Source organism: Bacillus sp. AY2-1, assembly GCF_008368965.1.
GTDB lineage: Bacteria > Bacillota > Bacilli > Bacillales > Bacillaceae_G > Bacillus_A > Bacillus_A thuringiensis_S.
This window is the reverse complement of sequence record NZ_QPEL01000041.1, coordinates 1-41693: the sequence shown is the minus strand read 5'-3', so window position 1 is coordinate 41693 and position 41693 is coordinate 1. Positions and strand designations below refer to the sequence as shown.

Sequence of the window (41693 nt, the reverse complement as noted above, 5' to 3'; positions counted from 1 at the left end):
CTATTAAAATGTTATTTCCGTCCATATAATGAATTATCCTTCTAGCATATTTATAAGATTTATATCATATATTAGTAGAAAGAATGCAAGTTAGAAAGGAGTTTTATAGAATGAGTTATTTGGAGGGAAATGACTTTAGTAAACAAAATATGGTAAGTGTGCCTAATCCCTATGTATATCAGACATTACAATCAGTAATTGGTAAACATGTGGTTATTGAAACTGTAAGAGGCAATATAAGAGGTAAATTAAAGGATGTGAAACTAGATCATTTGCTCATTGAAGATACGGTGCCATATATTGTACGCATTCAACAAATTGTATGGATTATGCCAAAACAATAATCACATGTAATTTGATTTATAATAGATTAGCATTATAAATCAAATAAAAACACAGGGTTTTATCTCTGTGTTTCTTCAAATTTTCGTTTTTGGATATATGCTTGAGCATGGATAATTTCTTTCTGAAGTTCTTTTAATTCTTCCGTAGATCCAGATTCAATCCTCATGTACGTAGTAACTAGACTAATCATCATATCCATCTTCTCTACTATATTTTGAATGACCTGTTCAGATTGCTCTTTTTTAGGGTGTTGTATTGCTATTAGAGCATTTTCTATATAATTGTTCTTTCTTTGCTGGATATCATAAATAAACTGTTTTGTGTTTGAGTTCATTTGTTATTCCTCCGTTTTGGATATACTTCTATTCTATCATATTTGAATGGTGAATATTAGATTCCCCTAAATATACACCTGTCACATACATCTCCTCAAATATAGAAACTAATTCCTTAACGTACAGGGAGCTAATCAAAATATGTTAATTTTGTGTCTAAACGTACAATTTTCTTTTTTGATATGGTGAGCCCTAATTGTAGTGCCCAATCCGATGTAAATTCCTCAATAACAACAGATTTTTCCATATCTCTAATACCCTTATGTATTTTGTGCTTGAATATAATATCAGATTTAGATAAGCAAAACTATTTCAAGTGAATAGAATCCACTCTTTAAGAATACATAAAAAATATATATACAAGCGTATTCTAATCACTGCATCATTGGTGAAAGTAGAATTCTATAAATTTTGGAGGAAGAGATATGCAAAAAAAGGTTCTCCTGTTTACAGATTTAGGGATTGATGATGCGTTTGCTATACTGTACACCTTTTTTCGTAAAGACATTCAACTTGTAGGAATTGTGGCCGATTATGGAAATGTATCAAGAGAAGATGTAATAAGAAATATTAACTATTTAAAGTACATTGCGGGAAGAGAAGAAATACCTGTATTCCTTGGTGCTTCTGTACCGTTGACAGGTATAGTGATTCAGTATTTCCCTGAGGTACATGGAAAAGTTGGATTAGGACCTATTATTCCACCTGAAATTTCATATCCAGTTTATCCTTTAAATGATATTTATCAAATTATAGAATCAAATTTAGAAGATCTTACAATTATCAATTTAGGAAGACTTTCTTCGCTAGCTACGACTTTTGTATTAAATTTAGAAACAATGCGAAATGTAAGAGAATGCATTTGCATGGGGGGAGCTTTTTTCTATCCAGGTAACGTAACTGCTGTGGCTGAAGCTAATTTTTACGCAGACCCTTATGCAGCAAACTTAATTCTGCAGCATGCAAAGAACTTGACGATTATTCCTTTAAATGTGACTCAACACGCGATTGTTACACCCGAAATGGTCCAGCAAATTGATGCATTTCATCGGAGTACACAGGATCTTGCAGGACTCATCATCAAACCTATGTTAGATTATTATTATAATTTCTACTCCAAGTCTAATCCTGGTATAAGTGGAAGTCCTATGCATGATTTTGTAACAGTTTGGTATTTGCTAAATCAAGACGCTGTTAGTCTTTCAAGAGTACCTATTAAAGTAATCCCTGATCAAGGAGAAGGATTTGGTCAAAGCATTGCAGATTTTCGTTTTGTTACTAATCCAGGCTATAAAACGCATAATGTAGCTTTTCAGTTTGATTATGAAAAATTTAAGAAAGATATTATGGAAACGTTCCTAAAGAAGAGAGTGTAATAGACTTTATTAACTTCAGATAATACGGATTATGAGAATCAAATGTCACTTTACTTCACTTAACTGTAAATATCAAATTAACAAAACAAGTTCCCCTAAAATAAAAAAGACGTTGACTTCTCTATGTAATTAACTGTCGTTTCATGTCCAGCGATGATGAATAGCCAAATTGTCGAAAGAAGCTCGTTCTTATTCAACTTGTTTTCTTGCTCTCTTGTTTGAATGAGATCGTTTATCAAATCAGAATCAGGATTTAGACGCTTTTCGTTAAGTAATGTCTCAATGTAATGAATAAACTTTTAAGTGTTGTTTTAACTTCAGTTCCCTGAATAGGTTCCACAGAGGTGTCCATGAGTTTTTTGTCTATTTGCGGAACTGGTTTCGATCAGTGGCGGGAACCCCAAGCACCTCTGAAATGAAAATAATGGGTAGTGGTTAAGCAAAATCTGCAATAATTTCCATCTTTCCTTGTTCTTGTACAGCAACTAACAATTCGTCGGCAAGTTGCTGAATACGGGAACAAAGGTCCTCAATCATACGTGGTATAAAGGGTTTAGAGACCATCCGACGCAGGCGAGTATGATTAGGAGGATCTACCGTAAGCATATTCGGACTCTAGATTCTACAACATTTCAACTTACAGACAAGTTTTCTTGACATATACATTATTTTAGACAAGCCTTTTATAATGCATATAGGGTAAATTGTTAAATTTTGATTTTTTATATGTAAAATGATAATAAAGTTATTTAATTTCAAAAGTCCAAATAAGTATAACCCGATCTAAATTTAGATCGGGGTTAAAAATATAGTTGTTTAATCTTGATGTAAGAAACGTCACTAGATTGAAAAATATAACAAAAAAGTTATTGAAAAATGAATCTTTTCACTTGATATATATTTCTTCTGGAGCATTTATACATTTTCATAGTAACCAACCAGCTAATCAATATGATTCCTGCAAAAAGTAATAGTAAATTACTATACAAATGAGTGAAAGAATTAGCATTCATAGGTAGTAATTTTCGGTTTAGCAAATGTATCGATAATAATCCACCTACAATCGCAATCCCCATTCCTTTCGTTAGAAAGCCTGGGAAATTAAGCAAACTCATTCTAGTACCAGCAGCCTTTTGTTCCAAACTACTGAAACACTGATAGAGATAACTGTTTTGGTCATGAACTCACTGTTGTAATATGTCTAGTGTGTCTTCATGGTATGTTTCAAGAAAAGGCCGAATGGCATATTCAGCGTTATTCCTTTTCGTTATTTCATACATGGTGTTGAATGAGGTTTCAAAATCGTTCAGACCATATTTTTCAACGTATTTTGCGATAGGCATGTACATATATCCGTTTGTGAATGTGCCTACTTCTGTTGTATTTTCTGGTCCTAATGTTTTCAGTAATATATGTATTGCTACATTAAAATCTTTTTGTAAAGCATTGTGTAATTCATCTGCTATTACTTCAATACGTTGTTTTAACTCTAAATTTTCAACTTTATATGTTACAGAATCTACAAAGATTCTTTTAGAAAAATTAGGATCGTGTTTACAAATAGAATCAGCTATTTTCTCTGCTAATTCTTCATTAAATAAAAATTTTAACGGAACATATTTACCCATTTTTTCACCTCGGTGGTCAAATGAAAACAATTTTTATTTTTTAATCGACAATCCATAAACTAAAGTCTCACTCGGAGTCGTAATACTAAAACCTGTCGTCTTATAATCAAGTTTCACTGTATCACCAGTGTATTCTTTCGTGAATGAATCCATTTGTACGATAAGCTCTACATCTTCATATACAACATCATCTGCGTTATATGTATCCCAAATTAAATCGACATCAACGAAAATACTACAAGAGTTCGTCATTGTTCCTCTAATGCGAACGATCTTTTTATCTTCACGTTCTAATCTACGTATAGCTGCTTTTGCTTCATCAGTAATACGAATGTTCATTGTATCCCAACCTTTATTTATATTTCCTTTATTATTGCAAAAACAGGAGCAATAATAAAGGAAAGAGGTTTGCAACAAAAAACGAGCAAACAAATTTGTTTGCTCGTTTCACTTTATTTTAGTTCACATTTATCAAGTGGAATTACTTTTGTTTTTTTCGTAAATTTATAACCTAACCATAGTACTAAGAAGAGTGGTAAACCGATGTAAGAAACGAGTACACCGTTCCAATCAATTGCTTCACCCATAAATGCGCCGTAGTTTTGTCCTAAAATTACGATGATACAAAGTGTAAATGCGAAGATTGGACCGAATGGGAACCATTTTGCTCTATATGGTAAGTCTTTTAAATCTTTTCCTTGTGCGATATATGCTTTACGGAAACGGTAATGACTAATTGCAATTCCGACCCATGCGATAAAACCAGACATTCCAGATGCGTTTAATAACCAAATGTATACAACACCGTCACCGAATAAAGAAGCAATGAAAGCAATACTACCAACAATTGACGTTACGATTAATGCGTTAACAGGTACACCGCGGCTATCTAATTTACCAAGAAACTTTGGTGCTTTTCCTTGGCGAGCTAAATCCCAAAGCATACGAGTTGATGCATACATACCAGAGTTACCAGCAGATAGTACAGCAGTTAAAATAACAGCGTTCATAACAGAAGCAGCAAAGGCAACGCCCGCTTTTTCAAAAATAAGTGTAAACGGACTTACTGTTACATCACTTGCAGCAAGGCTTTCAGTTGTATAAGGAATTAATAAACCGATAACGAGAATCGCAAGGATATAGAATAAAAGAATACGCCAAAAGATTGAACGAATTGCTTTTGGGATATTACGTTCTGGATCAGATGTTTCACCAGCAGCTACTCCTAATAATTCAGTTCCTTGGAAGGAGAAACCAGCTGCCATAAATACACCGATAATTGCCATGATACCGCCGTTAAATGGTGCATCTGCAACTGTGAAGTTTTTAAATCCAACAATTTCGCCGCCCATAATTCCGAAAATCATCATGAAACCAACAATTAAAAAGATAATAATAGTAACTACTTTAATAAGTGCGAACCAATATTCAGATTCACCAAACCCTTTAACAGATAAATAGTTTAAAAGGAAAATAATAGCTAAACATAATCCACTCCAAATAAGAGAAGGCGTATCTGGGAACCAAAATTTCATAATTAATGTTACAGCTGCAAGTTCAGCAGCAATCGTAATTGCCCAGTTATACCAATAGTTCCATCCAAGTGCAAAGCCAAGTGATGGATCAACAAATTTTGTTGCATACGTACTAAAAGATCCAGTAACAGGCATGTAAGCTGCAAGTTCAGCTAAGCTTGTCATTAAAAAATAAACCATAATTCCAATTGCGGCGTATGCAATTAATGCGCCACCAGGTCCAGCTGTATGGATGACACCACCGCTGGCAAGAAATAGTCCGGTACCAATTGTACCACCGAGAGAAATCATCGTAAGGTGACGAGATTTTAATCCGCGTTTTAATTCACCTTGTCCTTGTGTAGTTTGCGTTTTAGAGGTAGATTGATTTGTTGCGCTATTCATGTTCAACACTCCTTTTCTTGTAGGTTAGGAAGGAGCGGGGGAGAAAAATACAAAAAACCGCCAAAGGAATTTGGCGGAACGTTTCACAAATAACCACCCCATCATACCCTTCCGTTAAGATAGCACCCCACGTTTACACGGTAATTTGTAAACGTGACAGTTCTGTTCCTTTCGGAGACAGCCCCAGCTCATATTTCCAGAGAAGAAATATAAACTTCGGCAACCTTTCCTTTCAAACGGAGTTGGTGACATTCTCTGTGTCTCGTCCGTTTTACTCATAAAAGTCGCAACCTCTACCTCATCGGATTGATGAGGATTTGATATATTGCTAAGATTTTTAATATATGGCAATTGTAATGACTTTCTGAATATATTGCAAGATATTTTGTTAGGAAAAGTCAAAAAATATCGGTTATTGTATAGGAAACGCTTGCAAAACTCCACCCGAACCTACTATTATGTAGCAATAAGCAAAGAAAAAATTGTTATACAAATGTTTCGCAAAAAATATTGAAAAACCCTCTAAATTAAAAGAAAATTCAGAAAAATATAATTCGACATAACTATCAAAAGAGGATTATTCCTTAAATTCGTTTCAAAGAATAAGTATAAATTTAACGGATAGAATGAATATTCTTTTTATTTTTAGTAAAATTGAGGTATTGTTTAATTGAAAAGGGGAAATCAATATGAAATTAGAAACAGAAAGGCTCTATATAGTGCCGTGTACAGAAGAGAGGATTTAAATTGCTAACGAGCAAGGATACAATAGCGGTCCGCATATTGTAGGGCATGTAAAGAATGTAAAACAAGATGCAGCTATATTACCATGGGGTGCGTGGTATGTTCTTCGGAAAGAAGATGATAGCTTTTTAGGTGATATTGGGTTTAAAGGGAAACCAAACGAGAAGCAAACAGTAGAAATTGGCTATGGATTTATTGAGAAATATTGGAATCAGGGCTATGCAACAGAATCTGTAAGAGAACTAATCGATTGGGCTTTCAAAATAGGAGAGGTAGAAACAATAATTGCAGAGACACTCCTAGATAACTATAGTTCGATTCGTGTTTTAGAAAAGTTACATATGAAGAGAGTAAATGCTACAGAAACGATGATTAATTGGAAAATAGAAAAATAAAAAATACCGCTCGAAGTATATCGGGCGGTATTTTTATCGTTATGGTAGCATTTGTTTTTGATCATTCGGATATCCGGCTGTCGATGCGTTAGAACGCTTGGAATGATTGCGAACAGCAATGAAAATAGAAATAATAACGACAAGACCAACTGCCACGTAAGAAAGTGAAATAATAGTTGGATCCACTTTAAATGTAGTCAGCAGTGTACGTATATTCGTAAAGATAATAAGACCACCAACTAATACCCCAAGTAAATGTGCTGGAACGATACGAACTAACCATGCAGCAATTGGAGCTGCGACAATACCGCCAAGCATTAAGGCAAATACCCAAACCCAGCTTACTTGTTCCCAGCCAAGTGAGATGAAGAAACCAATTGTTGCAGCGAGTGAAACAGGAAATTCACTCGTATCTACAGATCCAATAACTTTTCTAGCTTCATTTCCTCTTGCTAGAAGAACGGGTGTCGTAATCGGCCCCCAGCCACCGCCACCAGTTGAATCAACGAATCCAGCGAATAAACCAAGCGGCACAAGTTGTTTTGCAGACATACGCTTATTTGAAGCAACAATTTGTTTTTGAAGGACGAATCGTAATAAAATATAAACCCCTAAAGTAAATAAAAAAACGGAAATGTACGGTTTAATTACATCGCCAGGTAAATTACTTAAAAAACATGCCCCAACAAATGCACCAATTGCTCCAGGTAATGTAAGTCTGGAAACTGTATATTTATCAACGTTTCCAAATTTGATATGAGATGCACCGGAAGCGGCGGTTGTAACGACTTCAGCTAAATGAACAGAAGCGGAAGCTACAGCCGGTGCGATACCAAACATTAATAATAGTGAGGTAGATGTTACCCCATACGCCATTCCAAGTGCCCCATCAATCAATTGAGCGAAAAATCCGATAATAGCAAAGACAATTAATTTCTGCATAAATAATCCCCCTGTAATAATAAATGAAAAAGGCACTTTTCCCGTATGAGAAAAGTGCCTTTGGTTTTTCCAATCAGCAATAATTAAATTTGTTTCATTATAATACATATTAATCGTATAAATCAACTGGGTTTTAAAGTTTTTTGAATTGAATGAAAGAAAAATAAAATATACAATAAAAGGATGGAGAGAAAGGGGAGAAGGACATGTTGCGATTTGATCATTTAGTACACGCCGTACATTGTACACCGGAAGAAGCGGCAAAACAAATGCAGGCGCACGGATTTTATACTGCAATAGGTGGAGAGCATATTACTTGGGGTACTTGGAATAGTTTATGTTATTTTGATTTATCATATATCGAATTTTTAGCAGTGCAGCATGAAGAAAAAGCGAAAGAAGCAGACAATCCATTAGTACAAGAAACAGTAGTGAAATTACAAGACGGAGAAGGAATGCTGCAAATCGCAATTCGAACAGATGCAATTGAAGACCTAGCAGTAAAGTTTAGTAAGCACGGTTTACATACGATAGGACCATTTGAAGGGAAACGTATGAGAAAAGATGGCCGCCTTTTAGAATGGAAAATGTTATTTGTAAAGCAAGAAGAGAACGGACCGAAATTACCTTTCTTTATACAATGGAATGAAACGGACGAAGAAAGAAGAAATGATTTACGTAACATTGGAACAATCACGGAACATAAAAATAAAGTACAACAAATTGAAACGATCCATTATGCAGTGAAAAACGTTCGAGAAACGGTGCGGAAATGGAAAGAAGTAATGGGGCTATCTACAAGCTCAGTTGTGAAAAGTGAAAAATGGAATGCCGAGTGTCAAAGTGTAGTATTTGGAGATATTCATGTGCAGTTTTGTGAGCCGATTGGAGAAGGGCTAGTGCTAGAACATCTGAATAAGAATGGCGAAAATCCTTTTGCAGTGGAGTTTAAAGGTGAAAATAAACGAGAGCATGAAGTGCTAGGTAGTTTGTACATATATTGATAGAGGTGAACTTTGTGAAGGAAACGCTTAGAGAGATAGAGAGAAAACTAGAATGGCCTCATATTGTAAAGTGTACAGCTATATCAAAAGGTTTTTCACATGAAGAGAAATATAAAATAGAGTTAGAAAACAGAGTAACATATTTTGTAAAAGTATGTGATGCTGTTCATTTTGAACGTAAACAAGAAGAATATATGTATATGAAACAATTAGAGTCATTACATATTCCAACGCCTAAGTTAATTCATTTTATAAAACTTGAACAAATAAATAAATGTGTTCAAGTATTTGAATGGATCCAAGGTATAAATGGTGAAGAAGGTTTAGGGAAGCTATCCGTGGAAGAACAGTACCATGCAGGAAGAAAAGCAGGAGAAGTACTAAAGAGGATTCACTCAATTGGAAGAGAAAGTGCAAGTAATAAATGGGAAACGGTTCGATGGAATAAATACGAAAGATACGTAGAAGCGTTAGCAAATTATGAAATAGACTTCCTTGATTTGAAGCCAGTATTAAGATTTGTAGGGGAGCATAAACAATTATTGAAAAATCGCCCTATTACCTTTTTACACGATGACTTCCATCCAGCAAATAGTATGATTCATAATAAGGAGTTTATCGTTATCGATTTTGGTGGATATGATTTTGGTGATCCAATACATGATTTTTATAACGTAGCGATTTTTACTACAAGAATAAGTAAACCATTTGCGGTTGGACAAGTTCACGGATATTGCGGAGGCGAACCGTCGCTTCATTTTTGGAAACTGTACTCATTATATGCAGCAATGACATTCCCAGCTGATATCGTATGGACAAACCGAAGCACGCCACATTTAGTAAATGATATGAAGGAAAGATTGAACGGAATTTTAGAAGATCATAATCATTTTTCATCCTATATTCCAAAATGGTATCAATCACAACATGAGGATATAATAAACTATAAGTAATGGAGGGATTCATTTGGATAAAATAGCGGTAATTTCAGATATACATGGTAATATTCCAGCATTAGAATCTGTACTGCAAGATATTAAATTAAGAGGAATCGAGCGCGTCGTGTGTCTTGGAGATTTAGTCGGAAAAGGTCCTCATTCTAGCGAAGTGATTGAAATCATTCGTAAAGAATGTGAAGGAGTTGTAATGGGGAACTGGGATGATTTCATTACAAAACCGACTGAATTTGAAACGTTAAAATGGCATCAAAAACAATTATCGGAAGAACAAAATGACTATTTAAGAAGCTTACCATTTTCAATCGAATTTTTTATGAGCGGCAAACTGATACGTATGTTCCACGCTTCACCGAGAAGTTTATATGAAAGAATTCAACCACATGCCTCAAGAGAAGAGCGTATTAGTATGTTCGAAAATAGTGAGCTCACAGAGAATATAGAAGGGGAAAGAAAACCAGATGTCGTTTGTTACGGTGACGTTCACCAAGCGTTCGTTCAAAATTTCAGAGGGAAAACGTTATGTAATGCCGGTAGCGTAGGAAACCCACTTGAAATAACACAAGCTTCCTATTTAATATTTGAAGGAACTTACAATGAAAAAGAAGCAGCGAGCTTTTCTATTCAACTCGTACGAGTACCGTATGATATTGAACTAGCCATCAGACTAGCAGAAGAACTCGATATGCCAGAAATTGAAGAATACAAACAAGAGTTACGGACTGCTTTATATCGAGGGTTTAAGGGGAAGTAAGCCAATCATAATATATCAACGATTTTTCAAATATATCTATCATAACTTAAAATATATCAACGATTTTTTCAATATATCAACGATTCGACAAAGGATATCGACTTACCGACAAATAGTGACATAAAAGTTAATTATAATTTTGTTATGTAAACTAAATGAAGGGAGAAATATCATGAACCGAAAACAATGTATAAAAGAAATTGCTAATCATATTTTAATGTTAAATTTAACGCACCCAACAAGAGTTGGAGTAAGCGGTATTACAGCATCAGGAAAAACAACATTTGCAAACGAACTAGCGGAAGGAATAAAAAAACGAGGATTACCAGTAACACGCGCCAGCATTGATGATTTTCATAATCCGAGAGCAATTCGATACGCGCAAGGAAAAGAATCTGCAAGAGGGTATTATGAAGATGCACACGATTATACAGCTTTCAAAGAAAGATTATTAAAGCCTTTAGGGCCTAACGGGAATTTACAATATGATACGATTTCTCATAACTTAATAACGGATATACCTGTCCATAATGGGCAGCTATTGGCTCAACCTAATATGGTACTAATAGTAGATGGGACGTTTCTATTGAAAAAAGACGTAGAGCATTTATTTGACTATAAAATTTTCGTAGATACAGATTTTGAGATTGCGAGAAAACGTGGTGCAAAGCGCGAGACTGAGGCTTTTGGAAGTTATGAAGAAGCTGAGAAAATGTTTTTAAACAGATATCATGCGGCCTGTAAGATGTATATAGATGAGCATAATCCGAAAGAGTGTGCGGATGTTGTATTTCAGAATAGTGATTTAGGAAATCCAGAAGTTATATTTCATGAATGAGCGTATTACATAATCAGAAATATATGTATAGCCTTTTGTTTATTGTTATAATTAAATTAATTTTATGAAGCAAATAAAAGGGGATAAGACAATAAAAAACGCAAAAAGGGGACAAGAAATATAATGAATGAAGTACTAGAACTAAAAGAAGAACTACTACAAATTAAAAATAATAATTATGCTGTACCAGAAGACGTAGATGCTTATCCATATGCACAGTGGATGTTAGATTATATCGGGTCAACTGATGCTGAATTACGCGATGATTTAATTTATAGTACGCTTTACAAATGGATTACAAATGATGTGTTTAGACAAAAAGAATTACGAGGATTAATGCTGCAAGCAATTAGCCCTGATTATTTATTTTATAAAATTGGTGAAAAGGGAACAGATTCTGTCTTTAAACGTGCGTTCTCTGTATTAATTCCGCCGCTTATTTTATCTGTTCATGAAAGAGAACCACTGTTATCTGAAGAACAGCTGTATAGTGTGGCAGAACAAGTACTAGAATATGTATATTTAGAAGAAGATGTAAGAGGATACGTAGAAGGAAAAGGCTGGGCACACTCTACGGCGCATGCGGCTGATGCACTCGATGCTTTAGCACGTACAATCCAAAATCGTGAGTTTTCATATGCGATTCTTGCAGCTGTTCGTCAGAAGGTTCGATTAAGTGATTACGTGTATGTGCACTTTGAAGATGAGAGGTTAGTAAAGCCGATTATGTCTTTACGTAACCAAAATCTTTTAACTGAAGAAGAGTGGAGCAATTGGCTACATAGTATAGCAACGGTTGAAGATATCCGACATCCGCAGCATGCTATTTTAGTACAAAATATTAGAACTTTCTTAAGAAGTTTTTATTTCAGAGTTTTAGAGACAGAAGGTAGTACAGCCTTTACAGAGGATATATTGGAGACTTTGAAAGGGTTGCGTAGGTATTAAAAATACGTTTTTCTAAGAGAAAAGTACATAAAACCACTACCTCCCAACCATACTAAAAAATGTGTTGGAGGTGAATGTTATGGACAATAAAGACTTTGAAAAAGTTTATAATGATTACTTACATCAAGGAGAAGAACAAGCTCAATTTGAAGTAGACCATGAAGTTAATTCAGGAGCAGAACAAATTGTTGCTGTTCGTAAAAATGATGATGGTGATTTAATTGCGTTTAAAACAAGTAGCGGGAGAGAGTTAGATTATATGACTGCCCTTGAAGAAGCAAAATCAGGGAAGTTAGCTCATGTAGACGTATTTCATAAGTATGGCAGAGATATTATACGTAGTGAACCTGATGGAATAAAGGAAAATAACTTAGATAATTTACCTTCATTTTAAACGGGTAAACCTCAAGAAGAGAATGTTCATTTGGATATTCTCTTCTTTGTGTTGCGAAGTTTTCCTTGCGAAAAGAAGGTTCATCTTTAATGAGCGATCATACTTTTAAAGAGCGCTCTAAATTTCTCTTTATCTTCTGCTGTAAATGGTTTCGGTCCCTTTGTACGCTTACCGCTTTTTCGAACCATTGCACTTAAATACCGTGTTTGTAACAATTGTTCAATGTTGTCATTCGTATACTTATAGCCTTTATGGTGTAGTACGATACAGCCTTTTGCTAAAGCGAGTGAAGCAAGACCGTAATCTTGCGTTACGATTAAATCTTCTTTTTTTGCTAACTGCATAATCCGGTAATCCGCAGCATCTGCTCCAGAATCAACATAAATTGTTTCGACACCTTTTGGCTGCTCTGCATTAGAATAATGTGAAAAGCTAGTAACGAGGGTAACAGGAATTTCCACATTCGTAGCCTCAAAAATAATTACATCTTTTACAGGACAAGCATCTGCATCAACGTAAATCTTCATTTTATCACTCCTATAAATAGGTTCGAGTTGATAATAATGGTAGATTTAGGTTTTGTCAAACGAGAAAGCTTTATTTAAAGTTATTTTCACATACCAAAATAGCCTCGCGTAAACGAGAAATACCTTCCTCAATTTGATCAATATCCACTTTTCCATAAGATAAACGTATATAACCATCTTTCGCACCGAAAATACTACCTGGCATAAAAGCAATTTCTTGTTTTAAACTTTGCATAATGATTTGTTTTTCGTTTATAGGTTCTTTTAATTTCCCCCAAATGTATATACCACCAGTAGGGTTTGAAAAAGAGATTTTATCATGAAGTTGCTCGTTTAGGGCACGAACGATAACGTCTCTTTTTTCTGCTAGTTGTTTTCGTAACGGTACGATATGAGACTGAAATGGTACAGTTTCAAAAAATTGTTGCATAAGCCACTGCGGGAAAATACTCATTCCTAATTCCATTTGGTGCCGTGCATCTGATAATCGCTCTACGACAGACTGCGGGGCGACAAGCCAACCGACTCGTAATCCTGGCGCAATCATTTTTGATAAAGAATGTACATAAATGACAGTTCCATTTTCATCTATTGATTTCAAAGTAGGACAAGGTTGTTTCTTTTCTAGCGTCAGCAAACTAGATGGATCATCTTCAACGATTGCAATTCGTAAATCTGCGCAAAGTGATAATAGTTTTTTTCTACGGTTTGGATGAAGCATCGTCCCCGTAGGGTTTTGGAAATTTGGATTTAAAAAAATCATTTTAATGCGGTGCTTTCTGTATAGCTCTTGTACATCGTCTGGATTAATGCCGTGTTCATCGACAGGTAATGGGAAAATACGAATACCTGCTGATTGGAATAACGGCAGGGAATAACAGTGTGAAGGACTTTCGAAAGCAACAGCATCACCTGGATTTAATAAACATTGCACGATAAGGTGCAGTGCTTGTTGAGCGCCGGATGTAATCATAATGGATTGTTCAGTCGCCTCAACTTTTAAATATTCCTTCATATATTTTACGACCGCTTGTCTTAGCGGGAGATAGCCTTGCGGATGATCGTAACTTAATGAATGCGTTAACGGTTGTTCACGTAAAATCGTTTGTAGTTGATCGTGAGGATAAAGATTACAACCGAGTTCTCCATTAGCGAAATCTATAATATTTTCATTTTGTTGTACTTCTGCCCGAATATGGCGAAGTAGTGGTAAGTTTGGTAAAAAAGTACCACCTTCTACGAAATTTCTCCAGTTCGGCGTTAATGTTGGAGAAACGCCCCACATATGTGTACTCACACGTGTACCTTTACCAGTCGTACTTTCTACAATTCCCATAGCACGAAGTTCATTATAAGCAGTCGTTACTGTACTTCTGTTTACATTTAACTGCGTAGCTAATTTCCGTTCTGAAGGGAGGAAGCTTCCTGGAGGAAGTTCTCCATATGTAATACGTTTTTCAATAAAGTCAACCACTTGCTGATAAATAGGGATTTTACTGTCACTATCTAGCTTCCATTCCATACAAACGCCTCCGTATCTCTTATATACATTAAGTATAACAAATTGGCTGGGTAAAAAAACAGCCAATTGGACGGTGCTATATCCAGCCAATTTTACTATGCTAAATATGGAAGGGGAGATTCGGATGAAAAGATGGCAAATGGAATGGCTCCTAGTATCAGTAGCGTTAGTATGGGGAGCAAATTATACAATAGGAAAGTATGGCGTGGCATATATGTCATCCATTCAATTTAATAGTTTACGATTTTTAGTAGCATCACCGGTCTTATTACTTATTACATTTATGATGGAACGCTCATTACGTATTGAAAGAAAAGATTGGTTACGATTAGTAGTAGTCGGTATCGTTGGTACGGCAATGTATCAAACGATGTTTATGTTATCTGTGAAATATACTTCAGCAACGAACGCCTCATTATTAATTGCGATGTCACCTATATTTACAGGGATATTAGCAGTATTGCACAAACAAGAACGTTTTTCGATGAAAGTACAAATTGGTTCAATAGTAGCGTTTATTGGTGCAGCATTTGTTTTATTAACAGGACATACAGGAGGAGCTACTTACGAATATGCGTGGCTCGGAAATGTAATTGGATTAGTCGCAGCAATTGCGTGGGGATGGTATCCAATATTAGCGCAACCTCTTATTACAAAATACTCCGCAATGAGAGTTACATCATGGTCTACTTTAATTGGAATTGTACCACTTGTTATATACTGTTTATTCAACGTAAACTCTTTAACATGGCCAGTAGATACGCCAAGCTGGGGTTCACTAGCATATTCAATCATCTTTGCGACCATCTTCGGACTAGCAATGTGGTATGTCGGTATTAGTCAAATAGGCTCAACGAAAGTAATGGTTTATATGTATCTCGTACCATTGTTCGCAGTTATCTTTGCGGCAGTTACAATTGGAGAGCAAATTAATATGATGCAACTCGTTGGCGGACTTATTATCTTCATCGGCTTATATGTTGTAAAAAAAGGCGGAATCAAAAAGCCTGCTTTCAATTTGAAAAAAGTCAGTTAATAGTAAAAATGATCTCTTTCATATAGAAGGAGATCATTTTTGTTTTCGTAATAAAAGTGCTTGTTCAACCGCCCATTTTTGATGATCGTGAATGAGAAGCTTAACAGCAAGTAATGGAGACATCCATCGTAAAACATGATCCTCCCCACAGTTTTCAGTTTGTTTCTGCACCATGTTCGCAATATAAAAGAATCCATCATTCAAATAATATGTATCTTCCTTTTCTGCATAAAAATATCGAGCCGCATTACCGATATACTGATCAATTTTAATTGCCCATCCTAATTCCTCTAGTAGTTCACGGTGCAAGCATTCTTCTTTTGTTTCATTACCTTCCATACCGCCACCAGGTAAAAAGTAACGGTCACCTTTTTGGATAACAGCAATCATTGAAGAAGATGAATGGAAAATAACTGCATAACAACTAGGTCTTAATACATAATGAACGGTACGCTTTTTCGAGCCAAACGTGAGTTTTGAAATCATAAAACACGACCTTTCTCTATAAAATACATAAAAGGGATATTAAGGTAAAAATAGAATTGTATAAGTATAATCTTAATAGATTGGAGTGGTAACAACATGATAAATCGAAAATGCTCAAGATGTAAAGAAAGAACAGGTACGATGCACGGTGGTAAAAAAATTAAGGAAGAATTTCTATGTGAGGACTGTTTGCAAAAAGGAATTGCGAGCGGTGAAATCGAATTATCACAAGTGGAGCAAGAACAAACTTCGTATCTTTCTATAAAAATATTAAAAATAATGAGTGTTATCTATTTAATAGCATCTATTTTGATGGCTTTTTCAACTGGTCCATTTATACATAATATAGGATTTGATGAAATATCCATTTCAGGCCCAGAATTAGGTTTAATAAGTATTGTTATGCTAGGTTCTTTATTCCAGTCTGTTCTTGTATTTTGCGGGATATGGGTATTCATCCTTTTAGTAGAAACGGTCATTAAAATTTATGAAAAAATGAAGTGAGTGAGAGGGAGAAACATATGCGAGTAAGAAACATCCAAGGGGAAGATTATGTAAAGATTCATTCTGTTTTAAATGATTGGTGGGGCGGGAGAGACATGGCTGCCATGTTGCCAAAATTGTTCTTCGTTCATTTTCAAGAAACGAGTTTTATTATTGAAGAAGAGGGAGAAACGTTAGGTTTCTTATGCGGATTCTTCTCACAAACGCATAAAGAGGAAGCGTACGTTCATTTTTTCGGTGTCAATCCGAAGTATAGAAGAAGAGGAATTGCATCGACATTGTATTCGTATTTCTTTGATGTCGCACGTGCAAATAACCGTAAAGTTGTAAAAGCAATTACGTCACCAATTAACAAAAAGTCGATACAGTTTCATCAAGAAATCGGTTTTCGAATTGAGGCCGGGGATGATGAGGTAGAGGGTGTATCGGTACATACAAATTATGATGGGAACGGTGCTAGTAGAGTTTTGTTTTTGAAAAATGTGTAAAAGTAGACTAGCTTAACGGTAGCCTTTTTGTTGTGAGGAGATAAAAATATGGAGAGTAAACAAAGTAGAAATGAATACTTACGACGCATTTATAAAGTGCAAGATTATATAGAATCACACATAAATGATTCACTATCCATTGAAGAGCTAGCGGATATAGCAGGATTTTCAAAGTTTCATTTTCATCGGATTTTCAAGGGGATAGTAGACGAGCCATTATCACGGTATGTAAACCGATTGAAGTTAGAAAGGGCAACAAATCTACTTACATATCGCACAGATATGACGATTACACATATTGCGTATCACTTCGGGTTTACAGATTCAGCAGTTTTCTCCCGCACATTTAAAAGTCATTACGGAATAAGTCCATCTCAATATCGAAACGATAATAGCAAGAATTGCAAAGACGTAAGGGGAATTCCTCAATACAATGAATGTAAGAAGGTTCGAGGAAATGTTGAAATTGTAACAGCGGACGATATACACGTCGCATACATAAGGCATATCGGTACATATGAAGAGTTAACGATAGCTTTTCCAAAAATGATAGAGAAATTATTTCATTACGCAGCGAAGGAAAACTGTCATGTATTTGAGGATACGAAAGTATTAACCATTTACCACGATCATCATGAATTTACTGAAGAAAATCATTTAAGAACAAGTTTATGTATAAAAATTCCAGAGGGGTCCCCAGTAGAAACGAGCGACATTGGAATAATGGTAATACCTTCTGGAAAGTATGCGGTAGGTCATTTTGAAATATTCCAGGATGAATATAAAGGAGCATGGGATTTCTTATACGGTGAGTGGCTTCCTAATAGCGGATATAAACCGAGAGATTCGTATCCTTTTGAAATGTATAAAAATGACCCAAGACGGCACCCGGAAAATAAACATATAGTTGATATATATGTACCGATCGAACCTTTTTAATTATGGGTTAAAGGGGAATAAAAATGAAAACTGCTGAAAAGTTAGATTTGATTATAAAAGAAGAGTATAAAAATATTAATGGGATGTTAGTAGTACAAAAAGGTGATGTTATTTTTGAAAAATATTATAACGGTCACGGTCCAGATGATGCATTTCATATAGCGTCAGTCACAAAAACGATTATTTCTGCGTTAATTGGACTATGTGTAGATAAAGGCTATATAAAAAGCGTTGATCAAAGAGTAATAGAATTTTTCCCGGAATATAACGTTAATTCATCTGAAGTAACAGTAAGCCATCTTCTAACGATGACAGCTCCACATCCATTCGTAGACTGGCAGGAACCGTTAGAAGAACTATGTACACAACAAGATTGGATACAATATACGTTAAATAGGATAGGAAACGGCGGAGAAATTGGATCTTTTAAATATTCATCTGCAGGAGCTCATATACTATCAGCGATCATAACGAACGCAATAGGAAAAAATGCGCGTGAATTTGCGAATGAATACTTATTTCAGCCACTCGGCATGAGAGAAATTCCAAACTATAATATGAAAGCATTTGGATTTGATGACTTATTCGGAAAAGATGTGAAAGGATGGGTTCACGATCCAAATGGTATTTCGGCGGGCGGCTGGGGACTAACGTTAACGGTTAGGGATATGGCTAAGTTTGGACAGATGTATTTGAATGAAGGTATTCATAATGGAAAACAAATACTATCAAAATCATGGATAAAAGAATCAATAGCGATGAATTCAAATCAATATGGTTACTTATGGTGGTTACGAGAAGAAGAGGGTGTCTATTCGTATTGTGCAATGGGTGATGGTGGGAATATGATTTGTTGTATTCCAGAGAAGGAATTGGTGGTGGTGATGGCTTCTGAAGTTGTGCCAGAAACAAAGGATAGATGGAGATTAATCAAAGAGTATATACTTTTAAAAGAGTAATGGTGAACTTGTAGAAAAATTTAAACGCTCCCCGTAACTTTCCTCAATAAAAAATCGTTAAACATTAGGAAGGGTTATTAATCACGAATGGGGGAGAACCATGAAAATTCTAATTCTAGGCGGTACACGATTTTTAGGAAGAGCATTTGTAGATGAGGCTTTACAGAGAGGGCATGAAATTACGTTATTTAACCGAGGAACAAACAAAGAAATTTTTTCTAATGTGGAGCAGTTAACCGGTGACAGAAATAACGATGTATCAAGTTTAAAAAATCGAACGTGGGATGTTGTCATAGACACATGTGGATTTTCTCCGCATCATATTAGGAATGTTGGAGAAGTGCTTAAAGATAATATTGAACACTATATATTCATCTCAAGCCTTTCCGTATATAAAGATTGGATTCTGCATGACATAAAAGAAGACTATATATTACAACCTGAACCGACGGAAGAGCAAATAAAGGCTGTAGAGAATGGTGAAATATCTCCTTATGAGCATTATGGTGCGCTGAAAGTATTATGCGAAAAAGAAGCAGAGAAGTATTGGCCGGGGCGTGTTTTACACGTAAGAGCAGGACTTCTTTCAGGAATGTTCGATTATACAGATCGACTTCCATACTGGATCGGGCGTGTAGCAAAAGGAGGTAAAGTGTTAGTTCCAGGAAGAAAAGACCGTCCAGTACAGATAGTTGATATAAAAGACGTCGCAAACTGGGGACTAAACATGGCAGAAAACAAAAATGCAGGTACATTCAATGTAACAGGTCCGAATGATGATTTGACGATGGAAGAGCTATTAAATACGTGTAAAAAAGTTACGAATAGTGATGCTGAATTCGTTTGGATAGATGAATCGTTTATGAATGAACATAAAGTGCAGCCTTGGACAGAGATGCCTTTATGGCTTCCAGAAACTTTTTCATTAGAAGGTGAAACGAAGCCGTGGAAAGGTGGATTTTCAATTAGTATTGAAAGTGCTGTTAAAGAAGGACTTACTTTTAGAAGGTTAGGACATACAGTTACAGATGTGTATGAGTGGATGAAGAGTGTGGACGAATGGGAATTAAAAGCAGGTATTTCAGGGGAGAGGGAGAAGGAATTGTTAGAAAGATGGTATCAATAAATTTAGCGGTGTCCTTTGAATATACTTGATTGCACATAAGGAGGAGAAAAGGTGATGTGGAAAGACACCATTCACAGTATCTCATCAAACTTAAGCTTAAAAAATTCGGCTACGAAGGAGGAACTTACTGATATACAACAATGTATACATGTGGAGTTACCGAATGATTTATATCAATTATTACAGGAAACAAATGGTATAGAAGGTGAATACGGTGACTTTATATGGTCTGCTTCAAAAATTAAAACTGAAAATATGAGTATGAGAAATATAGTTGATTTTAAGGATTTATACATGCCTTTTGACTGTTTATTATTTTTTGCTGATGGCGGAAATGGTGATTTGTTTGGCTATTCCATTTTGAATGGAAAAGTGCAAAGAGATGATATATATGTATGGAATCATGAAAATGATAGTAGAACGTGGGTTGCTCCTTCTTTAAAGACTTTTATGGAGTGGTGGGAGAGTGGGAAGATAATAATTTAAATATAGTATCAAAAAAAGCGCCTTGTTACTAAAGAAACAAGGCGCTTTTTCACGAATAATTAATCTACTACTCAATCGGTTCTTCCCCATACATCTCCCATAGCTTAGGAAACATCTTTTTTAAACCTTCTTCATCGTCTTCATTCCAGTCAAATTCAAAATCTACATCGTCGAATTCTTCATTAGATAAGACATGGTAAAGTGTAAAGTAAGTATCATCTTCGTCACCAGTTTTTTCTGCATATACAGTGAAACCGAAATATAAAGAAAGTTCTTCAATCTCTGGGACGTCATACTCACTCAAGTTTTCTAATACAGGAATTAATCGTTCTGGATCTTCAATACAAGCTTCGTATGTCTCTTTTCCTTGATATAATAACCATCCGCGGAAGTAATCGAAAGTATCATCTGAACAGCCACCCATAATAATATAGGCTGCTGCCCATAAACGGGAGGTATAGGAGTCTTTCAAAAGACGATGCATATGCGTATCAAATGCTACAATTTCATGTACTGTACGTTTAGCAAGGTGAGAAGTAAGCCATTCTATTTGTTCTTCTTGGTCCTCACCTTTCGTTTTTGCACGATGAAGTAGTTCCCAAAATTCTTCTTCGGTTATCGTTTTTTCTTTTATGTAATCTTCCCCAGGCAACGGGTCTGTATATCCTTTTTTACGTTTGGAAGCAACTAGTTTATTAGCTTCTTTCATACATTCTTCTTCTGTTTCAAACTCTTTCGCTTTCACACTGCCAGCTGTGCCAATTTTTCCGTAAAACACAACATAGTCTTTTTCTTTCACAACGATTTTCCAAAACTTATTTGATTTCTCAGTTTGCTGGATTAATAACGTTTCCATCCGTACCCCCATAATGTTTTCTAGTGTGCAATGTGATTGTAACATATGTATATACACTTGTAATGATGAAAAATAATAGTTTAGAAAATTCAAAAACCATTGAATGAAGTGGATAAATTTAGTAACCTTATTTGTACAGTAATTACATAATTGTTTTGTAATAATTCGATATTTATATGAGGGGGCATTACGGATGGATCTTACGTTTAAAGTAGAGGAAACATGTTTTAATTATCGCGTCGGAGCAATTTGTAAACAGGATAATAAAATACTTATTCTTCAAAACAAAGGGGAAGATTATTGGTATGTACCAGGCGGAAGAGTGAAAATGCTAGAAAATAGTGAAGATACGTTAAAACGAGAACTTGCAGAAGAATTAGGTGTTCCTATGAAAGGGAAAAGATTAATATGGTCAGTAGAAAATTTCTTTACACTTTCTGAGCGAAAGTTTCATGAAATTAGTTTTTATTATGAAGTAGAGCTACATGAGTTACCTGCAAATGGAGCGGATCAATATATTTTGGAAGAAGAAGGTAGAACGTATTTCTTTAAGTGGGTGCCGGTAGAAGAGTTAGAGGCATATAATTTACAGCCTGCATTTATAAAAGAGAAAGTAAAGGATATAGCAGTTCATACAGAACATATCGTTTTACAAAATTAAATGTATTCGGAGGGGAAAAGGGTGAAGGGGACTAAAAAAGAAATACATATAGATGATAAAGTAATTCGTTACACACATATCGAAAAAGGTTCTAGTAGGATTTGCTTTATGTTCTCCGGTTCAGGATACAATTACGATAAACCGTTATTTTATTATGCGACGATGCTTATGCTCGAAAATAAAATAGATGTAGTACATATTCATTATTCTTATGACGAACAAGTAATGAATAAAACAATGGAAGAAATAACGAAAGTAATGATGGATGATATTAATCCTATAATGAAGGGCGTATTAAAAGGTAAGCAATATAACGATACTATGTTTTTAGGGAAATCACTCGGAACAATTCCGATTGCAAATGATTTAATGAAGAGAGACGAATTCGCGCAGTCAAAAATGATACTACTTACACCTTTACTGACGTTTGATACAATTTTTGATTCTATCTTACATAGTCGACACGAAGGGTTTTTAGTTATTGGGGATAAAGATTACCAATACAATGCAGATCAAATTGATCAGTTATATAAAACGAATTTACAGATTGAAGTTGTCAAAAATGCAAATCATTCTGTAAATGTTGGGGGATATGAAACGGAAAATTCAATTGAGGCTATAGCGAAAATAATAGGAGAACTTAAAGAAGTTGTTAGGACAAACTAACCTATTAATACATGCAAAAGAGGTGCGAATTGCACCTCTTTTACTTTAATAAGCCTTCAAAACATGAAGTAAATAATCCTTACGGTTCAGCGGATTATAATCAACACGTTTTCGAGTAGGGAAGGGAGCCATAAGCTTTGTGAAACCAGCTGGCTTCGTTGTAAATATGCCGTCTCCTTCTGTAAATGAATGTAGCATTCGTTTAAAATTCTCTGTTTTTGCAACAGGTAATGATCCTGTTAACTGGTAAGAGTTATTATTCAATATAGGCTCTCTAAAAGTTGCTGGAACGGCAGCGAGCTTATACATCGCGGTACTAATTGCGTGCTCCGGTACAGTTAATTCAAACTCGTTTATTGGTTCATATACATGTGTTTCAGCTTGCTTTAAAGCATCCATTAATACGATCGGTGTTAAATTTCTAAAGTCACTCGCTGTTGTAACAGGACTAGCATAACCAGTATGTGTTAACGTGACGATAATATCTGTAACTTCCCATCCATATAATCCTTGTTTTAACGTTTGAAATACCGTATCTTCAATCGCTTTATGGAATGCTAAAGGTAGTGAACCGAGCTCAACACCTAATTTATATGTTATGCCGCAATTAAGTTCACCACGTTCAACTTTGAATCCGACTGTTGCGTAAAATGGATTCGCTTTTTCACCCATGACTTCAACGGAATTCCCAATGCCAATTGGCTTTTCAATACATACAACTCGCGTATTTGAAAAAGTAACCTGCAAATTATATTTTTCAAAAAGAGTCGTTTCAATTACTTCTTTCTGTACTTCACCGAAAAGGCGAATATATAGTTCATTATGAACATCATCTTTCCACACTTTAATAAGTGGATCTTCTTCACATAGCTCCATAAGTGCAGCGTATAAATCATGAATTCTTTCTTTTGATACTGCATCAATGGAAGCTTCCATTTGTGGTTCGGCAAAGTGAATATCTTTTATATAATCCGTACGTTCACCAATAATATCACCAATTTTAATATCATTCAGTCCCCACACTTTACAAAATTCACTACTAGGAACGGTAGTAGTTTGAACGGCATCTCCATTATGAAATAGGCATAGTTTTTTAATCTTTTCTTTATGGGATAGAGATTTACAGCGCTGTATATCAACATATTTTCTAACGTGTAAACTACCAGAAAAAACTCTCACGTAAGTAATTTTTTCACCGGAAGATTCACGTTCAATTTTAAAAACAACGCCAGATAATGTTTCATTTTGTACCGATGTATGAGCTGGAATGAGAGCCGGAAGTTTTTCAAGAAGTTCTGTTACGCCCATACCAGTCATTGCTGAACCGAAAAAGATTGGATACACATTCGCTTGCTGTATTTGCTGTTCTAGTTTTTCTCTTAATAGTGCGTCCGGTATTATTTCGTTAATTACATATGATTCAAGTAACGATTCATTAAATGGTGCTAACAGTTCCATACAATCGTCATATGATTTGTATTCAATGATCCGGGCTTCTTTCGTTCCTTCGTTTAGAACAGAGTAGAAGGGGAATGCTTCATTTGAAAGAACCTCTTTTATTTGTTTCATAACTTTTTCAGTGTTTGCGCCACTACGATCAATTTTATTAACGAATAAAATAGTCGGTATGTTTAGTTTCTGTAATGTTCGCATTAAAACTTTTGTTTGTGCTTGTACACCTTCAACGGCAGAGATAACTAAAATCGCACCGTCTAGAACGCGGAATGATCGCTCCACTTCAGCGATAAAATCAGCGTGTCCAGGTGTATCAATGACATTTACTTTTACATCATCAATAAAGAAAGAAACGACAGATGCTTTAATCGTAATTCCGCGTTGTCTTTCTAATTCCATTGAGTCAGTTTGTGTATTACCACTATCAACTCAGCCAATTTCTTTAATCACATTCGTTTCATAAAGAATACGCTCAGTCAAACTCGTCTTGCCAGCGTCTACGTGCGCAACAATCCCTATATTTATTGTTGTCATTTGTGAATATCCTCATTTCATTTTCCATTTTCAATTCCTCATTTCTATTTGTGTATTGCCGCATTATCAATCACTCTCCAGTTCTTTAAATTAGTATTATTATAGTGCAATTAACATTATTTGTAACGCTACAAAGCGCCTTAATTTGGAAAAAATAAAATAAAAACAAAATGCTTGCATTCTAAATCGATATAGATTATATTAATTGATATATCAACTATTGATACATCAAATGTTTTTATTTTGATTGTAAAGGAGGGTTAATTTGACAAGTTCATGCTCAAAAGAAGCGATTATTTTATATAAATTACACTTTCTAAATAAAGAAGTAAGTTCGAAATTTGAAGGGTGTACGGGTATGAGCCAGTCTCGATTAGAGCTTATACTTCAATTATTTGAAGTAGGTGAAATTAGTCAAAAAGCACTTCAGCAAGAAGTGAATATTGATAATGCTGCGATAACAAGGCATTTAAAGCAGCTTGAGGCCAATGAAATGATTGTAAGACGTAAAAATCCAGAAGATAACAGAATTACGTTAGTTTCTCTTACTGAAGAGGGACGAAATAAAATTCAAGCGTTTCAAGAGGAAAAAGAACGTTTTGCAGCATCTGCATTTAAAGGATTAAGTGAGGAAGAACGCGATAATCTTTTAAATATGTTAAATCACATTCAAGAAAATATAAAAGAATTATAAAAAAGGGAGAATACAACTATGACTAACTCAGTAAAAACAAATGATTTTAACGAAATTTTAACAGGACGTCGTTCAATTCGTAAGTACGACCCTTCAGTGAAAATTAGCAAAGAAGAAATGACAGAAATTCTTACAGAAGCAACACTTGCACCATCTTCAGTAAACATGCAACCATGGAGATTCGTAGTGATTGAAAGTGACGAAGCGAAAGCAACACTTGCGCCACTTGCGAAATTCAATCAATCTCAAGTAGAAACATCTTCAGCAATGATTGCTTTATTTGGTGATTTAAACAACTTTGATAACGCAGAAGAAATTTACGGTACAGCAGTAGAGCGTGGTTTAATGCCAGCAGAAGTAAAAGAAGACCAAATGAAAAAACTTTCAGCTTACTTCTCAATGGTTACACCAGAAGTAATGAAAGATACGGTATTAATTGACGGTGGTCTTGTAGCAATGCAATTTATGCTAGCAGCTCGTGCGCACGGTTATGATACTTGTCCAATTGGTGGATTTGAAAAAGACCAAATTGCAGAAGCATTTGGACTAGATAAAGAACGCTACGTACCAGTTATGTTAATTTCAATCGGGAAAGCTGCAGACAGTGGTTACCAATCAGTACGTCTTCCAATTGAAAAAGTTGCAGAATGGAAATAATTTTATAAAAGAACTTCAATAAGTGAAAGATGAGAGGGGAAGCACCATGATTATTATTCACGCAATATTTCAAGTAGATCCAGCGAAACAACAAGCATTTTTAGAAGAAATTCAGCCACTCATTCATGGTTCAAGAGAAGAAAGTGGAAATGTATCTTATGACTTATATAAAGATACAGAAAAAGAAAGTGTTTATACGATGGTAGAAGTATGGAAAGATGAAGCAGCAGTTGCGAGCCATAATACGAGTGAACACTTCACATCTTTCGTTAGTAAAGCAGCACAATTTTTAACTGCTCCGCTTAATATAAAAGCTTATAATGGAGAATTAGTAAAATAATAAGGTAGAAAAAGATGACTTTAGCATATGGCTGAAGTCATCTTTTTTGTATAAGTAGAATCCATCTTGGACTCAGTTATGTTGATAGATAAGCGTTGCTCGTATCCTCAGTAACTGTGGTGAATTGTATGTTAAATTCGAACATTCGGTTTATTGGGATATTTTTCCGTGTTATAATTTTCTTGTAAATAAAAGGTAGAGGGGAGTAAGTAATGGGAGAATTTCAAAGTAATTTGCATACGGCAACACAATTTGCAACGAAAATGAGAACTGCTTCAGATAGAATGCAAAGTGCTACTAGTCGCTCTATAAATAAGGCAACGCGTACTACACTATCTGTGAACTTCCAAGCACAAGAAGCAAATCAACAAAATTTACAGATCACGAAACAATTTTGTACTGCTTTTCAACAAACAATTGATAATATCCATTCCGTAGCAAATGAATTTGAGAAAATGGATACAGGACTTCAAAAGACTTTTCAATAATGTAACAACCTACGTAAAGGGGAAAAGGTAGGGAGAAAAGATGAGTCAAGGAATTGAAACGAGAATCAATCAATGTAATCAAAAATTACGAATTATATTTGAAGAACAAAATGAAAACCGAATCGCGCTGCAAAATCAAGAACGAGCTGAGGCTAGTTTTCATGAATGGAAAAATAGAAGTAATCGTTTATTTAACCGAATACTAGAAACTTGGTATGGTGACAAAGAAGCATTTCACTTTTTTACGAATATGCGGCAAGAGATCGGGCAGTATGAAAGAAAACTTACATTCGAATTAGAAAACGAAAAAGAGACGTTGCTTAAAGAAAAACGGCATCTCAGCGAGAAAGAAAACAACCTTTCCTATGAACAGCAGCAACTACAAAGGGAGGCCAATACATGAGTTTAAACATGTATTTGGGAGAAGTACAAAGTCAAACTCAAAGTATGAACGCTATATGTAATGCTACGATTCAAAGTATGGAACAAGCCATTCAATCTATTGATGTATTTGCGATAGACACAGTATTACAAGGACAAACATACAGTAGTGCAAAAGCCTACCTTGTCCAAACATTTCGGCCATTAGCGCAAGGAATCATATGCTTATGTGAAGAATTAATTCGCCAAAATGAAGCATTTCCAAATGAGTTCCAAGCGAAAGTTGCTTCGACAGATGTGATTGAACAAGAAATAAGAGAACAAATAAGGGGAATTAATCAATCGATTACAAGTATAGAAGCAATAGAAGTACTTACACCAATGCCCGGAGTAGGTGCAATTGTAACGGTATTAGGTGCAATGAGAAAAAAACTGGAAGAAAAACTAGAGCATTTATATGAATTCAATCATTCATCCAGCAACAACTACAGCACCGCTCTCCAATTAGCAGCTAGCATCACAGCCGGACTCGCTGAAGTGCAAAGTGGGAAAGGATTTAGTCCTGTGAGTGGGACGTTTAGTACACAAGGGTTGAATATGGATTGGGTGAGTTCGATTCAGGGGATTATAGAAGAAACAGCTCGAAAAAATGATCAGTCAATTAAAGATATAGAAACAAATAACATAATTGAGAAGAAATCTCCGGTTAGAAATGCTTGGGACGATGCGGCAGACGGTATAGTTAGCACGTTTGAAACAGCGAAAAAGATGTGGGAAGCTATTCAAAGAGGATCGGGGAAAGCTATTGGTGATGAAATCGAGTCCGCAATAGCTTTAAGTAATATGGACATAGGAACTTTTATTAATGTAACCTATGCACTTTTCCATTTGGATGAAACTGCAAAAAATATGTGGCATGCATTTTCAAATAAAATAAAACGAGATATGATAGAGGGAGATGCAGAGAGTCGTACAGAATTGACTACCTATGGATTAACACAAATAGCTACCACAATATTAGGCGATAGGGCACTAAATAAAGTAGGCCATATCACAAAAGGAGCAAAAGCATCAAGTGGAGTAAGTACATTTACTAATGCAGTAAAACTAGCAAAAGAATTGAAGCCTACGCTTGAAATGTTACAATCATTTAAGAAAGAGGCTTCTTATACATTCTCTAGTGTTGGTGGAACTATTATAACCAAAATACCACAAGGCGAATTATTAGAAGCTTATTATAAGTTTGCGAAGTCTAAAGATGGTGGTAAGGGTAAACCTAGCAGTAACAAAAATACAAATGTAGACAATTTTGACGCAAAAACAGCTACAAATAAGCAAAAAGGTAATTATGGTGAAATAAAATCTAGTGACAATTTATTGAATAATCAAAGTTTAAAAGAAGCTGGATTTGATTTAAAGCCAGTCGGAAAAAGTGCACCATCAGGCATAAATGATAAAATAGTAAAAGGGATTGATGGATTATACGAAAATGCAAATCCAAATTCAAATATTAAATATGTTATTGATGAAGCAAAGTTTGGTAGTTCACAATTAGGAAAAACTAAAGATGGACGACAAATGTCAGATGGTTGGTTGACAGGTGTGAATACTGAAAAAAGTAGAATATTGAAAGCTGTTGATGGAGATAACAAATTAGCAGATAAGATTACAAAAGCGTTGGAGAGAGATAAGGTAGAAAGAGTATTATCAAAAGTCGATAGTAGCGGAAAGGTTAAAACATTTAAGATAGATGCAAAGGGTAACATCGTTGGAGAATGGCCATAATTTAGAAGCTAGGAGGAATTGAATGGTATGAGAGATTATTTATGTATAGAAGAAAAGTGTAGAGAAGGAATTGAATATCATAAAGAGTTTATAGAGGAAAATAGAGAAGATATTAAAAGTTTAGAAGAAGATACTAAAAATGGAATTCAAAGATATTCTAAAGATAATAAGAGTATTATAGAAGGGACATATCTAGCCAATTTTAGATATGAGATGGAGGATATTAGGGCAAAGTATTCTTTAGGGGAAGATGTTAGTGTAATAGAAGAAGATTTTCATAATGCAATTTATGATTTAGAGAATACAGGAAGTAGGGAAATTGGATATTTAAGTCTGATTTGGATGATTTCCTTAGGAATTTTGTTAGAAACGGATAAAAAGAATATAGAAAGATTAAAAAAGATAGTTGATAAAAAAAATGTGAATGACGCAGTAATTGATTTCCTCTTATGCGCTAGTGATATCGGATACACAAAAATGATGAATAGATATTATAAAGAAAATCCATATGCAAAAACGAGAGAAATTATAGAACTTGCACAAACAGATAAAAAAGAAGCATCTAAAAGATTACAAACGTACATGGAGAAAGAATGGTTTAAAGGTCATTATGATTATGAGTGGAAAAATGCGCATAAAGAACCTGGATATGTAGGATATTGGAGCTTTGAAACGGCAGCGCTTGCGAAAATTTTGGAACTGGATGATATAAGTTTAAAAGATAATAATCATTATCCATATGATTTGGCACATTATAAAAATGAAATGAAATTTAAGCATATAGACCTAAGTGAATATCACTATGAAGATGAGACAGAAGAAATCGAGGATATAGTAGAAGGAATTGAACATAATCCTGCATTGGAAAATATTATTCCGCCAAAATGGCATTCATTGGTCAATGAATTAATACATGATTATGAGAATATGAATGATAGTAGTTTTTATGAAAAATACAAAAAAACGATAGGAATAGGTCAAGTGTGGTTCTTACCACAAGAGTATGAAGAAGAAAATGAGCAAAAAAATCTATTAGGAAGTTTAATTGTGTTTGCCCTGACGGTAAGAGATTATATATTACAATTGGACTATAAAGAAGATTTAGAGGACTACATCGATAATCTTAAAAATTTCTGGAATGTTTCAGAAACAAAGTTAGTTCAATTTATGTTAGAGAATGATCAAAATTATTATGCATGGGTACCAAAAGAAGTAAATATCCCAAATATGTATGAAGTGAAGATAGAGAGTGTCGATGTAGAGGAAGTTCTATAATAAGCAAATTAAAACATTGTGTATCATGAGTAACGTTGAAAAACTAATTTATACGGAATTTAATGAATTAAGAGGTTAAAAATAGTGGTAGTTTGGAGAATCCAACTGCCACTATTTTTGTGTTTACGAATGGTTCTGTAAATTAAGTAGAGTATTTCAGAGTATATATATTATGTAGGAGAAGTAAATAAGTTAAAGGCGCTAAATAAAATCGGTCATATCGCAAAGACATCAAGTGGAATAAGTACAATTGCTAATGCAGAAAAACTAGCAAAAGAATTGAAGCCTACCCTTGAAATGTTACAATCATTTAAGAAAGAGGCTTCCTATGCATTCTCTAGTGTTGGTGGAACTGTTGTAACCAAAATACCTCAAGGTGAATTAATAGAAGCTTATTATAAGTTTGCGAAATCTAAAGATGGTAGTAAGGGTAAAACTGGTGAAATAGCTAAGGAATCTAGAAAAGTAGCCCAAACATTAGAAGCAGCTAGAGCACAACAACGTACGGTAATAGAATCAGTAGAAAGTGGCGAAGTAGCTTTAAAAACAACGAAGCGTAAAGGAAATTATGGTGAAATGAAGATGGATGACTTTTTTGAAAGTCAAACATATACTAGAATTAGTGATGATCGTGTATTAACATTAGATCAAAAAATTGTTAAGGGAATAGATGGTATATATGAAAATTCATCTCCGCCGCCTAAGTATGTAATAGCGGAGGCTAAGTATAACACATCCAAATTAGGAAAAACAAATGATGGTAAGCAAATGAGTGAAGATTGGATTCTTGGAAGTGAAAGGTTAGATAGTACTTTGTCAAAAGAAAAAGCAGATGAAATTGTGGAAGAGATGTTGCTGAATCCAGAAAATGTTCAAAGAATTGTTATTCAAGTTATGCCTGACGGAACGATTGTGAAGAAAATTCTTGAAGTATAAAAGGTGGAAAAGAAATTATGCTAAGGGATAAAATCAAAAATGATATATATTTTAACAAATTTATCAATTATGAGGAAAAGAGAATAGAAAAGTTTTTATTATTGGTTGAAAAGGTTATTGAGGAAAGAGGCAAAGATGATAAAGGTGTAAAGAATGGATATATAGCGTTACAAGGGTATCATTTTAATAAATTAAGGGCAATGTACTCTGCGGGTTGTTCTATCCAAACTATTCGTGATTTTTTACCTGAAGTAATAAATATAATGGAAAAAGTGTGGAATAAAGAAAGTGGATATATACGTATGTTATGGATGATATCTATAGCAGTAATGCTAAATGTTGAAGATAAAGAATTTAATAGACTAATAGCAATCGTAAGGAAAGAAGGATTAAATGATTATCTGATTAATTATTTTATTGCTTTTAGAAATAGTGAGCCATCAGATTTTTATGAGCAAAGTGAGTTTTATGTAAAATATCCATATTTCAAATTAAAAGAAGTAATTGAGAGTAATAAAATTTCACAAGAGAATTCTATAAAAAATTTAGAGAAATATATAAAGGAGTATTGGTATAAGGGACATTTAGAAGAAGCATGGTACGATGTACATGAAAATAAACATGACATTTATAGTGGTTACTGGAGTTTTGAAAGTGGAGCAATCGCTAAAATTTTAAAATTAGATGATTCAACCTTGAAAGATAGTTCATATTACCCTTATGATATGGTGCATTGCCAAGAAAAATAAATGTTGGAATCCACAGTGATAAATTTTAACACTGTGGATTTTTTAGTTTGTATTAAAGTAGGTATAAGGGTAATGTTGGTAATGGATCCAGTGAGCTAGATGTAAGAGCTAATTAGGAAATATGTACGAGATGTTGAAACGCAGACGAATTATGAATTATCACTGGATTTTTTTATCTAAATATCCATAATATCTAATTGAATGTTAGTAAATTCATAAACATATTGTTATCACCTTCTATTTATATCTGTATATAGAAATTAATTGAATGATTTAATTAAATCTTCAATAGGCCATATCACAAAAGGAGCAAAAGCATCAAGTGGAGTAAGTACATTTGCTAATGCAGTAACACTAGCAAAAGAATTGAAGCCTACCCTTGAAATGTTACAATCATTTAAGAGAGATGCTTCTTATGCATTCTCTAGTGTTGGTGGAACTATTGTAACCAAAATATACCTCAAGGCGAATTAATAGAAGCTTATTATAAGTTTGCGAAGTCTAAAGATGGCGGTAAGGGTAAGACTACAGAACCATACGATGTAGTACCGTATAGACCAAGCAATTCACCATTAGAAAATCATCATGGCGTTATGGATGTATGGGCTGAACATAATGTCCCTGATTATGTTAGTAGAGGGGCGAATACTCCAAATATAGCTTTAACTAAAGAGCAACACAATGATACTAAAGCTGTTTATAGACAATGGCTCTTTGATAAAACAGGGAAAAAGGTTGGAGGTAAAGTAGAGTGGAAATCTGTTTCAACAAAGGAAATACAAGAATTGACGGAAAAAATGTTTGATGCTGCGAATGTACCACGTTTAGCTAAGCAAGAGTATTATAGGGCTTTTAATCAATATAATTTTAGGGAGTAATTCAGATGGAAAATATTAATCAGTTGATTAAAAAAGTAAAATCATTACCTAATTGTCGAGTTCAGGAGCCTACAGAATTACCGTTAATTGATAAGAATAAGCATATGCTACCAGGTGATTTAAAAGAATTTTATAGTCTTTGTGGTGGTCTAACTTTATGTGAAAATGAGGAATATCCTATTCATATTGTTACCCCAAAGGGGTTTATTTTGGCTAATCCCGTAATTGTAGGAGAGTTATGTGAAGAAGATATTTCATCAACTTGGTATATTATATGCAATGATGGCAAGGATGAATATTTAACAATAGATCTTAGTGAAGAAAGACTAGGTAGATGTTATGATAGTTTCTTTGATCGGCATGGAATAGTTGGGGAGTCGCAAATTATTGCCACTTCATTCACTGACTTACTTGAAAAACTTATTAAGAATAATGGACAATATTGTTATTGGCTAAAGAGTGAATTTGAATCACTGGGTGATGCTTATGATGATCAAGAGTGAAAAGAGAATCTTTAAGTGAGATAGGAAAGTGACAGGGTGTTTGAAAATACGTATTCTATGATGGTTGAACCATTATGGAGTACTATGTGCAATTATAGAATAGAAAAAGAAGTACGAGTTTAGGTGAGATGAGACCATGAACAGAGAAGATTCTCTGAAACGATGTAACAATGGCAAAAGAGAATTTGTAGAACGAGAGATATTATTCCGTTATATGAGTCTGTTCGTTATGGTGAAAAGACGTATACGGATTTAGATGTGGAAGAAATAATGAAGTGGGTAGAGGAAGATGGGAAGGTGGATACATAAATATCCACCTTTTCTTTTTTTATACGGAAATTTGATTAACATGAATTCTTTTTTTATATGAAACCGTCTTCAAATAGGTAAACAAAATTAACTTTATTTACTTATACTTTATTACATGTTAGCCTATACTTAATTTTTATAAAATATAATTAATTTTTGATTTTTTAAGGGTGTGAAAATGTAATGAAATCGGTATTAAAAAGCATACTTATTTCCTTTGTTTTTTCTGCAGTAGGTATGTGTTGGTTACTGTACGTATTATTCAAAGGGGACGGAGACTGGTTATTGTCTTGGATAGGTGTATTAATGGCATATTTATCTTTATATACTTTAATAGATTTATATTGTAAAAATACATACGATAAAAAAATAAATAAATGGCTTATAAAAACATCGGTGACTAGTTTTAGTTTTGCTGTATTAGGAATCTCATTTTGTATCATACATGAGCTATTAACACCATGGAGTCTTAGTTTAATGGTGTGGTATTGGTTGCTAATGTTAGTATTATTTTTAACGACTATAATATCATTAATCAGTTTAGTATTTGTTAATCGTAAAAATCACAATTTCACCGTTGGATATAAAATGCTCATACTTCTAAATGTATTTCTTACATTGGGACCAGTATTATGGCCGCTATTACTTTCTATTATTGGAAATGGTATGAATGCTAGTGCGGGCTGGTAAAAAGGAATTTAGATTAGTTGTGCAAAGAATAGGATGACAAGTTGATATAGAATTTTAAATGTTTATGAGAACATGTTTACATAAAAAATGAAAACATGTTCTCTTTTTATTTGCATGCATAACTCTTCCTCAGTTTACCGTATTTAAATTTAAACGTAAGTATTTCGTAAGGAATGGATAAGAAAAAAGAGAGATTTATCATATAGGATGAAAGTATAGCTTGAATCAATCCGATATTAATGGAGGAGAGAAAGCCTTATGAAAAAATGTAATTCAATTAAGTTAGCAAGTTTTGCAGTTTTATTAGCGGGTACTGCTCTATTCACACCTGGTTTTACTGTGACTGCAGAGTCAACTCAAAATATTTCTAGTTCGTCACAAGTACATGATCAAAAGAATCGTAATGGCTGGAAACAAGTAATGCAGGAAACAGTACAGCTTGGTGCTGTAGGAATATTAGCTAAGGCGTCTAATAACGGAAAAACTAGTAGTTTTACTGCTGGCTTGGCGGACTTAAGTACAAAGAAACCGGTGAATTCGGATTATCGCTTTCGGATTGGTAGTGTGACGAAGTCGTTTACTGCCACGACTATTCTTCAATTAGTAGGAGAAAAGCGCTTACAACTTGACGATCCAATTGAAAAGTGGCTACCGGGTCTCGTGCAAGGAAATGGGTATAATGGTAATCAAATTACGATACGACAACTTTTGAATCATACGAGTGGTATCGCTGAATACTTAAAGTCAAAAGACGCGGACATAATGAATTCGAAAAAAACGTATACAGCAGAAGAAATAGTGAAAATAGGCCTTTCGCTGCCTCCAGATTTCTCGCCGGGTAAAGACTGGTTGTATTCAAACACAGGATACGTAATACTAGGAATGCTTATTGAAAAAATAACTGGAAATAGTTATGCGGAAGAAATCGAAAAGCGAATTATTGAACCTTTGGACCTATCAAATACGTTTTTACCAGGAAATTCACCCGTCATCCCAGGAAAGAATCATGCTCGTGGATATGTAAAAATGGAAGGAACAGGCGAGTTGAAAGATATTACTTATTATAATCCGAGTTTAGCTAATGCAGCTGGAGATATGATTTCTAATGCGGATGATTTAAATAAGTTCTTTTCATCTTTACTCGGTGGTAAGTTACTGAAGGAACGCGAGCTAAAAGAAATGCTTACTACAGTTCCTATAGAAGGAAAAGGGGTTGGTGACGCATACGGTCTTGGAATCTATGAGACTAAACTTCCAAACGGTGTTTCAGTTTGGGGGCATGGAGGAGGAATTCCTGGATTTACAACTTTTGCTGGGGGAGTAATTGGAGGCAAACATACATTGGCTATCAGTCTCAACTCTATAGGTGGGGTCGATATTGTTCCACAGTTTAATAAAATGATGCAAATTGAATTTAATAAATAGATGAAAAGAAAGTGAATGGAATTTTTTTATAGTTATATTTAAAAGAGGTGCTTTTTTAAGTTCGCAACTATGGACAGTAGTTGCATTTATGATATGGCATCAAGTGTATTTCAAAGTGAAAATCAATCTTAATGCTTACGATAAAAATAAAAAGGATGTCAGTTGCATGGCATTCTTTTTATTTTGAAGAAAAGAAATGTGTTTATTTCTGAAAATTGTTATTTTTATAATCTTTTCATATAATGAAAGTAATAGGGGGTATAAAGGGGAGTTATGAATAGATGATACTTTAGTTTGTTAATTATTTCTAATATTAACTAATATAACAGTGGAGTTGAATACAATGGGACAAAATCATTTTAAATGGAGTAATAAGCAATTACGAGAACATGTTGAAGTACTAGACGGCACAAGAAGTCCACACATATTATTAAAGAATGTAACATATTTAAATTCCTATATACGCGAGTGGATGACAGCGCACATTTGGATATATAATGATCGAATTGTATATGTAGGGGAGCAGCTGCCAAAGCAATTAACGGAGTGTGAAGTTGTTGATTGTGAAGGAAAGTATGTCGTACCCGGTTACATAGAACCCCATGCACATCCATATCAGTTGTATAACCCAGAGACGCTAGCGAATCATGCGATGCAGTTTGGGACAACAACTTTTATTAATGATAATTTAACTTTATTTTTCACATTAAAGCGTGAAGAAGCATTTCGTTTATTAGATGAATTCAATAAGATTCCAGCAAGTATGTATTGGTGGTGCCGTTTTGATGGACAGACTGAATTACAAAACGGGGAATCTTTGTTTAATAGTGAAGAAATAGTAGAGTGGCTACAGCATGAAGCGGTGATTCAAGGCGGCGAGCTAACAGCATGGCCCAAATTATTACATGGTGATGATGAAATGTTACATTGGGTGCAGGAAACGAAACGATTACATAAAAAAGTAGAAGGACATTTTCCAGGTGCATCTGAAACGACTTTAGCGAAGTTAAAACTGTTAGGTACAGATTGTGATCATGAGGCGATGACAGGGCAGGAAGCTTTCGCTCGTCTTATGCAAGGTTACACTGTTTCCCTAAGAAATTCTTCAATCCGTCCAGATTTAGAAGTTTTACTGAAAGAATTGTTGGAACTAGGCGTAAAGCAGTTTGATAGATTTATTCTTACTACAGACGGCTCACATCCTTCGTTTTATGCAAATGGAATGACAAACGTTATGATTTCTACCGCGATAAAACAAGGAGTGCCAGTAATAGATGCATACCATATGGCAAGTTATAATATTGCTCGCTATTATAATATGGAGCATGTGCATGGTTCAATTGCGACAGGTAGAATCGCCAATGTCAATATTTTAGAAAGTAAAGAAAATCCGGTGCCAACGAGTGTAATCGCAAAAGGACAATGGGTAAAGCGTGATAGAGTAAACAAAAATGAATCGTTACTTATAGAATGGAGTAACTTCAAAGTAACTCCACTACTGTTAGACTGGACCATAGAAAAAGAGGATATGGTTTTTTCTAATAAAGCAGGTATACACTTATTGAATAACGTTATAACAAAACCATACGTTAGCGAAATCGACTTAGGCCTTAATGAACTGTCTATTGTTCATGATGAATGTTTCCTCATGATGATTGCCCGTGATGGCAGTTGGCGAGTGAATACAGTTGTGAAAGGTTTTGCGAATGAATTAGGTGGCCTTGCTAGTTCTTATTCAGGTACAGGCGATATCATTCTTATTGGAAAGAGTAAAGAAGATATGCTTACAGCTTTTCATAGAGTAAAAGAGCTTGGCGGAGGGATTGTAATTGCTGAAAAGAATGAAGTATTGCACGAAATTGCATTACCATTGCTCGGGATTATGTCGGATGTAAAGATGAGTGAATTAATACAAGAAGAGAAAAAGATGGTGAACTTACTGCAAGCGCGAGGATATGCTTATAACGATCCAGCATTTACGATTTTATTCTTTTCTGCGACGCACTTGCCTTTTATACGAGTAACACCTATAGGATTATATGATGTGAAAAGTAGTAAGGTAGTTGCCCCGCCCGTGAATTTGATAAAGCAATATTAAAAGGAAAGGTCCTATAAAAAATTTATTTTATAGGACCTTTCTCATTTCTAGCATAAGAATATTGTAAGCCTCAAATAATATAGTATCTAAATCATTTGAGGTGATATGTAATTATGAAAAAAATATTGTACATCTTAAGCATATTTATTTTGTGTGTATCGATACAACACGTTGTACATTCTCAAACAGATGCACCAAAGTTAACTTCAGATTGTCTCGAAGAAAGTAAAATTCGGGATGAAAAGTATGTGGAAAATATTATGAAGGACATTAAATCCGTATTTCATTTGGATTTTGATGAAGGTGGCTTTTGGGAAGTTAATAAAAGAGATTTAGAAGCTGCACATTTAATGTATGGTGGTCGGATTGATGATACGTATTATAATTCGTTAACTAAAGTTTTTGAAAGTGGTGGATATAGAGGAGAGCCAAGATTGTTTGTAAAGCCGCTTGAAGCATTTTTACTCTATAAAGAAATAGACGATACAAATGTGATAAAACACCTTGAACTTGAAAAAGGGGAATGGGTTGTTACTGAAACGCAAAAGAAGCAAGGGAAAATAGTGGAATACAAACCGTTGCAATGTGAAAAAGATTATTTGAAAAAGAGATATGAGTATCATAATCCCAAATGAAATAACGGAAATTTTGAAGGAGAAAAATTTCGTTAATACTTGTAAATGAGGCGGTAGAAATTCCTAGTAATTTCGCCATAAAAAAAAACGTCATTTTATAGATTAAAAATGACGTTTTTTTTATTCTCAAAGCTTTTGTATTGCACTCTCAATTTTATTCACCAAATCAGCTGACACTTTATGAAAATACCCCAAAACTACCTTTCGAATATCATCGGATATAACTTTCAAATCACTAGCTAAGTTTTCAGCGAGATGTTCTTTTTCTATCGGCTGTAACTTCGTATAAAATTCACCAGCCTGCGTAAAGTCATTTTGTTTTGTTATAGAAGTTCTTTCAAGTTTACCTTCAACGTATCTTCCGTCACCGCTCGTTATTTGCTTAGTCGGTGTCCAATCTTGCTGCTGGTTAATCGTTAATTTGCGAAATTCGGGACCAATTCTTCTTCGTTGTGAATCACTGTAAATATTAGCGCGCCCTTGCAGCATTTTATCATCTGATAGTTCTGCACCATCCAGTAAATTAGAAGGGGAAAATGCGACTTTTTCTACTTGTTCCATAAAATTTTCAGGATTTTTATTTAATACCATTTTCCCGACTGGTATGAGAGGATACGTCTGTTCATCCCATACTTTTGTGTCATCTAAAGGATCATAAGATAGGTGCGCTTCATCTTTCGGATCCATGAGCTGGACGTATAAGCCATACTCCACTGGTTTACCATTTTCAATTGCATCATATAAATCTTTCCCGCTATAATCAGGATTTTCGGCAGCTAGTTTAATTGCTTCTTTACTAGTAATGTACTGTACACCTTCAAATGGGTACCAATGATACTTTACATACTTTCGATTACCTTCCGCATTTCTCCAAATGTATGTATTTACACTATGTCCTGGTATGTGGCGAAGACTTTTGACTGTACCATTATTAGAGTATAAACGGACAACAAAATGAATAGATTCAGGTGCTTTAGCGACAAAACTCCAAAATCTATTAGGGTCTATTAAGTTATTTTTAGGTGAAGGCAATAATGCTTTAATTGTTTCAGGGAAACGCATAGGATCACGAACAGAAAAAACAGGGATGTGATTGCATAAAAGGTCAAAAATGCCTTCTTTCGTATAAAATTTTGTGGAAAAACCGCGTACATTTCTAGAAGTATCCGGTGTTCCTTTCGTACTAACAGCTAACGAAAATCGCACCATAACAGGAACTTTCTCATTAGAATTTTGTAAAAAACTTAATTTAGTATGTTCAGACATCGAATATATCGTTTGAAAATAACCGAACGCACCAAATCCTTTTACATGAACAGGTCTTTCTAAAATTTTTTCATGAATAAATTCTTGTAATGACTCATGCAGTACACTATCTTGCTCTAGTACGGGTCCACGTGAACCAACTGTTTGAGAGTGAAGTTTAGCTTGTTCATTACGTTCGTCATTTTCATTAAAGTCTTTCCCTAGTATAGATTGCCCCTGTTTATTATAGTTTTCATCCATCGATATAGCCTCCAAATCTTTTTTGTCCATTGTTACTAAATATGATTCTATAGCCTTAATTATGTATGACACGCACAGTTCAAAGCAGTAACATACCGCTAGATGAAAAAAACACATATGTAGTGGACCTGTTGAAATAGAAGAAATTATGGAAAAATGAATATCGGGAAGAGAAAGCACACGTTTTACTAAAAATGTGGAAGAAAACCACTATTAAAATTTCAATCTTAAAACTTAATTTATAAACGATTATATAGAGAATGAACGTTAAAAAAGGGAAAATAACTAGGAGGAATTTAGCATGTCGGATTGGTTTCAATTAGATAAAGAATATATGATGTCTACATATTGTCGTACAGAGGTTGCAATGGAAAGGGGAGAAGGGTGTAAACTGTATGATGTAGATGGTAAAGAGTATTTAGATTTATTTTCTGGCGTAGGAGTAAATGTATTAGGATATAATCATCCTAAAATTGTACAAACGACAATGGAGCAAGTTGCGAAATCGTTGCATTTACCGTTTCATTTTTTAAACCCAGTTGCAATTGAGTATGCAAAGAAATTAGTAGGTTGTACTTTAAAAAGCGGAAAAGTCTTTTTTACAAACTCTGGTACGGAAGCGACAGAAACGACATTAAAATTAATTGATAAATATAGATCTATTGCGAATGAAGAGCGTGATGGAGTAGTTGTGTTAAAAGATAGTTTTCACGGGAGGACGTTAGGGGCACTACATTTTACGAGACAAGAAAAAGTATATCAAAATTTTCCTAAAACATCTATTCCTGTATATGAAGTAGAGCGCGAGAATATAGACCAATTAGAAGAAACCATTATTAAAGAAAATCCAATTGCGATTATGCTAGAGCCTGTTTTAGGTAGCGGGGGGATTTATCCTTTATCAAGTGAATATTTACATGGTGTTCAAAATTTATGTAAAAAATATAATGTACTTCTTGTCGTTGATGAAGTTCAAAGTGGAATGGGTCGAACGGGAAAACTATTTGCTTATCAAAATTTTAATATTACACCGGACATTATTCAAATCGGTAAAGGAGCAGGAGGCGGGATACCGCTAGGGGGAATTATTGTAGGTGAAAAGTTATGTGATGTATTTTCACCAGGAGATCACGGGACAACGTTTGCTCACTCATCAATGGGAACAGCATTAGGTTTAACTGTATTAAATACATTACTTGATGATGGGTTAATGCAAGAAGCTTATGAAACGTCACTATATTTAAATGACAAACTGCAAGACATTCAGAAAGAAAATTCTTATTATATTCAGGAAGTGCGTCATGCGGGGATGATGTTTGGGATAAGTGTGAATGACACGAATGAAAATGTGAAGAAATTACAGATTGAGTTAATGAATAAAGGGATGTTAGTCGATGTAACACAAGGGAATATTATTCGATTACTTCCGCCGTATATTATTACGAAAGAGGAAATTGACGCATTCACTTATGAATTTATTTCCTGTGTTCATAACATAGCTGCTACAGCAAGTATTTAAAA

The 41693-nt window shown here is 34.6% G+C and carries 42 protein-coding genes, 6 pseudogenes and 1 riboswitch; of the genes and pseudogenes, 35 read left to right on the top strand and 13 right to left on the bottom strand.

Features of this window, described 5'->3' with window-relative positions:
• Positions 1-110: 110 nt before the first annotated feature.
• Positions 111-344, top strand: a complete 234-nt coding sequence (locus DN403_RS11275) for a YuzF family protein (RefSeq protein ID WP_000120816.1) — start codon at positions 111-113, stop codon at positions 342-344.
• A gap of 59 nt (positions 345-403) precedes the next feature.
• Here the strand turns inward: DN403_RS11275 and DN403_RS11270 are convergent, their stop codons facing one another.
• Positions 404-679, bottom strand: a complete 276-nt coding sequence (locus tag DN403_RS11270; RefSeq protein WP_001087712.1) for a hypothetical protein — start codon at positions 677-679, stop codon at positions 404-406.
• A 426-nt stretch (positions 680-1105) separates the two neighbouring features.
• Between DN403_RS11270 and DN403_RS11265 the strand changes: the two genes are divergently transcribed.
• Positions 1106-2056, top strand: a complete 951-nt coding sequence (locus DN403_RS11265) for a nucleoside hydrolase (protein ID WP_001170286.1) — start codon at positions 1106-1108, stop codon at positions 2054-2056.
• Positions 2057-2178: 122 nt separating this feature from the next.
• Here the strand turns inward: DN403_RS11265 and DN403_RS31725 are convergent.
• From DN403_RS31725 to DN403_RS11235, 5 genes and pseudogenes are all read right to left on the bottom strand, one after another.
• A pseudogene (locus DN403_RS31725) lies at positions 2179-2668 on the bottom strand (cytochrome P450); the annotation flags it as partial.
• 254 nt (positions 2669-2922) lie between these two features.
• Positions 2923-3233 (bottom strand): annotated as a pseudogene (locus DN403_RS31720) (tetracycline resistance MFS efflux pump); the annotation flags it as partial.
• Positions 3234-3243: 10 nt separating this feature from the next.
• Positions 3244-3684, bottom strand: a pseudogene (locus DN403_RS11245) (hypothetical protein); the annotation flags it as partial.
• 33 nt (positions 3685-3717) lie between these two features.
• Complete coding sequence (locus tag DN403_RS11240) at positions 3718-4023, bottom strand: iron-sulfur cluster biosynthesis family protein (RefSeq protein ID WP_001026197.1); 306 nt, start codon at positions 4021-4023, stop codon at positions 3718-3720.
• Between the two features lie 113 nt (positions 4024-4136).
• The gene (locus DN403_RS11235) at positions 4137-5603 is read right to left on the bottom strand and encodes an amino acid permease (protein WP_149185464.1); all 1467 of its coding nucleotides are present in this window, start codon (positions 5601-5603) and stop codon (positions 4137-4139) included.
• Positions 5604-5715: 112 nt separating this feature from the next.
• Positions 5716-5907, bottom strand: a riboswitch (Lysine riboswitch).
• A gap of 442 nt (positions 5908-6349) precedes the next feature.
• On the opposite strand from DN403_RS11235, the gene DN403_RS11230 reads away from it, so the two are divergent.
• On the top strand, positions 6350-6742 hold the full coding sequence (locus DN403_RS11230) for a GNAT family N-acetyltransferase (protein WP_223697852.1): 393 nt from the start codon (positions 6350-6352) through the stop codon (positions 6740-6742).
• A gap of 39 nt (positions 6743-6781) precedes the next feature.
• On the opposite strand, the gene DN403_RS11225 is transcribed toward DN403_RS11230, so the two are convergent.
• Positions 6782-7792, bottom strand: coding sequence for a sulfite exporter TauE/SafE family protein (locus tag DN403_RS11225; RefSeq protein ID WP_002082558.1), 1011 nt, complete (start codon positions 7790-7792; stop codon positions 6782-6784).
• Positions 7793-7890: 98 nt separating this feature from the next.
• Here DN403_RS11225 and DN403_RS11220 point away from each other — a divergent pair, with 98 nt between their 5' ends.
• The 6 genes from DN403_RS11220 to DN403_RS11195 all read left to right on the top strand — a co-directional run bounded on the left by DN403_RS11220 (position 7891) and on the right by DN403_RS11195 (position 12578).
• On the top strand, positions 7891-8688 hold the full coding sequence (locus DN403_RS11220) for a VOC family protein (RefSeq protein ID WP_000943329.1): 798 nt from the start codon (positions 7891-7893) through the stop codon (positions 8686-8688).
• Between the two features lie 14 nt (positions 8689-8702).
• Positions 8703-9641 (top strand): aminoglycoside phosphotransferase family protein, encoded by a 939-nt coding sequence (locus tag DN403_RS11215; RefSeq protein WP_016077518.1) that lies wholly within the window; start codon positions 8703-8705, stop codon positions 9639-9641.
• A gap of 13 nt (positions 9642-9654) precedes the next feature.
• A complete protein-coding gene (locus tag DN403_RS11210; RefSeq protein WP_000357646.1) occupies positions 9655-10398 on the top strand; it encodes a metallophosphoesterase family protein in 744 nt (247 codons plus the stop codon).
• A 172-nt stretch (positions 10399-10570) separates the two neighbouring features.
• A complete protein-coding gene (locus DN403_RS11205) occupies positions 10571-11236 on the top strand; it encodes a nucleoside/nucleotide kinase family protein (protein ID WP_149185463.1) in 666 nt (221 codons plus the stop codon).
• A gap of 123 nt (positions 11237-11359) precedes the next feature.
• Entirely contained in the window at positions 11360-12184 is an 825-nt protein-coding gene (locus DN403_RS11200; RefSeq protein WP_001006699.1) for a DUF2785 domain-containing protein, read from the top strand.
• 79 nt (positions 12185-12263) lie between these two features.
• The gene (locus DN403_RS11195; protein ID WP_000368862.1) at positions 12264-12578 is read left to right on the top strand and encodes a DUF3892 domain-containing protein; all 315 of its coding nucleotides are present in this window, start codon (positions 12264-12266) and stop codon (positions 12576-12578) included.
• Positions 12579-12664: 86 nt separating this feature from the next.
• Here DN403_RS11195 and DN403_RS11190 read toward each other — a convergent pair whose 3' ends face one another.
• Positions 12665-13105: a YaiI/YqxD family protein gene (locus DN403_RS11190; RefSeq protein WP_000708771.1), complete on the bottom strand. Its 441-nt coding sequence runs from the start codon at positions 13103-13105 to the stop codon at positions 12665-12667.
• Between the two features lie 70 nt (positions 13106-13175).
• Positions 13176-14627 (bottom strand): MocR-like pyridoxine biosynthesis transcription factor PdxR, encoded by a 1452-nt coding sequence (gene pdxR, locus DN403_RS11185; protein ID WP_000454934.1) that lies wholly within the window; start codon positions 14625-14627, stop codon positions 13176-13178.
• A gap of 124 nt (positions 14628-14751) precedes the next feature.
• Here pdxR and DN403_RS11180 point away from each other — a divergent pair, with 124 nt between their 5' ends.
• Positions 14752-15663 carry a DMT family transporter gene (locus DN403_RS11180; protein ID WP_000832990.1) on the top strand — a complete coding sequence of 304 codons (912 nt, stop codon included), beginning with the start codon at positions 14752-14754 and terminating at the stop codon, positions 15661-15663.
• A gap of 33 nt (positions 15664-15696) precedes the next feature.
• On the opposite strand, the gene DN403_RS11175 is transcribed toward DN403_RS11180, so the two are convergent.
• The gene (locus DN403_RS11175) at positions 15697-16149 is read right to left on the bottom strand and encodes an NUDIX hydrolase (RefSeq protein ID WP_000624005.1); all 453 of its coding nucleotides are present in this window, start codon (positions 16147-16149) and stop codon (positions 15697-15699) included.
• A 96-nt stretch (positions 16150-16245) separates the two neighbouring features.
• On the opposite strand from DN403_RS11175, the gene DN403_RS11170 reads away from it, so the two are divergent.
• From DN403_RS11170 to DN403_RS11145, 6 genes are all read left to right on the top strand, one after another.
• Positions 16246-16653, top strand: a complete 408-nt coding sequence (locus DN403_RS11170; RefSeq protein WP_149185462.1) for a DUF3980 domain-containing protein — start codon at positions 16246-16248, stop codon at positions 16651-16653.
• A 17-nt stretch (positions 16654-16670) separates the two neighbouring features.
• Positions 16671-17141 carry a GNAT family N-acetyltransferase gene (locus tag DN403_RS11165; protein WP_149185461.1) on the top strand — a complete coding sequence of 157 codons (471 nt, stop codon included), beginning with the start codon at positions 16671-16673 and terminating at the stop codon, positions 17139-17141.
• Between the two features lie 48 nt (positions 17142-17189).
• Positions 17190-18080: an AraC family transcriptional regulator gene (locus DN403_RS11160; RefSeq protein WP_000444276.1), complete on the top strand. Its 891-nt coding sequence runs from the start codon at positions 17190-17192 to the stop codon at positions 18078-18080.
• Positions 18081-18103: 23 nt separating this feature from the next.
• Positions 18104-19039, top strand: coding sequence for a serine hydrolase domain-containing protein (locus DN403_RS11155; RefSeq protein ID WP_000844642.1), 936 nt, complete (start codon positions 18104-18106; stop codon positions 19037-19039).
• Between the two features lie 100 nt (positions 19040-19139).
• Positions 19140-20165 (top strand): SDR family oxidoreductase, encoded by a 1026-nt coding sequence (locus DN403_RS11150; protein ID WP_000697691.1) that lies wholly within the window; start codon positions 19140-19142, stop codon positions 20163-20165.
• A gap of 54 nt (positions 20166-20219) precedes the next feature.
• Complete coding sequence (locus DN403_RS11145) at positions 20220-20651, top strand: SMI1/KNR4 family protein (RefSeq protein WP_000265344.1); 432 nt, start codon at positions 20220-20222, stop codon at positions 20649-20651.
• A 67-nt stretch (positions 20652-20718) separates the two neighbouring features.
• Here the strand turns inward: DN403_RS11145 and DN403_RS11140 are convergent, their stop codons facing one another.
• A complete protein-coding gene (locus DN403_RS11140) occupies positions 20719-21507 on the bottom strand; it encodes a DUF4240 domain-containing protein (protein WP_000449118.1) in 789 nt (262 codons plus the stop codon).
• Positions 21508-21700: 193 nt separating this feature from the next.
• Between DN403_RS11140 and DN403_RS11135 the strand changes: the two genes are divergently transcribed.
• On the top strand, positions 21701-22168 hold the full coding sequence (locus tag DN403_RS11135) for an NUDIX hydrolase (RefSeq protein ID WP_000366247.1): 468 nt from the start codon (positions 21701-21703) through the stop codon (positions 22166-22168).
• The gene (locus DN403_RS11130; protein ID WP_003278835.1) at positions 22169-22834 is read left to right on the top strand and encodes a hypothetical protein; all 666 of its coding nucleotides are present in this window, start codon (positions 22169-22171) and stop codon (positions 22832-22834) included.
• 45 nt (positions 22835-22879) lie between these two features.
• Here the strand turns inward: DN403_RS11130 and DN403_RS11125 are convergent.
• Positions 22880-24823 (bottom strand): annotated as a pseudogene (locus DN403_RS11125) (GTP-binding protein).
• Positions 24824-25088: 265 nt separating this feature from the next.
• On the opposite strand from DN403_RS11125, the gene DN403_RS11115 reads away from it, so the two are divergent.
• The 16 genes and pseudogenes from DN403_RS11115 to DN403_RS11040 all read left to right on the top strand — a co-directional run bounded on the left by DN403_RS11115 (position 25089) and on the right by DN403_RS11040 (position 38666).
• Positions 25089-25517 carry a MarR family winged helix-turn-helix transcriptional regulator gene (locus tag DN403_RS11115; RefSeq protein ID WP_000204164.1) on the top strand — a complete coding sequence of 143 codons (429 nt, stop codon included), beginning with the start codon at positions 25089-25091 and terminating at the stop codon, positions 25515-25517.
• Between the two features lie 18 nt (positions 25518-25535).
• Positions 25536-26174, top strand: a complete 639-nt coding sequence (locus DN403_RS11110; RefSeq protein WP_000185391.1) for a nitroreductase family protein — start codon at positions 25536-25538, stop codon at positions 26172-26174.
• Between the two features lie 46 nt (positions 26175-26220).
• Positions 26221-26514: a putative quinol monooxygenase gene (locus DN403_RS11105; protein WP_000583805.1), complete on the top strand. Its 294-nt coding sequence runs from the start codon at positions 26221-26223 to the stop codon at positions 26512-26514.
• Between the two features lie 212 nt (positions 26515-26726).
• Positions 26727-27002 carry a TIGR04197 family type VII secretion effector gene (locus DN403_RS11100; protein WP_061884319.1) on the top strand — a complete coding sequence of 92 codons (276 nt, stop codon included), beginning with the start codon at positions 26727-26729 and terminating at the stop codon, positions 27000-27002.
• Between the two features lie 40 nt (positions 27003-27042).
• Positions 27043-27405: a DUF3958 family protein gene (locus DN403_RS11095; RefSeq protein ID WP_000077521.1), complete on the top strand. Its 363-nt coding sequence runs from the start codon at positions 27043-27045 to the stop codon at positions 27403-27405.
• The gene (locus tag DN403_RS11090) at positions 27402-29168 is read left to right on the top strand and encodes a T7SS effector LXG polymorphic toxin (RefSeq protein WP_097981883.1); all 1767 of its coding nucleotides are present in this window, start codon (positions 27402-27404) and stop codon (positions 29166-29168) included. The genes DN403_RS11095 and DN403_RS11090 overlap by 4 nt, the downstream gene beginning before the upstream one ends.
• 27 nt (positions 29169-29195) lie before the next feature.
• The gene (locus DN403_RS11085) at positions 29196-30443 is read left to right on the top strand and encodes a PoNi-like cognate immunity protein (protein WP_097981885.1); all 1248 of its coding nucleotides are present in this window, start codon (positions 29196-29198) and stop codon (positions 30441-30443) included.
• Between the two features lie 297 nt (positions 30444-30740).
• Positions 30741-31379 (top strand): hypothetical protein, encoded by a 639-nt coding sequence (locus DN403_RS11080; protein ID WP_136804181.1) that lies wholly within the window; start codon positions 30741-30743, stop codon positions 31377-31379.
• A 17-nt stretch (positions 31380-31396) separates the two neighbouring features.
• A complete protein-coding gene (locus DN403_RS11075) occupies positions 31397-32128 on the top strand; it encodes a PoNe immunity protein domain-containing protein (protein WP_097981887.1) in 732 nt (243 codons plus the stop codon).
• Positions 32129-32392: 264 nt separating this feature from the next.
• Positions 32393-33006 (top strand): annotated as a pseudogene (locus DN403_RS32290) (sugar-binding protein).
• A gap of 5 nt (positions 33007-33011) precedes the next feature.
• Entirely contained in the window at positions 33012-33509 is a 498-nt protein-coding gene (locus DN403_RS11065; protein WP_042598182.1) for an SMI1/KNR4 family protein, read from the top strand.
• A gap of 135 nt (positions 33510-33644) precedes the next feature.
• Positions 33645-33818, top strand: a pseudogene (locus tag DN403_RS11060) (signal peptidase II); the annotation flags it as partial.
• Between the two features lie 183 nt (positions 33819-34001).
• Positions 34002-34508 (top strand): DUF3902 family protein, encoded by a 507-nt coding sequence (locus tag DN403_RS11055; protein ID WP_000843837.1) that lies wholly within the window; start codon positions 34002-34004, stop codon positions 34506-34508.
• A 258-nt stretch (positions 34509-34766) separates the two neighbouring features.
• Positions 34767-35933, top strand: a complete 1167-nt coding sequence (locus tag DN403_RS11050; protein WP_000710629.1) for a serine hydrolase domain-containing protein — start codon at positions 34767-34769, stop codon at positions 35931-35933.
• A gap of 343 nt (positions 35934-36276) precedes the next feature.
• A complete protein-coding gene (locus tag DN403_RS11045) occupies positions 36277-38031 on the top strand; it encodes an adenine deaminase C-terminal domain-containing protein (RefSeq protein ID WP_000531325.1) in 1755 nt (584 codons plus the stop codon).
• Positions 38032-38144: 113 nt separating this feature from the next.
• On the top strand, positions 38145-38666 hold the full coding sequence (locus DN403_RS11040) for a hypothetical protein (protein WP_000723219.1): 522 nt from the start codon (positions 38145-38147) through the stop codon (positions 38664-38666).
• A gap of 126 nt (positions 38667-38792) precedes the next feature.
• Here DN403_RS11040 and DN403_RS11035 read toward each other — a convergent pair whose 3' ends face one another.
• The gene (locus tag DN403_RS11035; RefSeq protein ID WP_081143294.1) at positions 38793-40172 is read right to left on the bottom strand and encodes a catalase; all 1380 of its coding nucleotides are present in this window, start codon (positions 40170-40172) and stop codon (positions 38793-38795) included.
• Between the two features lie 301 nt (positions 40173-40473).
• Between DN403_RS11035 and DN403_RS11030 the strand changes: the two genes are divergently transcribed.
• Positions 40474-41691: an aspartate aminotransferase family protein gene (locus DN403_RS11030; protein ID WP_001286468.1), complete on the top strand. Its 1218-nt coding sequence runs from the start codon at positions 40474-40476 to the stop codon at positions 41689-41691.
• Positions 41692-41693 lie beyond the last annotated feature (2 nt).

Coding starts and splice junctions, on each gene's coding strand:
- DN403_RS11065 (WP_042598182.1), top strand. CDS start 33,012: ATGGAAAATATTAATCAGTTGATTAAAAAAGTAAAATCATTACCTAAT.
- DN403_RS11275 (WP_000120816.1), top strand. CDS start 111: ATGAGTTATTTGGAGGGAAATGACTTTAGTAAACAAAATATGGTAAGT.
- DN403_RS11190 (WP_000708771.1), bottom strand. CDS start 13,105: ATGAAGATTTACGTTGATGCAGATGCTTGTCCTGTAAAAGATGTAATT.
- DN403_RS11145 (WP_000265344.1), top strand. CDS start 20,220: ATGTGGAAAGACACCATTCACAGTATCTCATCAAACTTAAGCTTAAAA.
- DN403_RS11225 (WP_002082558.1), bottom strand. CDS start 7,792: ATGTATTATAATGAAACAAATTTAATTATTGCTGATTGGAAAAACCAA.
- DN403_RS11175 (WP_000624005.1), bottom strand. CDS start 16,149: ATGATTTCAAAACTCACGTTTGGCTCGAAAAAGCGTACCGTTCATTAT.
- DN403_RS11035 (WP_081143294.1), bottom strand. CDS start 40,172: ATGGATGAAAACTATAATAAACAGGGGCAATCTATACTAGGGAAAGAC.
- pdxR (WP_000454934.1), bottom strand. CDS start 14,627: ATGGAATGGAAGCTAGATAGTGACAGTAAAATCCCTATTTATCAGCAA.
- DN403_RS11095 (WP_000077521.1), top strand. CDS start 27,043: ATGAGTCAAGGAATTGAAACGAGAATCAATCAATGTAATCAAAAATTA.
- DN403_RS11240 (WP_001026197.1), bottom strand. CDS start 4,023: ATGAACATTCGTATTACTGATGAAGCAAAAGCAGCTATACGTAGATTA.
- DN403_RS11155 (WP_000844642.1), top strand. CDS start 18,104: ATGAAAACTGCTGAAAAGTTAGATTTGATTATAAAAGAAGAGTATAAA.
- DN403_RS11270 (WP_001087712.1), bottom strand. CDS start 679: ATGAACTCAAACACAAAACAGTTTATTTATGATATCCAGCAAAGAAAG.
- DN403_RS11055 (WP_000843837.1), top strand. CDS start 34,002: ATGAAATCGGTATTAAAAAGCATACTTATTTCCTTTGTTTTTTCTGCA.
- DN403_RS11050 (WP_000710629.1), top strand. CDS start 34,767: ATGAAAAAATGTAATTCAATTAAGTTAGCAAGTTTTGCAGTTTTATTA.
- DN403_RS11160 (WP_000444276.1), top strand. CDS start 17,190: ATGGAGAGTAAACAAAGTAGAAATGAATACTTACGACGCATTTATAAA.
- DN403_RS11220 (WP_000943329.1), top strand. CDS start 7,891: ATGTTGCGATTTGATCATTTAGTACACGCCGTACATTGTACACCGGAA.
- DN403_RS11090 (WP_097981883.1), top strand. CDS start 27,402: ATGAGTTTAAACATGTATTTGGGAGAAGTACAAAGTCAAACTCAAAGT.
- DN403_RS11200 (WP_001006699.1), top strand. CDS start 11,360: ATGAATGAAGTACTAGAACTAAAAGAAGAACTACTACAAATTAAAAAT.
- DN403_RS11135 (WP_000366247.1), top strand. CDS start 21,701: ATGGATCTTACGTTTAAAGTAGAGGAAACATGTTTTAATTATCGCGTC.
- DN403_RS11235 (WP_149185464.1), bottom strand. CDS start 5,603: ATGAATAGCGCAACAAATCAATCTACCTCTAAAACGCAAACTACACAA.
- DN403_RS11150 (WP_000697691.1), top strand. CDS start 19,140: ATGAAAATTCTAATTCTAGGCGGTACACGATTTTTAGGAAGAGCATTT.
- DN403_RS11105 (WP_000583805.1), top strand. CDS start 26,221: ATGATTATTATTCACGCAATATTTCAAGTAGATCCAGCGAAACAACAA.
- DN403_RS11195 (WP_000368862.1), top strand. CDS start 12,264: ATGGACAATAAAGACTTTGAAAAAGTTTATAATGATTACTTACATCAA.
- DN403_RS11130 (WP_003278835.1), top strand. CDS start 22,169: ATGTATTCGGAGGGGAAAAGGGTGAAGGGGACTAAAAAAGAAATACAT.
- DN403_RS11110 (WP_000185391.1), top strand. CDS start 25,536: ATGACTAACTCAGTAAAAACAAATGATTTTAACGAAATTTTAACAGGA.
- DN403_RS11080 (WP_136804181.1), top strand. CDS start 30,741: ATGTTACAATCATTTAAGAAAGAGGCTTCCTATGCATTCTCTAGTGTT.
- DN403_RS11100 (WP_061884319.1), top strand. CDS start 26,727: ATGGGAGAATTTCAAAGTAATTTGCATACGGCAACACAATTTGCAACG.
- DN403_RS11265 (WP_001170286.1), top strand. CDS start 1,106: ATGCAAAAAAAGGTTCTCCTGTTTACAGATTTAGGGATTGATGATGCG.
- DN403_RS11140 (WP_000449118.1), bottom strand. CDS start 21,507: ATGGAAACGTTATTAATCCAGCAAACTGAGAAATCAAATAAGTTTTGG.
- DN403_RS11170 (WP_149185462.1), top strand. CDS start 16,246: ATGATAAATCGAAAATGCTCAAGATGTAAAGAAAGAACAGGTACGATG.
- DN403_RS11165 (WP_149185461.1), top strand. CDS start 16,671: ATGCGAGTAAGAAACATCCAAGGGGAAGATTATGTAAAGATTCATTCT.
- DN403_RS11040 (WP_000723219.1), top strand. CDS start 38,145: ATGAAAAAAATATTGTACATCTTAAGCATATTTATTTTGTGTGTATCG.
- DN403_RS11180 (WP_000832990.1), top strand. CDS start 14,752: ATGAAAAGATGGCAAATGGAATGGCTCCTAGTATCAGTAGCGTTAGTA.
- DN403_RS11030 (WP_001286468.1), top strand. CDS start 40,474: ATGTCGGATTGGTTTCAATTAGATAAAGAATATATGATGTCTACATAT.
- DN403_RS11205 (WP_149185463.1), top strand. CDS start 10,571: ATGAACCGAAAACAATGTATAAAAGAAATTGCTAATCATATTTTAATG.
- DN403_RS11075 (WP_097981887.1), top strand. CDS start 31,397: ATGCTAAGGGATAAAATCAAAAATGATATATATTTTAACAAATTTATC.
- DN403_RS11045 (WP_000531325.1), top strand. CDS start 36,277: ATGGGACAAAATCATTTTAAATGGAGTAATAAGCAATTACGAGAACAT.
- DN403_RS11085 (WP_097981885.1), top strand. CDS start 29,196: ATGAGAGATTATTTATGTATAGAAGAAAAGTGTAGAGAAGGAATTGAA.